The organism is Ferrovibrio sp. (assembly GCF_036381655.1).
In the GTDB taxonomy this organism is placed as follows: Bacteria; Pseudomonadota; Alphaproteobacteria; order Ferrovibrionales; family Ferrovibrionaceae; genus Ferrovibrio.
In genome coordinates this window covers 1-54,872 of record NZ_DASVCJ010000059.1, presented here as the reverse complement: position 1 = coordinate 54,872, position 54,872 = coordinate 1, and the positions used below count along the sequence as shown (strand labels likewise).

The window sequence follows — 54,872 nt, the reverse complement described above, 5'->3', positions numbered from 1 at the left end:
GAGATGGCGCCGGCGCTGCGCGAAGCTGGTGGCGACCGGCAGCAGGCCGGCCATCCGGTGCGGCACGCCGTCGGCATCGGTCAGGCCCTGGCCCAGCAGCATGTAGCCGCCGCATTCGCCATAGATCGCCGCCCCGCGCGCCGCCGCATCGCGCAGGCCTTGCAGCAGCCGGGCATTGCCGGCCAGCCGGCCGGCCTGCAGCTCGGGATAGCCGCCGGGCAGGAAAACCGCATCGGCCGCGGCGGCCGGCGCCTCGTCGGCGAGCGGCGAGAAGAAGGACAAGGCGGCGCCCTGCTCGCGCCAGCCCTGCAGCAGATGCGCATAGGCGAAGGCGAAGGCGTCGTCGCGGGCGATGGCGATATGCTGGCCGAGCGGCGGCAGCGGCGCGAAGCTTTGCGCCGGTGGCGGCTGCGGCGGCTGCAGCACCTGTTCGAGCGCGGTGCGGTCGAGATGGCGATGCAGCCAGTCGGCGGCGCCGTCGAGGAAGAAATCGAGCCCGGTGCGCTCCTGCGCCTGCACCAGACCGAGATGGCGGCTCGGCAGTGCCAGATCGCCTTCCGGCGGCAGCGCGGCCAGCACCGGCAGCTGCAGCGGCGCCAGCGCATTGCGCAGCAGCGTTTCGTGCCGCGTCGAGGCGACGCGGTTGAGGATCAGCCCGGCGATCGTCACGTCCTGACGGAAACTCCTGAAGCCATGCGTGAGCGCCGCCACCGACTGGCTCTGCCGCGCCGCGTCGATCACCAGCACGACCGGCAGCCTGAGCAGCGCGGCGAGGTCGGCGGTCGAGCCCTCGCCATTCGCCGCGCCGTCGAACAGGCCCATGGCGCCCTCGACGATCATCAGCTCGGCATCGTCGCAGCCATAGGCCAGCGCGGCGGCCAGCGTCTCGCGCCGCATGGCGAAGATGTCGAGATTGCAGCAGGGCCGGCCGGCGCTGGCGGCATGGTGGAAGGCGCCGTCGATATAGTCCGGCCCGGTCTTGAACGAGGCGACGGTGCGGCCCTCGCGGGCGAGCAGACGGATCAGCGCCAGGGTGACGATCGTCTTGCCGCTGCCCGAGGCGGGCGCCGCGATGACGAGGCCGCGCCTCACCCCGTTGCCAGACATGATGCCGGTGAAGGCTGTGCCGACGGATCGCCGGCGCCGATCGCCGCGCGCAGCGCCACGACCTCGCCGATCACGAACAGCGCCGGCGGCTCGATGCCGGCGGCCCTGGCATCGTCGGCGGCGCGGCCCAGCGTCGTGGTCAGCACGCGCATGCCGGGTAACGTGGCGTGCGAGACGAGGGCGGCCGGGCGCTCGTCGCTCAGGCCGGCATGGCGCAGCTTGGCGACCAGCCGGTCGAGATGCTTGATCGCCATGTAGATGACCAGCACCGGCGAGGCGCGCACCATCGCCTCCCAGTCGAGGCTTTCCGGCACCTCGCCGCTGGCGTTATGGCCGGTCAGGAAGGTCACGCAGGAATTGGTGTCGCGATGGGTGAGCGGAATGCCGGCATAGGCCAGCCCGCCGATGCCGGCGGAAATGCCCGGGATGACGCGGAAGGGAATGCCCGCCTCGCGCAGCGCCAGCGCCTCCTCGGCGCCGCGGCCGAAGACGAAGGGATCGCCGCCCTTGAGCCGCAGCACGCGCTTGCCCTGGCGCGCCAGCTCGATCAGCCGCAGCGAGATGTCGCGCTGCTTCGGCGAGGGCTTGCCGCCGCGCTTGCCGGCATATTCCAGCACGGCGCCCTGCGGCGCGCAGCGCAGGATCTCCTCGCCGACCAGCGCGTCGTAGATCACGGCGTCGGCCTGATTCAGGGCGTTCACCGCATGCAGGGTCAAAAGTCCCGGATCGCCGGGCCCGGCGCCGACCAGCCAGACCCAGCCGGGCGGAAAGGACGGCATGTCGAGCGAAGGAAGCTGCATATCGGCAAGGTACACCGCAGGGCCCAACGTGTATACTTCCCGGCCATGTCACAAAGCTCTGTCGAGATGACGCCGCCGCTGGGCGCGCTGCGGCGCGGCTGGACCACCGGCGCCTGCGCCACCGCCGCCACCAAGGCCGCCTATGCGGCGCTGCTGACCGGCGATTTTCCCGATCCGGTGCAGATCACGCTGCCCAAGGGCGAGCAGCCGAGCTTCGCGCTGGCCGTCGAGCGCCGCGGCGAGGACGAGCGCGGCGCCTGGGCCGAGGCCGGCATCGTCAAGGATGCCGGCGACGATCCGGACGTGACGCATCAGGCGCTGATCACGAGCCGCGTGCGCCGCGCGCCGGCGGGCGCCGGCGTGGTGTTCCGGGCGGGCGAAGGCGTTGGCATCGTCACCCGCGCCGGCCTGCCGCTGCCGCCGGGCGAGCCGGCGATCAATCCGGTGCCGCGCCAGATGATGCGCGCCGTGGTCGGCGAGCTGGCGGCGGTGCATCGCGATCCCGGCGATGTCGAGATCGAGATCGGCGTGGCGAACGGCGCGGAACTGGCGAAGCGGACCTGGAATCCCCGGCTCGGCATCCTCGGCGGCCTCAGCATCCTGGGAACCACCGGCATCGTCGTGCCGTTTTCCTGCTCGGCCTGGATCCATTCGATCCATCGCGGCGTCGATGTCGCCCGCGCCGCCGGATTGACGCATGTCGCCGGCTGCACCGGCTCGACCTCGGAAGCCGTCGTGCAGAAGCTGCATGGCCTGCCCGAGCTGGCCCTGCTCGACATGGGCGATTTCGCCGGCGCGCTGCTGAAATATCTGCGCCGGCATCCGGTGCCGCGGCTGACCATCGGCGGCGGCTTCGCCAAGCTGGTCAAGCTGGCGCAGGGCCAGATGGACCTGCATTCCGGCCGCAGCCAGGTGGATCGCGGGGAGCTGGCCGCCTGGCTGGGCGAACTGGGCGCCGATGCCGCGCTGCTGCAGCGGGCGTATAAGGCCAATACCGCGCTGGAGGTGCTGGAACTGGCGCAGGCCGCCGGCCTGCCGCTCGGCGATCATGTCGCGGCCAGGGCCGCCCGCACCGCGCGCGCCATCGCCGCGCCGGCGCAAATCGCCATCGACGTTGTCGCCATCGACCGGGCGGGCCATATCGTAGGCCGCTGCGACACGGAAGGCGAAAATGGCTAGGAAACGCAAACTTCTGCTGCTCGGCGGCACCGGCGAGGCGCTGCGGCTGGCGCGCGAGCTGGACGGCCATGGCCGCGTCGAGTGCATTTCCTCGCTGGCCGGCCGCACCGGCGATCCGGTGCTGCCGCCCGGCCGGGTGCGCGTCGGCGGCTTCGGCGGCGTGCCGGGGCTGACGACCTTTCTGATCAACGAGGCGATCGATCTGGTGCTGGACGCGACGCATCCCTTTGCGGCGCAGATGGCGAACAACGCCTATCGCGCCTGCGCCGAAACCAGCATTCCGCGCGCCAAGCTGGTGCGGCCGCCTTGGGCGCCCTCGCCGGGCGATCGCTGGACCATGATGCCGAGCGTCACCGCGGCGGCGATCTTCCTGCGCTTCCATCCGGCGCAGCGCATCTTCCTCACGCTCGGCCGCCAGGAGATCGGCGCGTTCGTTCCGCTCGGCCAGGCCATAGCGGACGGCGCGGCGCGCAACGGCGGCGCCAAATGGTTCCTTAGCCGCATGATCGATCCGCCGGACGATGGCGGCGTGCCGCTGCCGCCCGGCGAGCTCGTGCTCGGCCGCGGACCGTTCGCGCCGGAGGCCGAGAAGGAACTGATGCAGAAGCACGGCATCGATCTGCTGGTGACCAAGAATTCCGGCGGCGCCGCCGGCAAGATCGCCGCCGCCGCCGAATTGCGCCTGCCGGTGCTGATGATCGAACGGCCGCCGCTGCCGCCGGGCGAGGTGCTCGATTCGGTCGGCGCCGCGCTCGCCTGGATCAATATCAACGCGGTGTAGAGGTTGCGTTCGCCGCTGACGCGGGAATGAGCGATCAGGATTTTGCCTTCTTCGCCTTCCTGCCCGGCCGCAGCACATGCACATGCTGCGGATCGTACAGCGCGCTGTCGCGGAACGCGGCGTCCTCGGCCAGCACGCGGCCGACCAGGATCAGCGCCGTGCGCGTGATCTTCGCCGCCCGCACCTGGGCGGCGATGTCGTGCAGCGCGCCGCGGATGATTTGCTGGTCCGGCCAGCTTGCGCGCACCACCACGGCGACCGGGCAATCGGCGCCGTAATGCGGCGTCAGCGCCGCCACCACATGGCGGATATTGCGGATGGAGAGGTGAATCGCCAGGGTCGCGCCGGTGCGGGCGAAATTCTCCAGCGTCTCGCCCGGCGGCATGTCGGAGGATTTCATCGCCGTCCGCGTCAGCACAACGGATTGCGCGATCTCCGGCAGGGTCAGCTCGGTCTGCAGGGCGGCGGCGGCGGCGGCGAAGGCCGGCACACCCGGCGTGATCGTGTAGGGAATGCCGAGCGCCTTGAGCCGCCGGATCTGCTCGGCGATGGCGCCGTAGAGCGAGGGATCGCCCGAATGCACGCGGGCGACGTCGAGGCCTTGCGCATGCGCCGCCTGGATCCCGGCCATGATCTCGTCGAGGTTGAGCGGCGCGGTGTCGATCACGCGGGCATCCGGCGGCGCCAGCGCGACCACCTCCTGCGGCACCAGCGAGCCGGCATAGAGGCAGACCGGACAGCGCCGGATCAGTTCGGCGCCGCGCAGGGTGATCAGGTCCGGCGCGCCCGGCCCGGCGCCGATGAAATGAACCGTCATGGGCTGCCGCCGCTCATTGGCGCTTCTTCTCGTAGCCGCGCGGCGTATAGACGAAGCGGCGGCCATTGGGCAGTTCCAGCGCGCGGCTTGCATTGCTGCCGACCAGCACCACGGTCAGCATGTCGACCTTCCCGACATCGAGTTCGCCCAGCGTGGTCAGCGCGATGCGCTCGCCCTCGCGGCCCAGATTGCGCGCCAGCACCACCGGCGTTCCGGCCGCGCGATGCTGCAGCAGGATGTCGCGCGCCATTGCCAGCTGTTCCTTGCGGCGCTGCGAGACCGGATTGTAGAAGGCGACGACGAAATCGCCCTGCGCCGCCGCCTGCACGCGCTGCAGGATCATGTCCAGCGGCGTCAGCAGGTCGGACAGCGAAATGGCGCAGAAATCGTGGCCCAGCGGCGCGCCGGATTTCGCCGCCGCCGCCTGCATGGCGGAGACGCCGGGCAGCACCTCGATGGCGATGCGCTGCCAGTCCCGGCGCGCCGGCTCGGCCTGCAGAAGCTCGAAGACCAGGGTTGCCATCGCATAGATGCCGGGATCGCCCGAGCAGACCAGCGCCACGCGCCGGCCCCCTGCGGCCAGATCGAGCGCGGCGCGCACGCGCTGCTCCTCCTGGCCCAGTTCGAAGCGGTGCAGGCTCTTGCCGCCGGCCAGTTCGGGATAGAGATCGAGATACAGGCCATAGCCGACCCAGTCGCTCGCCTCGCTCAGCGCCGCGCGCGCTTCCGGCGTCAGCCGGCCGGCATCGCCCGGCCCGGTGCCGACGACATGCAGCGCGCCGCGCGGCAGGCCGCAGGCCGCGCCGTCGAAGGGCGCCGGCGCCAGGGCGATGGCGCAGGTCGCGCGCTGCGCCTTCACCTTCGGCACGATCAGCCGCGCCTGCGGCCCGGCGGCGGCGAGCGCGGCGGCCTCGGCGACGCCATGGCAGCCGACCTCGGCGAAGACCGTCGCGGAGGGATTGGCCAGCCGCGGCGTTTCGCGTTCCAGGCTCTGCGCATCGAAGAAGCGGATCGGCACGTCCAGCCAGCGCGCCAGTTCCTGCATCGCCGGCTCGTCGGATTTCAGATCGAGCGAATACAGGCCGGCGATCGCCTCGCGCGCCAGGCCATGCGCGTCGAGCGTGGTCTGCACCAGGCGGATCAGCTCGACCGGCGAGGTGCCGCGCTCGCAGCCGACGCCGATGCTCAGGACGCGCGGATGGTAGACCAGCTTCGCCGCGCCGCCCTCTTCGGCCCTGTGCGTCACCGCGATGCGCAGCGCGCCCTTCTCCTGATCGAAGGGCAGGTTGCTGCGCTCCAGCCAGGGCGCGTCGCCGTCCAGTCTGACCTTGCCGCCGCGCAGCAGGGCCGCCATGAAGGCCTTGGCATCCTCCGGATTGGCCAGCGCATAGCCCTTTGGCGGCTCGTCCATGCCGAGGCCGAAGGCGAGATCGCCGGCGGTGGTGATGGCGGCATGGCCCTGCAGCAGATGGGCGATGCGCCGCGCCAGCAGATTGGCGCCGTGATGGCCGCCGAGCAGCGGAACGACGCTGGAGCCGTCCTGCGCGACGGCGATCAGCGGCGGCTCGCGCGTCTTATCGGCGAGCAGCGGCGCCACCGCGCGGATGAGAATTCCGGCGGCGCATAGCCCGATCACCGGCCGGCCCTGCCCGAACAGCACGGCGATGGTGTCGGCCGCCTTGCCGAGCGGCAGGGCATGCGGCAGGGCGGCATCGTCGGGCGCATAGGCCTCCCAGGCCGGGAAGGCCTGCATCAGCAATTGCGCCGCCGGCCGCGCCTGCGGCGTGAGCAGGACGAGAGCGGGCTTTCCGTTCATCGCGCCGGCTCCCTGAAATGGGCTTCGCCCTGCTTGTGGATCAGGATCATGGCGAAATAGGGAATGCTTTCCGGCGTCACCTGTTCCAGCGGCAGGATGCGCTGCGTCGCCATGGTGGCGCGTTCGATGTAATGCGCGCGGCCGGCGAGGCCGAGCCGCTTGAGCAGGCCGACGATGCGCGGGCCGTGGCGGCCGAGCTTCAATATGGCGGCGGCGTCGCTCGCCGCCAGGCGCGCCGCGATGGCGTCGTTGTCCAGCGGCGCCGGGATGACGCTCAGCACGTCGTTGCGCGCCGCCAGAGGATGGCCCAGCGCGGCGGCGCAGGCGGTCAGCGAGGAGACGCCGGGCACCACCTCGACCGGGTAGCGTTCCGCCATGCGGCCGAACAGATACATGAACGAGCCGTAGAAGAACGGATCGCCCTCGCAGAGCACGGCGACGTCGCGGCCGGCATCGAGATGCGCGCCCAGTTCGGCGGCCGCTTTGTCGTAGACCGCCTGGGCGGGAAAGCGCTCGGCGGCCAGCGGCATGCGGATGGCGATCTCGATCTGCCCGCCGGGCAGATGCGGCGCCACGATGCCGCGCGCCAGGCTTTCGCCCTCTTCGGGCGCGGGATAGGCGACGATCTGCGCCGCGCGCAACAGGCGCAGCGCCTTCACCGTGATCAGCTCGGGATCGCCGGGGCCGATGCCGAGGCCGAAGACTTTTCCGCTCATACCGGACTCATTCCTTCACGGTGTTCCATTGCGTGACCGGCATCATCGCGTACCAGCCATGATAGCGGCCGACTGGTTCGGCGCGCTGCACGCCGAGCCGCGCAAGGTCGCCGCCATAGGCGCGCCGCGCCGCCGCGACGGCCGCTTCGCCTTCCATCGTCACCACATTGGCGACCAGCCGCCCGCCCGGCTTCAGCGCGTTCCAGCAGCGCTCGACCAGGCCATCCGTCAGGATGCCGCCGCCGATGAAGATGGCGTCCGGCGCCGGCAGGCCGTCCAGCGCCGCCGGCACGCTGCCGGCCCTGATTTCGAGCTGCGGCACGCCCAGCGCCGCCGCATTCTGCGCGATGTTGCTGCGCCGGCTTTCGTTCTGCTCGATGGCGATCGCCCGGTTGGCGCGATGGCTGCGCAGCCATTCGATGCCGACCGAACCGGCGCCGGCGCCGACATCCCAGAGCAGATCGCCCGGGCAGGGCGCCAGCTTGGCCAGGGTCACCGCGCGCACCTCGCGCTTGGTGATCTGCCCGTCATGCAGATAGAGATCGTCGTCCAGGCCGGGCAGGCGGCTCAGGCCCGGCCCGTCGCGAAGCTGCACGGCAAGCGTGTTGAGATCGGCGCAAGCGGGATGCGGCCAGGGATCGGCGCGGCCGGCTTTGACGTTTTCCTGCGGTCCGCCCATATGCTCCAGCACGGTGATCTCGGCGCTGGCGAAGCCGCGCCTGGCCAGGAAGGCGGCGACCGCCGCCGGGGTTCGGCCATTCTCGCTCAGGATCAAAAGCCGCGCGCCGGGATAAAGATAGAGCGCAAGCTGCTCCAGCGGCCGGCCATGCAGCGTGAGGCATTCCACCTCGTCCAGGCTCCAGGCCATGCGCGCCGCCGCCAGGGAGAACGCGCCGGCATGCGGCAGGATCAGCATCTCGGATGCCGGCACAAAGCGGCCGAGCGTGCCGCCGATGCCGCACCACATCGGATCGCCGCTCGCCAGCACGGTGACGCGGCGGCCCTTATGCTCGCCGATCCGCTCGGCCATGGCCATCAACGGGCTGCTCCAGGCGAGCCGCGTCTGGCCGGGCCTGTCGGGCACGAAAGCCAGATGCCGCGCGCCGCCGATCAGGATCTCCGCCGTGTCGATCAGGGTGCGCGCCGCCGCCGACAGGCCATCCAGCCCGTCCTCGCCGATGCCGACGATCGTGAGCCACCTGCTCATCGCGGCCCTCTCATGCTTCGGGCCGCCAGGCCGCCAGCGCGTTGATCGCCGCCGCCGCCATGGCGCTGCCGCCGCGCCGGCCTTTCAGCGTGGCGAAGGGAATGCCGCCGGCATGCTCGATCAGCGCCTGCTTCGATTCCGCCGCGCCGACGAAGCCGACCGGAAAGCCCAGGATCGCGGCCGGCTTCGGCGCGCCTTCCTCCGCCAGCAGCTCCAGCAGGCGGAACAGCGCCGTCGGCGCGTTGCCGATCACCACCACGGCATTGTCGAGATGCGGCGGCCACAGCTCGACCGCGGCGGCCGAGCGGGTGATCTGCCTGGCCTGGCCGATGGCGCGCGCTTCCGCCGTGTTGAGGAAGCTGAGCACGGCATTGCCGGCCGGCAGCCGCGAGCGGATCACGCCATAGGCCACCATGTCGACATCGCTCAGGATCGGCTTGCCGGCCTGCAGGGCGTCATGCACGGCGCGCGGCAGGCCGGGTGTCCATACCAGATCGGGCAGGATCTCGGGCATGGCGCTGGCATGGATCAGGCGCAGCGCCAGTTCGTCGATGCCGGGCGGCAGATGCGACAGATCCACCTCGCGGCGGATCATCTCGAAGGAGAGCCGGTAGATCGCGTCGGGATCGCGCAGATAGTCGAAGCCGCTCATCCTGCCAACGTCTTCGGGCCGAGCGGATGGTCGGCATGGGGATAGGGGTGATGGCCGTGATCATGCCCGTGGCCGTGATGATGATCGTGATGATGATCGCGGCCGTGCTCGTGATGGTGATGCCCGGTGCCGATGCCCTCGACATGGTGGTGATGGCTGGCCTGCGCCAGGCCGACCTCGTCCTCGAAGCCGAGCATCTGCGCGCGGTATTTGCACATCTGGCAATTCATGTTGTTGCTGCCGGCGAGGATTTCCTGCAGGCGGTCTTCCAGAACCTCCAGCACCAGGGGATGATCGTTCAGATAGCCGGCCTTGACGAAGTCGATCCCGGGATGCTGCGCGGCGACCTGGTCGGTATGGTCGTAGATGCGCTCGACCAGAATGCCGGTGAACAGGAAATAGGGGAAGACGATCACGCGCCTGTAGCCGAGCCGGGCGACATGCTGCAGGGCCGGCGCGACCAGCGGGAAGGTGACGCCGGAATAGGCGGTCTCGGCCCAGCCGAAGCCGAAGCCCTCCCACAGCATGCGCGTCACTTTCGAGATGTTGGAATTGGCGTCCGGATCGGAGGTGCCGCGGCCGACGACGACCAGGGCCGTTTCATGCCGCGCCGCGCCGGCGCCGGCGGCATCCAGCGCCTGCTGCACCCGGTCGCCGGCGGCGCGCAGCATCTTCAGGTCGATGCCCAGATCGCGGCCATAGCTGATCGTCACCTCCGGATGCTCGGCCTGATAGCGGTTCAGCACGCTCGGGATGTCGTTCTTGGCATGGCCGGCGGCGAACAGCATGCCGGGCAGGGCGAGGATTTTCGTATTGCCCTTGGCGCGCAGGGCGTCCAGCCCGGTGCGGATGATCGGCGTGGCGAATTCCAGGAAGCCGTAATCGACGTCGTATTGAGGCAGGCGGCGCTTCATCTGCTGCGCCAGCGCCTCGAATTCGGCGATCGCGCGCGCATCGCGGCTGCCATGGCCGCAGAGCATGATTGCGGTCTTTTCCAGCTTGAACATCGTTACCTCATCCTTCTCGCCGCCGCCGCCCGGTCGGGGCGCTGTTCAGGCGGCGGCTTGCGAGGCCGGCTGCCGCGGGCATGACGATACGATACATATCAGAATTCGATGCCTTTCTGCGCCTTCACGCCGGCCTGGAAGGGATGCTTGATCTCGGTCATTTCGGTGACCAGATCGGCGGCCTCGATCAATTCGGGCTTGGCGTTGCGGCCGGTGACCACGATATGCAGCATCGGCGGGCGGTTCTGCAGTACGCGGACGACCTCGGCGATATCGAGGTAATCGTAGCGCAGCACGATGTTCAATTCGTCGAGGACGAGCAGGTCGAGGGCCGGTCCCGATCCGCCGTCGCCGGCGCTCCGGCAGGCCTCGATCATGCGCTGCGCCTCGTCCCAGGCGGCTTTCGCGGCCCTAATGTCGCGGGCGCGGTCCTGGGTTTCCCAGGTGAAGCCTTCGCCCATGGTCCTGATCGTCACCTGCTCGGGGAATTTCTCCAGCACGACGCGCTCGCCGGTGGCCCATTTGCCTTTGACGAATTGCACGATGCCGACCTTCATGCCGTTGCCCAGGGCGCGCACCGCCAGGCCGAAGGCGGCGGTCGATTTGCCCTTGCCCTTGCCGGTATGGACGATCAGCAGGCCTTTCTCGATCGTCTTGGTGGCGAGAATCCGATCGCGCACTTCCTTGCGCTTCTTCGCCTTCTCGTTGGCGCGGGCATTGATCTCGGCCTCGCTCAGGCCCTGGTCCTTGATCTTCATGCGGCACTCATTTTTGCAAGCAGGTCGGTGGTGCTGTTGGCGCGCGGGCGCCACAGGTTGCGGCGGATCGCCTCCTGGAAGCGGGCGGCGATCTCCCTGGCGGCGGCGGGATTGTTCTGTTCGATGAAGGCGCGCGTCTCGGCATCGCCGAGATAGGCGTCGTAGAGCAGGTCGAAATGATGGTTGCCGACCAGCCGCGTGGTGGCGGCGAAGGCGAAGAGATAATCCAGCGTGGCGGCGATCTCGAAGGCGCCCTTGTAGCCGTGGCGCTTGACGCCGTTGATCCATTTCGGATTGGCGGCGCGGCCGCGCACGATGCGGGCGATTTCTTCCTCCAGGCGGCGGATGCGCGGATTCTCCGGCCGCGAGTGATCGTTGTGGTACGCGCTCGGCTGCGCGCCGGAGGCATAGCGCACGGCGGCCATCGCGCCGCCCTCGAACTGGTAGTAATCGTCGGAATCGAGCAGGTCGTGCTCGCGGTTGTCCTGGTTCTGCACCACGGTATCGACATCGCTCAGGCGCTGCGTGAAGGCCTCGCGGTCCTCGACGCCGTCCTCCTCCATGCCATAGGCATAGGAGCCCCAGGCGATATAGGCGCGCGCCAGGTCGTCGCTGGTCTCCCAGCCGCTCTCGTCGATCAGCGCCTGCAGCCCGGCGCCATAGGCGCCCGGCTTGGCGCCGAAAACGCGATAGCCGGCGCGCCGCCTGGCCTCGGCCGCGCTCATGCCCTCCGCCATCAGCCGCGCCGCCTCGGCCTTGGCGCGGGCGGCCAGCGGATTGAGGTAGTCGGGCTCGTCCAGGGCCTGCACGGCGCGCACGGCGGCGTCGAACAGGGCGACCTGCGCCGGGAAGGCGTCGCGGAAGAAGCCGCTCACCTTCAGGGTCACGTCGATGCGCGGCCGGTCGAGCAGGTCGAGCGGCACGATCTCGAAGCCGGTCACCCGTCCCGACGCGCCCTCCCAGGTGGGTCTTGCGCCGATCAGCGCCAGCGCCTGGGCGATGTCGTCGCCGCCGGTGCGCATGTTGGCCGTGCCCCAGGCGTTGAGCAGGATGGCGCGCGGCCATTCGCCGTGATCCTGGCGATGCCGCTGCAGCAGCGCATCGGCCGAGCGCCAGCCCAGGGTCCAGGCCGCCGGCGTCGGCAGCGCGCGGGCGTCCAGCGAGTAGAAATTGCGCCCGGTCGGCAGCACGTCGGGCCGGCCGCGCGTCGGCGCGCCGCTCGGGCCCGGCGGCACGAAACGGCCCTCCAGGCCGCGCAGCAGGGTCTGCATCTCCTCCTGGCCGCATCGCAACACGGCGGGGCGCAGGCGGAAATCGATCTCGTGCAGCACCGCATGGGTATTCTCCCAATCGGGATGCGGCATACGGCGGTCGGAGACCAGCTGCTTGGCCAGGATTTCCAGCCGCTCGACGGTGTCGCCGCAACTGCGCCAGGGCGCGGCGTGGATGTCCTTCAGAAGACCGGGCCGCGGGCCGGTCCAGGGCGCGGCGAAATCGACCTCGAGCGGATCGCAGCCCAGCCCCAGATCCTCGGCCAGCGCGCGCAGCAGCGACTGATTGCCGGCCTTGCCGCTCTGGCGGTCGACCGGCCCGCGCGGCAGCCGCACCAGCGCCAGCAGAAGATCGATCAGCGCCTCGCCCTGCGGCCTCTGGCCGAAGACATGCAGGCCGTCGCGGATCTGCAATTCCTTCAGGTCGCAGAGATGATTGTCGATCTTCAGCAGGGCGGCATCGGCATCCTCGTCGGGCGCGATGTCGCAATCGGCGTCCAGGCCGATGCGGCGCGCCTCGGCCAGGATGCGGTCGGCCAGCAGCGGCAGGCGGCGGCGGTCCAGCCCGGCGGCCTCGTAATATTCATCGACGAGCTGTTCGAGGGCGGCGAGGTCGCCGTAGATCTCGGCCCGCGTCAGCGGCGGAGTGAGATGATCGACGATCACCGCCGCGGTGCGGCGCTTGGCCTGGGTGCCTTCGCCGGGATCGTTGACGATGAAGGGATAGAGCTGCGGCAGCGGGCCGAGCACGGCTTCCGGCAGGCATGCGGCGGACAGCGCCAGCGCCTTGCCCGGCAGCCATTCGAGATTGCCGTGCTTGCCGCAATGGATCACTGCATCGGCTTTGAAATCCTCGCGCAGCCAGGCATAGGCGGCGAGATAATGATGCGGCGGCACCAGGTCGGGGTCGTGATAGGTCTTGGCCGGATCGACATGGTAGCCGCGCGCCGGCTGGATCATTACCGCGACGTTGTCGAGCGGCAGCACCGGCAGGGCGAAGCCGCGCCCGCCATCGGGCATGTCGCGCAGGGACGGATCGTCCTCCGGCGCGCCCCAGCGCTCGAGGATCGCCGCCTGCACGGCGGCCGGCAGGGCGGCGAAGAAGCGGCGATAGGAGGCCAGCGGATAGCAGACGCGCGCGATGCGCTGCGGCAAGGCGGAAAGATCGTTGGTCGCGCCTTCGCGCAGGGCTTCGATCAGCCGGTTGCCGCTGACCGGGATCGCGTTCAGCGTATAGCCGGCGTCTTTCATGGCGCGCAGGATGCGCACGGCGCTTTGCGGCGTATCCAGTCCGACGCCGTTGCCGATGCGGCCGTCGCGGTTCGGATAATTGGCCAGCACCAGCGCCACCTTGCGCTCTTCCGGCGCCAGCCGCGCCAGCCGCGACCAGCGCGCGGCGAGTTCCGCGGTGAAGCGCACGCGGTCCTCGCGCGGCCGCAGGCGGATGATGCTGCATTCGGTGCGGCGGTCGAACTCGGCTTCCGCCTTGAAGGCGATGGCGCGCGACAGAATGCGGCCGTCGATCTCCGGCAGCACCACCGAGATGGCGAGATCGCGCGCATTCAGGCCGCGCGTGCCCTCCTGCCATTGCGCTTCCGGATTGCTGGCGAAGACAACCTGCAGCACCGGGCAGTCGCAGGCCGAGAGCGGATCGTCCGCCTCGCCCTGGCCGATGGTCCTGTTCGGACTGCCGACGGCGAAGCTGGTCGCATTGATGATCACGTCCGGCGGCGCCTGCTCGAGCAGGGCCGAGACGATATCGGCGGACAGCCGGTCCTTCAGGCTGGTGACGTAGATCGGCAGCGGATTGAGGCCGGCCGCGCTCAGGCTTTCGATCAGCGCATCGACCGGCGCGACGTCGCCGGCCTGCAGCAGCGCGCGGTAGAAGACGATGGCCGCCACCGCCTGCGGCGCCGCCCCGCGCCCGGCGCAGATCGATTGCAGCAGGCCGAGGTCGGGATCGGCATGGCCCGGCCAGTACAGCCCGGCGGGCGGCAGCGGCCTGGCCGGCGCATAGGCCATGTCGCGGCCGATCAGCGTCGCGGCGAAGGCCAGCGCATTGGTCAGGTTGGCGACGCCGCCTTCGCGGAAATAGGCGAAAAGCCGATCGCGCGCGGCATCGTCGATGGTGGAAAAGCCGTCCAGGCCGGGATCGGGCTGGCGGTCGCCCGGCAAAATGGCCAGGGCGATATTGGCGCTGCGGCACAGATCGCTCAGGCGCTCGACGCCGTAGGTCCAGTAGCTCTGGCCGCCGAGCAGGCGCAGGATCACCAGCTTGGCATGGCGCAGGGTCTGCTCGACATAGAGATCGACCGAAAAGGGATGGCTGAGCTGCAGGAAATTGGCCAGCCGCAGGCTCGGCGCATCCGGCGGCTGCGCCGCATGGGCGGCGCTCAGGGCGGCCAGTTCGCTATCAGCCGCGCTCAATACCACGATATCGCCGGGCGACTGCCTGAGGTCGACGGCGCCTTCCGCCGTCGCCGCGCCGCCCGGTATGGCATTGAGCAGATGCACGCGCGCCGTCTCCCCAGTATGGCGTCAGGCTTCGAGCGCCGCGCGGATCGCCGCCTCGTCGAGGCCGGCCCGGCCGATCAGCACCAGTCTGGTCGCCCGCGTTTCGCTGCTGTCCCAGTCGCGATCGTAATAATGGCTCAGCCGCCCGCCAACGCCCTGCAGCACCAGCCGCATGGTTTTGCCGGCGATGGCGGCAAAGCCCTTGATCCGCAGAATATCATGGGTTGCGATCAACGGCGCAAGCCGCGCGATCAGCGCCTCCGGCGCCGGCTGCTCCGGCAGGGTGACGGCGAAGCTGGCAAAATCGTCGTGATCGTGTTCGCCTTGCTCCGCATCGTGATGGGATTTGCGCGCGGCGAGATCGTCTTCCGCCGCCGCCTGCAGGCCGAGCAGGATTTCGGGCGCGATCTCGCCATGTTGCACCGGCAATGCCTTGACGCCGGGCCGCAGATGCGGGGCGATGCGTGCGCGCACCAGCGCCTGGCCCGCCGCGTTCAGCAGATCGGCCTTGTTCAGCAGCACCAGATCGGCGCAGGCGAGCTGATCCTCGAACAATTCCTCCAGCGGGTTGTCGTGATCGAGATTGGGATCGGCCGCCCGCTGCGCGGCGAGCGCCGCCTCGTCATCGGCGAACCGGCCCTCGGCGACGGCGGCGGCATCGACGACAGTGATCACGCCATCGACGGTGCTGCGCGCCTTGACGCCCGGCCAGGCGAAGGCCTGCACCAGCGGCTTGGGCAGGGCCAGGCCGGAGGTTTCGATGACGATATGCTCCGGCGGCTGCGGCCGGTCGAGCAAGGCCTGCAAGGTCGGAAGGAAATCGTCGGCCACGGTGCAGCACAGGCAGCCATTGGCCAGTTCGACGATGTCGTCCGCGCCGCAATCGGGCGCGCCGCAGCTTTTCAGCAACTCGCCGTCGACGCCGACTTCGCCGAATTCGTTGACGATCAGCGCCAGCCGCCGGCCTTTGGCATGGCCGAGCAGATGGCGGATCAAGGTGGTCTTGCCGGCGCCGAGGAAGCCGGTGATGACGGTGGCTGGGATTTTCCGGGCAGATGTCGTCGTCGTCATAAAGGCAGCGCCTGACTCGCAAACGCCGTCGCAAAGCAGCCTGGCGGTTTTGCCGCGGGCCTGACGCCGGCACACCCCGTCCGGCGGCTTCGCTCCGACCGATGCGATGGCAGGTCTCCGGGCTCGCGGGTTGTCGCCGCTCATGCGCCTTCCCGGCGCGATGCGCGCCAGTGGCCTGTTGCATGGGGCTCGCCGCCTACCGTAGCGGGGGCTGCCGCGGCTTGGGCTGAGACGTAAAATCCGCCGCACCGCGTTCCCTTTTCATCGCTTCCGCCTTCGAAAAGGCCTCAGCGAACCATCGCGCGGGACCGTAAGCCTGCCGTCATGACTTGTCAAACGCGCCGCGCTTGGGCAAAAGGGAAGCGGTGGGCCGCCCTAGATTCGCAGAAAGGTTAAGCATATGTCCTTGATCCGCAAGCTCATGCTGCCTGCCCTGACGGCCGGGTCCGCCGTTGCGCTGAGCCAGCCCGCCTTCGCCCATGTCGGCATCGCGCCTGCGGGCGGTGCCGCCGGTTTCGGCAGCGGATTTGCGCATCCCTTCAGCGGTTTCGACCACCTGCTGGCGATGATCGCGGTCGGCCTCTGGGCGCTGCAGCTCTCGGCGCGCGGCGAGCGCCGGGCCTTGTGGCTGCTGCCGCTGGCGTTCGTGCTGCCGATGGCCGCCGGCTTCGCGCTCGGCTTCGTCGGCCTCGCCCTGCCCGGCGTCGAACTCGGCATCGCGGTTTCGCTGCTCGCCTTCGGCCTGCTGGTCGCGCTTGCCGCCCAGCCGCCGCTCTGGCTCGCCCTGCTCTGCACGGCGGCGGCGGCGGTCTTCCATGGCCATGCCCATGGCACCGAACTGCCCGTCGCGGCGCAGGCCGGCATGATGCAGGCGGCGCGCTATGCCGCCGGCATGCTGGCGGCGACCGCCCTGCTGCATGCGGGCGGCATCACCGTTGCGGCACTGGCGCAGCGCCTTGCGCGGCCGCAGCTCGTCCGCCTGGCGGGCGCCGGCATCGCCGTGCTCGGCATCTTCGTCCTCGTTCACTGAACGGGCTTGCCGCCTCAGACCCGCCCGTCTGGGAGTTTCTAGATGTGATATTCCGGACCGGGACGGCCTGGGCCCGTTCCTGGCGCTGCCGTTCCTGGCGCTGCCGGCTCTGATCCCGCCGCCGGCAGGCGCAGATGCCATGGCCTGAAGAGATGGCTGGCGATCCGCCGGCCCAGCAGCCGCTCGACCGACCGGGTATTGAACAGGTAGCGGGTGATGCCGCGGCCCTGGAAGCGGCGGATGCCGAGCCGCAGGCCCTGCCCGATCGCGTCGGGATGATCGCAGCGCGTCAGCACCAGCTTGTCGGCGCCGAAGCGCTCCAGAAGCGTCGCCATGGCGGCCATGCCTTCGGCGTCCGACGCCTGCGCCGCATGGCCGGCGACGGACGGCCAGATCACCTTGATGTAGGTGGCGCGGCGGGCGATCGCTTCGGGCAGCGCGGCCAGATCCTGCCACTGCAATCGGTCGAGCGCGATGCAGATGCCCTGCTCATCGAGAATGTCGGCCGCGGGGGCATAGGCCTCCGGATATTGCAGGCATTCCTGGACCGGCAGCTCCACGATCAGGTCATGGCGATGCGCCGCCTGCCGCGCGCCCGCGCCGCGCAGGCCGAAGGCGAAGCGGCGGAAATCGCCAGTGAAGATCGTGGCCAGATGCAGATTGATGCCGAGCGGCAGGGACAATGGCCCAAGGTTCTGCAGCATATGCGTCAGAACGCAATGATCGGCGAACTGCGTCGTCCGTTCGAACAGCCAGGGATGCTGCGCCAGCGGCAGGCCGAGCAGCTTTTCCACGGCGCGCATGGAGATCCAGAATTCGCGGCCGACCTTGACCGGCGCGGCATCGGGCGGAAAGAACCAGACGCTCTGCTGGCGCAGCAAAGTGGCGATATCGGCGCGGCCGAGGACCTCGCCGACGGTGATCAGCGTATCGAGCGCCTCCATGCCGGGCGGCGCGTCTTCCTTGAGGCAGAGACTGCGGTCCGGCGCCGGCGCCGGGCGTTCGGCCGCCAGCCGGCGGCAGATTTCGGCGAATTGCCAATGGCCGCGCTTGAGATCGAAGCAACTGACCTCGAAGCTGCCATGCCGCCGTTCGCGCAGGAAGGATGCCAGCCGGTTCATCTGCTCCAGGATGATCCGCGCCGTATCGCTGTCGGTGATCGCCACCACGCAGTTCAAGGCGATCGGCACGACGGCAAGCGGCCTGCCGCCGGTGCCTTCTTCGAGGAAGCGCAGCATGGCGCGGAAGAACAGCCTGTTGCCGATTTCCGGAATGCCGGAGAAATCGAACAATAGCGCCAGCCGGTCCGGCTGGCCCGGCGTTTCGTCCTCGGCGATGCGGAGCAGCGCCTGGCGCGTATGGTCCCTGGCGATGCACCTTTGGGTCAGTGCGGCCGTGTGAAATCCAACCATGGTCCTTTACCCCCAATTGCTTTCTGCCCTGACGGATTGGACGCTGTGGAAGATCCGGTGCAGACATGCCGCCTTATGCGGAATTGGCCTGCCCGGTTTGAAAAGACTGCCAATGTGGCGCCTTCGACAAAGACGGGAAACCGCCTGTTACTGCTCGGGTGATAGATCGATTCGCCGCGCCGCGGTCCTGCGGCGTCGGATTCTGCGCGCCGCCTGGCGTTGCGATGTGTCGCTGTGGCGTCGCGTTGCATGGCTAGACGCAGCTTTCCAGAGGCTGGTGCTCGCGGCGGCGCGGCGCCCGCTGCCGCGTGAGCGATTTGGCGACGCTGGTGGCGGCGATCTGCCCCAGCACCCGTTCGACCGCATCGACGCTGAACAGGAAGCGGTTGATGCCGCGGCCCTGAAAGCGCCGCACGCCCAGCCGCAGCCCGCGTTCGACCGCGTCGGGATGATCGCAGCGCGTCAGCACGATCTTGTCGCTGCCGAACCGTTCGATCAGCGCGATCATGCCTTCCGCGTCGCTGCTGTCGGCGATCCTGGCCATGTTGTCCGCCATCGACGACCAGGCGATCTTGATGTAGCTGGCGCGGCCGGCGATCGCCTCGGGCACCTGCGGCAGGTCCTGCCACAGCAGCCGGTCGAGCGCGACGCAGATCTCCTGCTCCTCGAGGATGTCGACGGCGGCGGCGAAGGCTTCGGGATACAGCACGCATTCCTGCGCCGGCAATTCCACGATGAGATCGTGGCGCCGCGCCGCGCGCTGCGGGCGCGATCCGCGCAGGGCGGTGGCAAAGCGGCGGAAATCGCCGGTGAAGATCGTCGCCAGGTGCAGATTGATGCTGTGCGGCAGCGGGAAGGGCCGGCTCATATGCAGCATATGCATCAGCACGCGGTGATCGGCGAACTGCGTGGTGCGGTCGAACAGCCACGAATCCCGCAGCAGCGGAATATTGAGCAGGCTTTCGACGGCGCTCATCGACAGCCAGAATTCGCGGCCGATCGTGACCGGCGCGGCATCGGGCGGAAAGAACCAGATGTCCTGGTTGCGCAGCAGCACGGAGATATCGGCATGGCCGAAGATGCGGCCGACAGTGATCATGCTGTCCAGCGCCTCCATGCTGGGCGGCGCCGCCTCCTTGAAACACAGCGTGCGGTCCGGCGCCGGCGGCGGCCGCTGTTCCATAAGCCGGCGGAGGACCTCGGCGAACTGGCGGTGGCCGCGCCGCAGATCGAAGCAGCTCACCTCGAACGTGCCATGCCGCTGATAGCGCAGGAAGGTCGCGAATTTCTTCATCTGCGCGAGAATGGCGCGGGCGGCGTCGCTATCGGCGATCAGCACCACGCAGTTCATCGCGACGGGCGTGACGGTCAGCGGTTTCGCGCCGGCGCAGTCTTCCAGATAGTGGATCATCGACCGGAAGAAGAGCCGGTTCTTGATTTCAGGAATGCCCGAAAAATCGAACAGCAGCGCGATGCGGTCCGGGTTGCCGGGCAGGTCCTCCGCCAGGCGCAGCAGCGCCTGCCGGGTTTCGTCCTTGGCGATGCATCTGCGGGTGAGTGCGGTGGTATGGAATCCAGCCATATTTCTTCCCTTGCAGTTGAAATCCCACCCCGGCGAACGCGAAGACTTGGATTACGCAAGCTCAGATACTGAACGGAAGGACCCCCTCGCTACTGAAACACCCCCTCGGAATCTCGCTATAGTTGCTAATCAGTTTTACGCAGAGTCAACCAAAATATTTTCCGCAAAATTAACCATTTAACCCGGTTATCCTCGTTATTCACGTATGTACTAAACTTTAGAGATATTCTTAAAAAGTCGTGGGGAGTTGTCTGCGGCTGCTCCCGCCGGACGGGTTCATCCAGCGAAAACTAGAGTAAGTTCAAATCGTTATAAGGTATGCACCGCGCCCGCCCGGTTTTCAGGCAGCCTCGGAAAGGCCGCATATATAGGCGGAAATTAGGGCAATGGGGCTGACGTGTTCTCGCGCACAGGTTGCTCTTTATGCGCGAGGAAAACGCCGCTTCCTGAGCCAGCGGGATATGGAATCGCCCGTCAGTCTGCCGTATCGCGGGCAGGGTTTTTGTATTTCGCGGTCGCCTGGCGCAAGGCCTGCAGCAGCTCGCGTTCGGTGCGGCCGCCATCGCCCTGGATCTGCCGGGCCAGCACGACGTAGAGCGCATCGATCTGCGCGGCGATGATGTCGAGCTGGATCGGCGTCGGCTGATCGATCGTCTTGACGAAATCGTTCAGTGATTTCGCGAAGGCGGTCAGCAGGGGATATTTGAACATCCCGCCCATGCCCTTGATTTCGAGCGAGAGGGTGCGCAGGGCGCGCATCGCGGTATCGGCGCGGGTATCGGCGGCGGCGACGTCTTCCAGCGCGGCGCGCAGAAGGCGCAGCTTGCCGGCCACGTCCTGGCTGAGCGCATCCGAGGCGCGCTCGACCACCTCTTCCAGCTTGCGCAATTCCTCGGGCGCCAGCTTGAGGCGGAAGCCTTTCGTGAAATTCACCGCCCGGCGCCGCAAATCCTGCGGCGGCGGCGTGAAGACCGGTTTGTGTTTCCTGGGCGCCATCTGCTCGGAATATGCGTCCGGTTCAGCCGATATCCAGTGCGGCGCGCCGCTCCGGCCCGTCGTAATCCGCGTCGCGGCGGCGGCGGCGATCGGGGCCGAAATAGGCGTCGATGCGCACGAACTGGCGCGGCCGGGCGATGGCGGCGGCCAGGCGCGTATAGAAGCCGTTCACCGTGTAGGGCTTGGCGACGAATTCGGAGACGCCGCAATCGCGGGCGCGGCAGACATATTCCTCTTCCGAATTGGCCGTCATCATCAGGATCGGCATCATGCGGTTGGGCGACTGCGCGTCGTTGCGCACCCAGTGGACGATATCCATGCCGGTGCGGCCCAGCTTCTCGTCGCTGAGCACCCATTCGGTGATCATCACGTCGATGCGGCCCATGCGCAGCAGGGTGACGGCGCTCTCGAAGTCGCGGGCGCGGTCGATATACTGGGCATCCAGCGTCATCAGCACGTCGCGCACCATCTGGCCCATCAGCCGGTTCGGCTCGACGACCAGGAAACTGATTTTCGAAAAATCGATCCGCTCGTAGTCAGCCATGCCGCCGTCGCTCATGTCCGGTCCCTTTCCCCCTGAACAGGGGTGCGGGGAAAATTCTACTAGAAAGATGCCATTAACATAAGCCCGCACAAGTAGTATATGCGGCCGGACCCGCAACAGGGGCCGTTCATTCTCGGTCGCCGCCGGCCGGACTAGCCGGACTAGTTCGTCGGCGGACCGAAGGTCGTCGGGGCCGGGTCGATCACCCGGCTGCCCTGCCGCTGCACTTCCAGGACCGCCAGGCCGCGCTCGACCACGCCGTCGATGCGGAAGCGGAAAATCCCGTCATAGCCGGCGAAACCGTCCGGATTGGTCAGCACCGCGTCGCTGTAGGCGGCCGCGCCGCCCTGCTTGGCCAGGATGCCGGCCAGGGCGGTGGCGTCGTAGGCCAGGCTGGCCAGCCGGGGCGGGCGGTGGCCGAAACTCTGCGCGTAGCGCTTGGCGAATTCGGCGAAGCCCTCCGGCGCCGGTCCGGCGAACCAGCCGCCCTGCAGGGCCGGCTCGATGCCGAGGCCCGGATCGTCCCACAGGCCGGTGCCGAGGAACTTTACCGCGCGCGGATCGATATCGAAATAGGGCAGCAGCGGCGCCAGCGCGCGCAGGCGCGCGCCGCCTTCGGGCAGCAGGATGGCGTCGACCGGGATGGGCCTGGGCGCCGCGGGATCGTCCGCCGCCGCCCCTGCGGCGCCAGACAGGGTGGCGCCAGACCGTGCCGTGCCGGGCAGGGCGGCAGCTGGCACGGTACCGGGCACGGCACCGGTTGCGGCGGCCTCGCGCGGCGGCAGGCGGCGTAGGGCGGCGGCGAAGCGCCGCACGGTCGGGGTCAGATCGGCGATATCGCCGGGATAGCGTTCCTGCTGCACCAGATCGACGCCGGCCTCGGCGCAGGCCGCCTGCGCCGCCAGCGTGACGGCATTGCCATAGGGCGATTCCGGCGCCAGCAGCGCCAGGCGGGTCATGCCGCGGGTGCGGATGAAGGAGACGATGCGCGCCACCTGTTGATCCGGCGTGAAGCCGAGCAGATAGACGCCGTTGCCGGCGACGCTGCGGTCGGTGGAGAAGCTCAGCACCTTGATGCCGCGCGCCTGCGCCATCGGCGCCACGGCGGCGGTGGAATTGGAAAACAGCGGCCCGATGATGATCTGCGCGCCTTCGGCGATCACCTGGCCGGCCGCGGCGGCGGCCTTGTCGGGGCTGCCTTCGGTATCGCGCGGCAGGAGCAGGATGCGGTCGTCGGCGAGATCGAACAGCGCCATCTGCGCTGCCTCGAACAGGGCGCGGCCGAGGCCGGCGCCGGGGCCGGACAGGGGAGCCAGGAAGCCGATGCGGATCACTTCGGTTTCGCCGGGCGGGATCAGGTTGGGCGCGCCGGGCAGCGGCTGCGTCTCGATGGCATCCGAGGAAATGGCCGGCCGCGGCAGCACCATGCCGGGCGCGGCCGGCGGCGTATTGGCCTGGACCGTGGCGCTGGGGGCGATCGGCTTGGGCCCGGCGCCGCCGAACAGCCCGGGCAGCCCGCCCTCGGACTGGCCGCTCTGGCAGCCGCCCAGCATCAGCAGGCCGAGCGCCACCAGCAGGACCGGCAGCATGGACTTTGCGGAAAGGCTCAATCTAAGGTAACTGACGCTGCACATCCCGATGCCCATGACAGACCCGATCCAGCCGCCGCCCGACGAAGATCCCGCTGGGGAAGTTTCCGCCGGGCAGGAGGCGACGCAATTCACTCCCGGCTTATATCTGGTGGCGACCCCCATCGGCAACGCCGCCGACATCACCTTGCGGGCCCTGGCCCTGCTGAAGCGGGCCGATCTCGTCGCCTGCGAGGACAGCCGCGTCAGCGGGCCGTTCCTCAAGCGCTACGGAATCCAGACGCCGTTATTCCCATACCATGAGCATAATGCGGCGAAAGTGCGGCCCCAGTTGCTGCAGAAGCTGCAGGCCGGCGCCGTGGTGGCGCTGGTCTCCGATGCCGGCACGCCGCTGATCTCCGATCCCGGCTACAAGCTGGTGCGCGAGAGCATCGCCGCCGGCATCCCCGTCACGGCCCTGCCCGGCGCCTCGGCGGTGCTGACCGCGCTGAGCCTGTCGGGCCTGCCGAGCGACCGCTTCCTGTTCGCCGGCTTTCCGCCCGCGAAGGCGGCGGCGCGCGAAAAATGGCTGGCCGAGCTCAAGCCGGTCCGCGCCAGCCTGGTGCTGCTGGAAAGCGCGCAGCGCCTGCCCGACAGCCTGGCGGCGATGGCGAAAATGCTGGGCGGCGCCCGCGAGGCGGCGGTCAGCCGCGAGCTGACCAAGAAATTCGAGGAGGTGCGGCGCGGCAGCCTGGCCGATCTGGCGGCGCATTACGCCGCGCATGGTCCGCCCAGGGGCGAGGTCACCCTGGTGATCGGCCCGCCGGGGGTGGAGGCCGAAGCCACCGCCGCCGATCTCGATGCCGCGCTGGCCGCGGCCATGCCGGGCCAGCCCCTGCGCCAGGCGATCGACATGGTGGCGGCCGCGCTCGGCCTGCCGCGCAAGCAGGTCTATGCCCGCGCCCTGCACTTGCGCGACAGCGGCAGCGATGACGGCTGAGGCCAGGCGGGATCGGCGGCGGCGCGGCCGGCTTGTGATCGCCGTCGAAGTGAAATGGCGCGCCAGTCTGAGCGCGGCCGCCGAAGCCGTGCAGATGGCGCCGCGCCGGCGCATCGCCGCAGCGGCGGCATTCTTGGCCCGGCAGGGCGATGCCGCTAGGCTGAGCCTGCGATTCGACGCCGTCCTGCTCGTCCCCGGCCGCCTGCCGCATCACATCGCCGATGCCTGGCGGCCGGAGCCGTAGCGTCGCGGGACGGCGCCGGCGCAGAGTCTGCGGGGAATCCACAGCATAGACGGGGAGTGTTTCTTGCATACCGCCATCCTCCGCCGGCCGCTGGCCGGCGCCGCCCTCCTCATCCTCCTGACCGCCGCTGCCGGCTCGCTGAGCGGCTGCATCGGCCTGGCGATCGGCGCCGGCGCCACCGCCGGCATCGCCGCCGCCGAAGAGCGCGGCGCCAAGAATGCCGCCAACGACAAGGGCATCGAACTGGCCGTCGCCGATGTGCTGTTCCGCACCGATCTGGGCCTGTACCACAAGATCGACGTGAACGTGTATGAGGGCCGCACCATGCTGACCGGAGCGGTGCAGACCCAGGAACAACATGACGAGGTCATCCGTTTGGTCTGGAGCGCGTCGGACCGCATCACCGAGGTCATCGACGAGATCCAGATCGCGCCGAGCGGCGATCTTGTCGATTTTTCCAATGATGCCTGGATTTCCAGCCAATTGCGGCTCAAGATCGCCGGCGACCGGGATATCGTCGACATCAACTACACGATCGATACGGTGAATCGCGTGGTCTACCTGATCGGATTGGCGCAGGACGAGAAGGAACTGATGCGGGTGACGGATTACGCCCGTACCATCAAGGGGGTGCGCAAGGTGGTCAGCCATGTCTGGCTGAAGACCGATCCGCGCCGCCGGCCGGTCTAGGGCGATGGATGGGCGCGCGGCGATAGAGACCGAACTCAAGGCGCTCGGCGCCGCGCCCGACGGCAGCCTCGACATCGCCGAGGCGGCGCTGCTGCTGTCCGCGCTCGATCATCCCGGCCTCGACCTGGCGCCCTATCGCCGGCATCTGAGCGACATCGCCGCCGCGCTCAGCCGCATCGATGCGGGCGCGGAGGTGGCGCCGCGCGCGATGGCGCTGGCGGCGGTGCTCGGCGTCGAATTCGGCTATCGCGGCGACAGCGAAACCTACGACGATCCGCAGAATGCCGATCTGGTGCGCGTCATCGACCGCCGCATGGGCCTGCCGGTCAGCCTGGGCCTCCTCTACATCCATGCGGCGCAGGCGCAGAACTGGCCGGTGGCGGGGCTGGATTTTCCCGGCCATTTCCTGATCCGGCTGGAAGGCGAGGACGGCATGCTGGTGCTCGATCCCTTCCATGGCGGCAGCATCGCCGCGCCGCCCGACATGAACCAGCTGCTGCATCGCCTGGGCGGCGGCAGCGAGGTGCGGCCCGAGCATCTGCGCCCGATCAGCGGCCGCGAGGTGCTGCTGCGGCTGCAGAACAACATCAAGGCGCGGGCCTGGCGCGCCGGCGATGCCGAACGCGCCGCCGAGATCCTGCGCCGCATGCTGCTTTTCGCGCCGAATTTCGCGCCGGCCTGGCGCGAACTCGGCGTCGTCGAGGGAGAGTTGGGCCGCATCCGCCAGGCGATCGCCGCCACCGAGCGGTTCATGATGCTGGCCGGCGACGAAGCAGCGAGCCTTGAGGCGGAAGCCTTCCTGCGGCACATTCGCCTGCGACTGAACTGAATTCGAATCCAAGTTGGAAGGACAGCGCCATGGTTCTCAAGGTGGCGATCCAGATGGACCCCATCGAGCATATCGATTTCGATGGCGACAGTACCTTCGTGCTGGGCCTGGAGGCGCAGCGCCGCGGCAACATCCTGTGGCATTACCTGACCCGCGATCTGAGCTTCCGCGACGGCCGCGTGCTGGCGCGGGCGCGCGCCATGCAGTTGCGCCCCGTGCGCGGCGACCACTACACGCTGGGCGAGCCCGAGCTGCTCGATCTGGCCGAGATGGACGTCGTGCTGATGCGCCAGGATCCGCCCTTCGACATGGCCTACATCACGGCGACGCATATCCTGCAGCATATCCATCCCAAGACGCTGGTGGTGAACAACCCGGTCGCGGTGCGCAACGCGCCGGAGAAGCTGTATGTCACCCATTTCGACGGCGTCATGCCGCCGACGCTGATCTCCTCCGACATGGAGGCGATCAAGGCCTTCCGCGCCGAGCATGGCTCGATCATCCTCAAGCCGCTGTTCGGCAATGGCGGCGCCGGCGTCTTCCACCTCAAGCCGGACGACGAGAATCTCGGCTCGCTGCTCGAGATGTTCACCAAGCTCAGCCGCGAGCCGGTGATCGTGCAGCGCTACCTGCCCGAGGTGCGCGAGGGCGACAAGCGCATCATCCTGATCGACGGCCGCCCGGCCGGCGCGGTCAACCGTGTGCCGGCCCGGGGCGAGGCGCGCTCGAACATGCATGTCGGCGGCCGGCCGGAGAAGAGCGGACTGACCGACCGCGAACGCGAGATCTGCGACATCATCGGCCCGCATCTGAAGCGCGAAGGCCTGATCTTCGTCGGCATCGACGTGATCGGCGGCTATCTCACCGAGATCAACGTCACCTCGCCCACCGGCATCCAGCAGATCAACCGCTTCGACGGCGTGCAGCTCGAAGCCGAGATCTGGGACGCGATCGAGGATGCGCTGGCCCGCCGGGTGATGGCGTAAGCCGACACCGCGCCGCCGGATGCGGCGGCCGTTTTGCATTTGCGCGCAGCACGTCCTGCAGTCACGCCGTCCGTGTGCAAAAAAAAGCGGCGGCGCGGCGCATGATGCATGCGTCACCTATAGCGATGCGAGAAAGTCCGCGCGGCATGCATCCAATGAGTTGTTTTCGCATACGATGGTAAGCATTTGATCTCGCAATCAACTTTTTAACCATGCGCGACTCTTTGCGTGACAATTCGCCGTCCGGTGCTATTGTCCGCCGCCATATCGAACCGGGCAGGTCGGGGCTTCGGTGTCATCAACGGCGTTTCTCAGCATTCGGGATGTTGAGCGGCTGCTGGCGGATCCTTCGCCTGCGGCGCGCGCCGACACGGCCGTAAAGGTCTCGCAGGCCTATGGCGGCCGCAGCCTGACGGCGGCCGAACGTGAGCTGGCGCTGGCGATCATCACCGCGCTGTCGCGCGATGCCGAGCTGCGCGTGCGCGAAGCGCTCGCCGAGCATATCAAGGACAATCCGGCGCTGCCCAGGCCGATCGCATTGCGGCTGGTCCGCGATGTCGCCGCCGTCGCCGCGCCGGTACTGCAGCATTCGCCGGTCTTTTCCGACGCCGATCTGATCGAATTGCTGCAATCGGTTTCGCCGCGGCATCAGGTGGCGATCGCCGGCCGCCGGCAGGTTTCCGCCGCCGTCGCCGCCGTCCTGGTCGATCGCGGCGCCGAGCCGGCGGTCGCCGCGCTGCTGTCGAATCGCGGCGCCGCGGTTTCGCCGGCGATGATGGGCCGCGCGCTGGACCGCTTCTCCGACAGCCGCGCAGTCGGCGAGGCGCTGGCCCGGCATCCGAACCTGCCGCCGAAATTCGCCGCCCGGCTGATCGCGCAGATTTCGGAGGCGATGCGCGAGACGCTGATCGCGCGCTATCAGATTCCGCCGGCGATGGCGGGCGAGATGATGCTGCAGCTGCGCGAGCGGGCGCTGCTCGGCCTGCTCGGCGAGGGTGCCGCGCCGCCGCGCCTGGCCGATCTCGTCGCCGATCTGCAGCGCCGCGGGCAATTGGGGCCGACCATGATCCTGCGCGCGCTGGCCGGCGGCGATCTCGCCTTCTTCGAGCAGGCCCTGGCGCAGCTCTGCCGCATCCCGCTGCGCAACGCGCAGATGCTGATCCACGATCCGGGCCGGCGCGGCCTTGCGGCGATCTATCAGCGCTGCGGCCTGCCGGGCGAGTATCTGCCGATGGCGGAAGCGATCGTCGAGATGGCGCGCGGCTTCAAGCTCGGTGTGTCGGCCGCCGACCGCGCCTTCTTCGTCGAAGCGGTGACCCAGCGCGTGCTGACCGATTTCGCCATGCTGTGGGACGCGCAGGATCGGCGCTGGTTCGAACGGCGCCGCTCGCGCGCCCAGGCGGCGCAGCGGATCGCCGCTTAACGTCCGACGCTCTCTGTCATGGCAAGGGAAGAAGAAACCGCTCCGCCGCCGCATGAGACCCTGCGCATCCCGAGCCGGGTGCGCAAGCCGGGCGACGGCGCGCCGCTGCAGATGGCGGCGACGCTCTATCGCAGCGACGCGGCGCCGCCGGCCGCCGGCTGGCCGCTGGTGGTGTTCAATCACGGCTCGACCGCGGCCGGCCGCCGGCCCGCCGGCCAGATGCTGCGCTTCGAGACGCAGGCGCGCTACTTCCTCGCCCGCGGTTTCGCCATGCTCTGCCCGATGCGGCGCGGCCGCGGCCAGTCGGAAGGCGAATATGTCGAGGGCTACGATCCCGATCCGCTGAAGCTGGGCGCCGGACTGCGCCATGGGCTGGACGATCTCGGCGCCGCCATCGACTTCATGCGCGCCCGGCCCGATATCGATGCCAGCCGCATGCTGGTCGCCGGCCATTCGCGCGGCGGCCTGCTCAGCGTCGCCTTCGCCGGGCAGCGGCCGGCCGGCATCGTCGGCAGCATCAACTTTTCCGGCGGCTGGATCGACATCAAAGGCGCGGCCGAGACCTTCACCCGCGACGTGCTGGTGCGCATCGCCGCCGGCGAAAACGGCGCCGGCGGCCTCGCCGCCAAAGGCCCCGTGCCGTCGCTGTGGCTCTATGCCGAAAACGACGGCGTGTTTCCGCCGGCCAGCGTGCGGCGCTGGCACGACGCCTATACGGCCGCCGGCGGCGCGGCGCATCTCTATATCTTCGGTCCGCTGGCCGATGCCGATGGTCACATGCTCCACGAGCGGCCGGCGTTATGGCAGTCGGCGGCCGACGCCTTCCTGCATCAGCTCGGATTCCGCTGGTAGCGCTACCAGCCGTTGACGCGGTCCCATTCCGCCACGACGGCATCGCCGTCGACGACGTAATAGTGCTCGTAGGCCGCCGCCGTCATGCAGGAATGGTTGGGCAGCACGCGCAGGCGGCTGCCCGGCGGATATTGCGTGAAATCGAGCGGGGCGGCTTGCGGCCCGCCGACCAGGCCATGCTCCTGATGCACGTCGTAGACGGCAAGGCCGGCGATCGGCAGGGCATCTGCCGGGCGGCAGACCAGGCCATAGCCGCTGCCCGGCGCATGTTCGTTGGCGCCGACATCCTTCGACAGCGCCAGGCCGCCGGCATCGATCAGCAGATGGTTATGGCCGCGATGATGCCCGACCACGCTGGCCAGCACCGAGACGGCGATATCCTCCATGCCGCAGGAGCCGACGCCGGCCTGGAACAGGTCGAAGAAGACGAAATTGCCCGGCCGCATCTCGGTGACGCCGGCCAGGCTGTCGGCATGCAGGGCCGTCGGCGTCGAGCCGACGCTGACGATCGGGCAGGCATGGCCGGCCGCGCGCAGCCTTTGGGCGGCGCGCAGCACCGCCAGCCGTTCCTCTTCGGCGATGCGTTTGATCTCGGCGATGCTTTTGGCGTGATAGGAATGGCCGGCATGGGTCAGCACGCCGGCAAGCTCCGCGCCGGCCGCGGTCGATGCATCCTGCGTCAGCGCCTGCGCCAGCGGCAGCAATTCGGGCGCATCCGGCGCGATGCCGGCGCGGTGCAGTCCGCAATCGATCTTGATCAGCACGCGAAAGGTCACGCCTGAAGCTGCGCCCTTGGCGGCGATGACTTCGGCGACGGCGGGATTGTCGGTGATGATCTTCAGATCGACGCCGTCCCGCATCAGGGCGGCGACCCGATCCAGCTTCTGCGGCGCGACCGGCACGGCATAGGTGATGTCGCGAAAGCCGGCTTTCGCGAAATACGCCGCCTCGGCCAGGGTGGAAACGGTGATCGGGCCGTTCTCGCCGGCGGCCAGCCGGGCCACCATCGCCGCTTTCGCCGTCTTCATATGCGGCCGCAGGCTCACGCCGAGTTCCCTGGCGCGCGCCTGCATGCGGAGGATGTTGGCCACCAGCCGCCGGCGGTCCAGCAGCAGCGACGGGGTGGGCAGGTCAGCTAACAACACCGGATGCACCCCGTCATTCCGACAGCTCCTTCAGCAAGTCCGGATGTTTGTCGAGCAGCCGGAAAAGATTGATCACGGCCGGCAACGGCTCCACCTCGGCGCGCTCGTAACGGGAAAAGGCATTATGGCCGCCGCCGGTCAGCCATGCCGCCTCTGCCTGCGTCAGATTGAGTTTCTTGCGGATGCGGCGAATCCACTCGCCGGTGCGCCGCCGCGACTTGATGACCAGATCGTCGCCGGCGGCGGCATAGCGCCGGGCGCTCTCGGCATCGAATTCGATTTCGTCGCATTGCGGGCAGCGCCAGCCGGACAGGTCGTCCAGCTTGGCCTTCAACCCCTTGCGCTCGATCACGAATGTTTCGTGCTCGAACCGCTGCATCGCAGTGCCGTCAGCGCAATGAACGCATTTGCGCGGCATCTCATCGCTCCAGCTTGTCTTTGAACTGGATAACCGGCGGTCCTGAATCATCGCGTCTGGTCACCTTGATGTAAGCGTCCCGTCCGGCCGGCGTGGGGGCGTTATAAACCTCCTGCCAGACACGGTGATCGGCGAAAGTGGCCATGGATTTATACAGCATCCCGCTTCAACCCGGCGATGACCGCCAGCATCTGCGCCGTCGTCAATCCCATGGACCGGCCGCCATCGAGCGCCGCCTTGGTGAAAGCAGCGACTCCGAGCCGCGCCACATCCACCTGAATCCCGGCGAGATCGTAATGCGGCCTGAGCTTTTCCTTCCGCCGCGCTTTTACCCTTAAAGGGTAAAAAGTCAAACGGTCACGGCCGCGCCGGCAATACGAGCTGCGTCTGCGTCACGATGGCGGCCAGCTTGCCGTCGGCGCGGCTGATCCGGGTCTGCCAGACCATGGTGGTGCGGCCGCGATGCAGCGGCGTGCATTCGGCATAGGCCGTCTCGCCGGCGGGAATGGCGGCGAAGAAGTTTGTCTTGCTTTCGATCGTCGTCGTGCCGGCGCCGTCCTTCAGGTTGGCCGCAGTGGCGATGCCGCCCAGGCTGTCGGCGAAGGCCATCACGGCGCCGCCATGCAGGATGGCCGGCCGGGTGCAGAGGTCTTCGCGCACATCCAGCTCCGCCGTCACCTTGTCGGGCGTCACCGCGGTCAGGCGCACACCCATCAGCGTGGCAAAGGGCAGGTCGTATTCGGTCGGCATGGCGGCGCTCCTCGCTCACTGGATTGCGCTGCCAGCCTGCCGCCTCGCCGCAGGCCGGGCAATGACCTTCCGGGTAATAAAATCGCCGCTGGCGTCGCTAGCGCGCCGGCGGGGTATCGCTGCCGCGCTGCCGCGCCCGCATCTCGTATTCGCGCCGGATCGTCTGGCGCTCCTGGTCGGTCCGCGCGGCATTCATCCGCGATTGGAACTGCGCCTGATCCTGCGGGCTCAGATTGCGAAAACCCGGAAAGGCGCCGCCCTGGTTGGTCCCAGGGCTGCTCCCCGGGTCGGTCGAGGGAGCATTCGGCATGCCGGGCGATGTGCCGCCGGACCGCCCGGTGCCGCTCATGCCGCCGCCCATGCCGCCTCTCGTGCCGCCGCCCGAATTGCCCGCGCCGCTGCCGCCGCCCCCTCCGCCGCCACCGCCGCCCTGGGCAACGATCTGAGCGACGAGCTGCTGCTGCGGATCGGCGGCGCCGGCCCGGGCTGCGCCAAGGCCAGTGAGCGCCAGGCTGGTGCTGGCCAGGCTGGCGGCGAGGAGAAGGGTGGCTCTCAGCGGCATGATCAACCTCTCTGCTGATGGCGCAATATCAATGGCGCGGCGCGCCTGGCGCCGCAGGCGGCAATCGAGCGAGGTCAACCCCTTCGGCGCGCGAAGGCTCCGGTTCTTGTGCCGGTCACCGTTCGGTCACAGGGCGCGGCCTTGCGGCGGGAAAAAATTATGGCGGAATCCGGGCACCCCCTCCTTGACAAGGCGTGATCGCGTGCTTAGGTGTCTGGCGCTCTCTGCCCGAGAGTGCTAACAGTCGGGAGGATTATGGGTTATCCCATTGATTTTCCTGATTCTCGGAATTTCTACATCAACTCGATGCGACAGAACTTATGGAGGATCGCATGAAGTTTCGTCCGCTGCATGACCGCGTGGTGGTGAAGCGCGTGGCCGAAGAGGAGCGCACTGCCGGCGGCATCATCATTCCGGACACCGCCAAGGAAAAGCCGATGCAGGGCGAGGTGATCGCCGTCGGTCCGGGCGCCCGGGATGAGAATGGCAAGGTGCAGCCGCTGGACGTGAAGGTCGGCGACCGCGTCCTGTTCGGCAAGTGGTCGGGCACCGAGGTGAAGCTCGATGGCGAGGAGCTCCTGATCATGAAGGAGTCCGACATCATGGGCGTCATCGAAGGCGCCGCGAAGAAGGCCAAGGCCGCCTGATTTCGGGCCCCGTCCCGTCAGGCAATCCAGACAAGCCAGATAAGCCAGATTAAGTAGGAGAAGAAACATGGCAGCGAAAGACGTCAAGTTCGGCGCCGACGCCCGCACCAGGATGCTGCGCGGTGTCGACATCCTCGCCGATGCCGTCAAGGTCACGCTCGGCCCGAAGGGCCGCAACGTCGTGCTCGACAAGTCGTTTGGCGCCCCGCGCATCACCAAGGACGGTGTGACGGTCGCCAAGGAAATCGAGCTGCAGGACAAGTTCGAGAATATGGGCGCCCAGATGGTGCGCGAAGTCGCCTCCAAGGCCAACGACCAGGCCGGCGACGGCACCACCACGGCGACCGTGCTGGCCCAGGCCATCGTGCGCGAAGGCGCCAAGGCGGTGGCCGCCGGCATGAACCCGATGGACCTGAAGCGCGGCATCGACCTCGCCGTCGAGAAGGTGGTCGAGGACGTCAAGGCCCGCGCCAAGAAGATCGCCGGCGCCAAGGAAATCGCCCAGGTCGGCACCATCTCGGCCAACGGCGACAGCGAGATCGGCGAGATGATCGCCAAGGCGATGGAGAAGGTCGGCAACGAGGGCGTCATCACGGTGGAAGAGGCCAAGAGCCTGGAGACCGAGCTGGACGTCGTCGAGGGCATGCAGTTCGACCGCGGCTACCTGTCGCCGTACTTCATCACCAACGCAGAGAAGATGATCTGCGAGATGGAGAACCCCTACATCCTGCTGCATGAGAAGAAGCTGTCGGGCCTGCAGGCCATGCTGCCGGTGCTCGAAGCCGTCGTGCAGACCGGCCGTCCGCTGCTGATCGTGGCGGAAGACGTCGAGGGCGAGGCGCTGGCCACCCTGGTGGTCAACAAGCTGCGCGGCGGCCTCAAGGTCGCGGCCGTGAAGGCGCCGGGCTTCGGCGATCGCCGCAAGGCCATGCTGGAGGATATCGCCATCCTCACCGGCGGCCAGCTGATCTCCGAGGATCTCGGCATCAAGCTGGAGAGCGTCACGCTCCAGATGCTGGGCACCGCGAAGAAGGTGACGATCGACAAGGAGAACACCACGATCGTCGGCGGCGCCGGCAAGAAGAAGGACATCGACGCCCGTTGCGCGCAGATCAAGGCGCAGATCGAGGAAACCACCTCGGACTACGACCGTGAGAAGCTGCAGGAGCGCCTGGCGAAGCTGGCCGGCGGCGTGGCCGTCATCAAGGTCGGCGGCGCCACCGAGGTCGAGGTGAAGGAGCGCAAGGATCGCGTCGACGACGCGCTGCATGCGACCCGCGCCGCGGTCGAGGAGGGCATCGTTCCGGGCGGCGGCACCGCGCTGCTCTACGCCACCCGCGCCATCGACAAGGTACGCTGCGAGAACGGCGACCAGAAGCATGGCGTCGAGATCGTGCGCCGCGCGCTGCAGGCGCCGGTGCGCCAGATCGCCGAGAATGCCGGCGTCGACGGCGCCGTGGTGGCCGGCAAGCTGCTGGAGTCGAAGGACACCAACTGGGGCTTCAACGCCCAGACGGAAGAATACACCGACCTGGTCAAGGCCGGCGTGATCGATCCGGCCAAGGTGGTCCGCGTCGCCCTGCAGGGCGCCGCCTCGGTTGCCGCACTGCTGATCACCACCGAGGCGATGGTCGCCGACAAGCCGGAGCCGAAGCAGCCGATGCCGGCTGGCGGCCCGGGCATGGGCGGCATGGGCGGCATGGACTTCTAAGTCCGGCCTCCAGGCTGACGAAAACGAGAGGCCCGGGAGCGATCCCGGGCCTTTTGTGTTGCGCCGGCGCCGCAACCGGCGTGAGATCGCCGGCGGCAGAGAGGAAAAACGGAAAGCGGAGGAACCACGCCATGCAGATGCCGCCACGCGATGCCGCCGAGGATGCGCTCGCCCTGCTGGGCGAACTGAACCAGGGCTATATCCGCGCGGTGGCCACCTCGGACGCCGCCTGGTTCGAGCGGCATCTGGCGGCCGACTTCCTCAATTCCAATCCCGACGGCAGCCTGAGCGGGCGCGCCGCCTTCATCGCGCGCATCGCGCAGCCCTCCGGCGTGCCCGACCTTGCCGTCGAGGATGTCCGCATCCGCCTGTTCGGCGATACCGCGCTGATCCATGCCCGCACGGTCTATACCCGGCCGGACGGCAGCCGCGGCGCCGGGCGCTATACCGATGTCTGGGTGCGGCAGGCGGATGACGGGCGCTGGCTCTGCGTCGCCGCCCATGTCACGCGCGGATAGCCTCGCGCGATTCCACAGCGCCGGCAGGTCTGTTTTAGCCCCGGGCCGCGCCCTATTTCGAAAGCATCGATGGCCTGACTCAGCAAAGGGAGGACGACATGACTTTGCGCATTGGCAGCACGGCCCCGGATTTCACGGCGGAAACCACCCAGGGCAGGATCAAGTTCCATGACTGGATCGGCGACAGCTGGTGCATCCTGTTCTCGCACCCGAAGGACTTCACGCCGGTCTGCACCACCGAGCTGGGCTACATGGCCGGGCTCAAGCCCGAATTCGACAAGCGCAACACCAAGATCATCGGCCTGTCGGTCGATCCGGTCGACGACCACAAGCGCTGGGTGCAGGACATCAAGGACGTCACCGGCCATCTGCCGGATTATCCGATGATCGGCGACGACAAGCTGGAAGTGGCCAAGCTCTACGACATGCTGCCCGAGGAGGCCGGCGACAGCGCCAGGGGCCGCACGCCGGCCGACAATCAAACCGTGCGCACGGTCTATGTGATCGGGCCGGACAAGCGGATCAAGGCGATGCTGTGCTATCCGATGAGCACCGGCCGCAATTTCGACGAGGTGATGCGGCTGCTCGATTCGGTGCAGCTCACCGCGCGGCACAAGGTCTCCACGCCGGTGAACTGGCGGCCGGGCGAGGATGTCATCATCGCCGGCTCGGTCAGCGACGACGAGGCGAAGAAGATCTACCCGGGCGGCTGGAAGGCGCCGAAGCCCTATATCCGCATCGCGCCGCAGCCGCGCACGTAAGCGGGGGCCGCACGGCGACGAGGGCGGGGCGCGAGAAGCCGGTGGCCGGGGCGCAAGGGCAGGCCTCAGCCGATCCGGAGCGCGTCGCGATCCGTCGCGCAGGGATCGATCGTGACCGAGATGCGCCGCGCCGTCAGTCGGTAACATCCCTTTCAGGTGTGACTGACTCAGGGGGGATCATGCGACAGGTTGCAGCTGCGGCGCTGCTCTGTGCGGTTTTTCTGGCGGGCTGCGCCACGCGCCAGCAGGAGCCCTTGGCAGTCCCCGCCGGCACGAAAACGATCGGCGCCGCCATCGGCATCGGCGACACAATCACCTTCGATGATCTGGCGCATTTCGGTACCGGCTCGGTGTACGATGAGGCCGACGTCAAACAGTGGAAGCTGGACGAAGTTGTGTATGACGCGATCCGCCAGGCTGCCGGCAGCCGCTATGCCATCGTTCCGGCGAAGATCGACGTGGCGCGCCTCGGCAGCGGCCGGACATATTACACCAACTATTCCGAAGCCTTCGCCAAGGGCTTTGCGAAAACGCCAGCCATTTACGCCGAGCTTTTCAGTTCCCAAGACACAACCGATTCCGGTTATCCGTTCGACGCCATCGAGAGCGATGAGCCGGCCGATCTTTATCTGCTCGTTACGCCGGAACGGCTTGGCGGGCATGTCACCGGCGTGCATGGGCTTGGCATCGGGCGCCGGCCGGCTGTCATGGGCGTCGTCCACCGCAATTTCTGGCTTCGCGGCGGCGCTGGTGGACAAAGCGCAGCGCAGGGTCCTGGGCAGCGTTCCGGTGAGCGGCGAGCCCTATCGTGATATTCCGGGCGCGCTCTGGGAGGAAAGCCTGGCGGAGATGTCGGCGGAGCAGCAGGAGGAATTGCGCACCACGCTGACGCAGATGCTGCGAGAGAATATGGCGGCGACGCTGGCCAGGATTCAGTGGTAACCGCCGTTCTGCCGCGCGGAATTCGTTATCGGCCAGTCACGACCTCCGCCCCACCACCACCATATTATTTGCCGGCATCTCCATCACTTCCGCCAGCGCCAGACCGCAGCGTTCCGCCAGCGGCTGCACCTCCGTATCCAGGCAGCGCACGCCCCAGTCCGGGTTCCGCGCGCGCAGGAATTCGGCATCGAATTTCGCGTTGCTCGGCGCCGTATGCGCGCCATGCCGCTTGAACGGGCCATAGAGAACGAGCGGCGCGCCGGGTCCGAGCAACCGCGCCGCCCCGGCCATCAGACCTTCCGCTGCCGACCACGGCGCGATGTGAATCATGTTGCAGCACAGGATCGCATCGGCCGCTTCCAACGGCCAAGCCGGCGCCTGCACGTCCAGCCGGATCGCCGGCCTGATGCGATCGCATCCGCTCTCTCGCGCATGGCCGTCGATATCGGCGAGCGCATCCGCGTCGTAATCGCTCGGCTGCCAGATCCAGCCGGGCAGGCGCGGCGCCATGAAGGCGGCATGCTCGCCGGTGCCGCTGGCGATCTCCAGCAGCAGGCGCGGCGCCGCGTCCGTCGCCGGCGGCAGGATGCGCTGCAACGCCAGCAGAATCGGCTCGCGGTTGCGCAAGGTGGCGGGAGCATGTCTAAGGCCGGGCATGGCCGCAGGCTAGCAAAGCCGGGGCCGCCGTCACGGCGCGGCCGGCATGATCGCGTCAGACCGGCGCTTCCCGCGCGGCTTCCTCAGTCCTGATCTTCACCTCGCTGTGCAGCGTCCTATGCACCGGGCATTTGTCGGCGATCTCCAGAATCCGCGCGCGCTGCTCGTCGCTGAGCTCGCCTTCCAGCCCGATCGTCACGCGGAATTCGTCGATATGGCCGTCCTTCGTCTCGCAATCGGCGCAGTCCTCGGCATGGATGCGGTCATGCACCACATGCACCCGCGTCCGCCTCAGCGGCAGATTCTTGCGGTTGGCATAGAGCCGCATGGTCATCGCCTTGCAGGCGCCGAGCGCCGCCGCCAGCAGATCGTAGGGCGCCGGGCCTGAATCGCGGCCGCCCATGCTCTGCGGCTCGTCGGCCATGATCGCGTGGCGGCCGATGCGGATGCGCTGCTGGAACAGGCCCTGGCCGGTTTCCTCCACCAGCACGCCGGGCTCGCTCGCCGCGCCCGCATCCTCGGCTGCCCTATATTCGGCTGCCGCCGCCTCGGCCGCAGCGTCCGCAGCCGCCGCAGCGGGACTCGCCAGATAGCGCGCCGCCCAGGCGGCGATCACGCCGGCGACGTAATCGGCATCCTCCGCCCGGCTCAGGAAGTGATCGGCCCTGTCCAGCGAGACGAAGCTTTTCGGATGCCTGGCCGCCAGGAAAATCTGCGAGGCATTGTCGATGCCCACCACGCCGTCGCCCGGCGCATGCAGCACCAGCAGCGCGCGGCGCAAACCGGCGATGCGTTCCTTCTGCTTCTGCCGGCGCAGATCGTCCAGCAACTGTTTGCGGATGGTGAATTGCCGCCCGCCCAGGCTGGCCCTGGCCTCGCCGTCGGCCTCGATCTGCGGCACATGCTGCAGGAAGGCATGCTCGACATGGGCGGCATCGAACGGCGCGCCGATCGTGGCCACCGCCTTGCATTCGGCGATCTGCGCCGCGGCGGCCAGCACGGCGGCGCCGCCCAGGCTATGCCCGATCAGCAGGGCCGGCGCCCGATGCATCCGCCGCAGGTAATCGGCCGCCGCGATCAGGTCGGCCACGTTGGAGGAGAAATTGGTGCTGGCGAAATCGCCGCCGCTGCCGCCCAGGCCGGTGAAGTCGAAGCGCAGGGTGGCGACGCCGCGCGCGGCCAGGGCGCGCGAGACCTTCACCGCCGCCGGCGCATCCTTGCTGCAGGTGAAGCAGTGCGCGAACAGCGCGAAGGCGATGGGCGTGGCATCGCCAGCCGGCATTTCCAGGCGCGCGGCGAGCGTTGCGCCCGAAGATCCGGCGAATTCCACCTTGCGGCTGTCCATGGCTGTCTCCTGCAATCGTCCGGTGCAATCGTCTGGTGCCAATCGCCGGGCCGGAATCGTCTGGCCGGGCAAGCCGCGCGGTGCGATTTCGCCGCGCCGGCCCTAACAATTTCGCTCCCGCGCCTTATATTGAAGGGATCATAGACCGGCATGTCGGGCGCTGCCATGCGCCGCGATCCCCGCCTTTCGTCGCAGCTTTCGTCGCAGCGGCGCGATCGCATCGGTAATGACGCGCCGGCATCTCCGGCATTCCACACCAGGGATTCCACAGCACGGATTCCACACCAGGGAGCAGATCATTGGCACAGGGTATATCCGCCGAGGAAGCGCGGCGCCGCGCCGAGGCGCGTTTTCAGAAAATCAGCCAGCGCGAGCAGGAAGCCGCCGCCGCGCTCGCCGCCGAGGAGGCGCGCAAGAAAGCGGTGGCCGACAAGATCGAGCGGCTGCGCGGCCTGCGGCTCGCCAAGGAGGCCGAGGAGCAGGCCGAGGCCGAGCGCGCCGCGCAGGCCATCGCCGAGAAGATCGCCAGCGGCGCCGCAGCCGGCGACGGCAAGGCGTCGGGCAAGGCGGCCCGGGCCTCCAAGGCTGCCGCGGCCAAGACCGCAAGGCCAGCAACCGCCAGGGCTGGGGCCGGGCGCAAGCGCAAGGCGGAAGCGCTCTGATCCGAATACAGTTCCGAAGGCAGCGGCCTGAATACACCCGTATTCTCCGCCTGTCCGCCGCCCTCTTGACAAAAAGCCTATAATCCCTATATGTTCTCGAGAGCGGAATCGCGGGATTCCAGCCTTTTCGGGTTCGGACAGCGCCGGATAAGGCGGCATAAGTCGGAATAAGGGCCTAAGCCGCAACGGTCGAAAACGGTCCGGAACGGGCCGCAGCGGTCGAAAACGAGCCGCCACGGTCCGCAGCGGTCCGAGCCGGACCGCCGCGGCCGCGGCAGGGATTTTTACGACGCGTCTTGTCCTGGGATTTTACGCGAAGCGCTCGCGCGCCAGCCGGGCGCCGGCGCCCAGGGCTTCGAGCTTCCGGCGCGAGACCTCGAAATCCAAAGGCGCCAGGCCGCAATTGGTGCAGGGGATGATCTTCTCCTTGGGCACGAACTGCATGGCGGTCTTGATCGTCTCGGCGACCTCCTCGGGCGTCTCGACCTGATCGGTGGCGACGTCGATCACGCCGACCATCACCTCCTTGTCGCCAAGCAGGCTCATCAGCTTCGGCGGCACTTTCGAATTGCGGCATTCCAGCGAGACCTGGTCGATGCGGCTTTTCGCCAGCGCCGGGAAGAAATCCTCGTACTGGCGCCATTCGCCGCCCAGCATCTTCTTCCATTCGATATTGGCGGTGATGCCGTAGCCGTAGCAGATATGCACCGCGGTCTTGCAGCTCAGCCCGTCGATGGCGCGATGCAGCGCCTCGATGCCCCAGCCGGCCGCCGCCGTGGTATAGGCGTTGAAGGCCGGCTCGTCGAACTGCACAATGTCGACGCCGTCCTTCTCCAGCGCCCGCGCCTCCTGGTTCAGCAGGTCGGCGAAGGCCATCGCCATCTTGATGCGGTCGCCGTAATGCTCGTCGGCGATGGTGTCGATGATGGTCATCGGCCCGGGCAGGGTGAATTTCAGCTTCTTTTTGGTATGCGCGCGGCACAGCTTCGCCTCCGCCTCATGCGCGCGCCCCTTCATGGTCAGCGCGCCGACGACGCGCGGCACCATGGCCTTGTAGCGGTTGTCGCGGATGCCCATCTCCACCTTGTTGTGGAAATCGATGCCGTCGACGAATTCGAGGAAGCCATGCACGAAATGCTGGCGCGACTGTTCGCCGTCGCCCACCGTGTCCAGCCCGGCATCCTCCTGCAGCTTCAGCCACAGAAGCGTGGCGTCGCGCTTGGCGGTTTCCAGTTCGGCGCCCTGCTGTTTCCATTGCGGCCAGAGCTTGTGGGTCTCCGACAGCCAGAACGGCTTGGGCAGGCTGCCGGCGGCGGCAGTGGGGAACAGGGTTTGCTGGGCCATGATGTTTCCTCCCGGACGTAAGCCGGGAAAGATTAGCAGGCCGGCCGCGCCGGTGGAATGCGTCGGCACGCGGCGGTTTTAGCATCGGCGCGATTCCCAAGGACGGCCGCGTCATCCATGTGATCGGCCCGTGACAAGCACGGGCGGCTGTGACAACCGCGATCGGACGCATGACGGCGGGCGGCGGCGCACCCATATACCGGGCCTAACGCGAAAAAACACATGCGCCGTCTCCAGCATCTCGATGGGCTCCGCGGTTGGGCCGCCCTGTTCGTCCTGTTCCACCATGTCGCGCGGGCTTTTTTGCCGGCGGGCAACAGCGCGGCCGGACAGGACCCGATCCTGGCGCCATTCACCTTCCTGACCGACGGCCCGCTGGCGGTGTCGATCTTCTTCATCCTGTCCGGCATCGTGCTGGCCGCCGCCGTCGATGCGGCGCGCGCCGGCGCCGTGCCGCCCAGCCTGCCCGGCCTGATCGTCAAGCGCTGGCTGCGCCTCGGCCTGCCGATCCTCGCCGCCGGCCTGCTGGTGCCGCTGCTCTTCGCCTTCGGCGCCAACCAGGCCGGCGCGGTCGCGGGGGTGACGCATTCCGCCTTCCTGCGCGACTTCTTCCCGGCCGGCTATCAGCCGAGCGTGCCGCAGGTGATCCGCGAGGCGGCGGTTGGCGCCTTCGTCGGGCCCGATACGCCCGAACACGATCCGATCCTGTGGACGATCCGCATCGAATTTCCCGGCTCGATCCTGGTCTTCGCCCTGAAGCTGTTCACGCCGCGCGGCCGGCCTACCGTGATGGCGGCGCTGATCGCGGCGGTGGCGCTGACGCTGCTGCCGTTCTGGATGGCGCATTTCTGCGCCCTGTTCGCGCTCGGCGTTGCCATGCGCGAGATCGCCGCCCATGAGAAGCGCAGCGAGTGGTTCGCCGAATGGCACGATGTCGCCGGCTTCGCCATGATCCTGCTGGGCCTCAGCATCTACCCGCTGCTCGATGCCGAGGCGCATGGCCTGATGCGGCGGCTCGGCGGCCTCGTCGATCCGATCGGGCATATGAGCCAGTTCACCATCCGCTCGGTGCTGGTGGTCGGCGGCGTCATGCTGTCGCCGACGATCCAGCGCTTCCTGAGCAACGCCGTATCGACCTTCCTCGGCAGGATCTCCTTCGGGCTGTATCTGCTGCATGCGCCGCTGCTCTGGTCGCTCGGCGGGCTGACCTACCTGCAGCTCTACTGGCGGCTGGGGCAGAAGCCGGCCGCGCTGCTGGCCGGCGCGGCGGTCGCCGTCGCCGCCTGCATCGCCGCCAAGCTGTTCCATCACGCCGTCGAAAAGCCGGCCATGAAGCTGGCCAGCCAGGCCGTCATGCGGCGCGGCGTCGTACTGCGGCGCGGCTAGGCCGCCGCCTTGCCCGCCAGCAGCGGCTTTTCCCGCTCGAACAGCGCGATCAGGTAATCCATCGCGGCGCGCACGCGCGGCGCCCGGCGCAGATCCGGATGCACCAGCAGCCAGACCTCGCGGTCCGCCGCGGCGCCGGCCTGGGCCAGGCAGACGAGTTTCGCATCCGCCGCGCCGAGGAAATGCGGCAGGGCCGCCACGCCCAGTCCGCTGCGGGTCGCCAGATAAAGGCTCGCCAGGTCGTTGGCGGCAAAGGCCAGCGGCCTGCCCTCGGCCTGGCGCAGCAGCCAGCGCTGCTGCGGCACATGGTCCAGGCTGTCGTCGTAGCCGAGATAGTCGAACGTTTCGGGCTTGCGGCGGCGCAGATAGTCGCGCGCGGCGTAAAGCCCGTAGGCGAGCAGCCCGAGCCGCCGCGCGATCAGGCCGCTATCGGCGGGCTTGAGCAGACGGACCGCAAGATCGGCTTCGCGGCGGCTCAGATTGGCGCTGTCCTTGCCGCCGATCAGCTCCAGCCGGATGCCGGGATGGGATTTGCGCAAATCCACCAGCCGCGGCGCGATGAAATGGCTGGCCACCACCGGCGGCGCCGCGAGGCGCACGCTGCCCTGCAACTGACCGGCGGCGCCGCTCGCCTGGCGCTGCAGGGCGATGGCTTCCGCCTCCATGCGCTCGGCATTGTTCAGCAGGGTTTCGCCGTCGCCGACAGCGACCCCAGCCGCGCCAGTTCGAGGAACACGCGGATATCGTCCCAGTCCATCGCCGAACCACCTGTGCACAAATCCACAGAAGCTCTGATTTTATATCATCTTCCGTGCTTTTGCCGCAGCCTTAATCTGGTCCGACAACCGCACGAAAAAAGGAGACGATCATGGTGCGCGTCATTGCCATGGAACGGGCCGGCGGCCCGGATGTGCTGCGTTTGGCCGAGCGCGATCTGGCCGCGCCGGGAAGGGGCGAGGTGCTGCTGCGCCAGGCGGCGATCGGCGTGAACTTCGTCGATATCTATCACCGCACCGGCCTCTATCCGCTGCCGGCCTGGCCGGCGGTGCCGGGCATCGAGGGCGCCGGCACGGTGGAAGCCGTGGGCGAAGGCGTCGATGCGCTCAAGCCGGGCGACCGCGTCGCCTATATGGGCCTGCCGGTCGGCGGCTATGCCGAGGCGCGGCTGCTGCCGGCCGAGCGGCTGATCAGGCTGCCGGACGCCGTCTCGCTGGAAACGGCGTCGGCTGCGATGGCGCGCGGCGTGACGGCGCATATGCTGCTGCACAGGGTCTATCCGGTCGGGCGGGGGAGCACGCTGCTGGTGCATGCCGCCGCCGGCGGGCTGGGCCTCATTCTGGTGCAATGGGCCAAGGCGCTCGGGGCCACGGTGATCGGCGCGGTCGGCTCGCGCGGGAAGGCGGAGCTGGCGAAGCGGCATGGCCTCGATCATGCGATCCTGTACCGGGAGAGCGATGTTGCCGCCGAGGTCCGCGCGCTCACCGACGGCCGCGGCGCCGATTACGTCATCGACGGCATCGGCGGCGAGAACTTGCGCAAGGATTTCGACTGCACGCGGCAGTTCGGCACGATCGCCAGCATCGGCGAGGCCGGCGGCTCGATTCCGCCGATCGACGTCTTCGAGCTGGGGCCGCGGCGCGCGCTGTGTCTCGCCCGCCCCAGCGTGATCGCCTACAGCATGGACCGGCAGACGTACCGCATGGCGGCGGCGGCGGTATTCGAGCGGCTTGCCGCCGGCTTGCGGATCGAGATCGGCGCGCGCTTTGCGCTCGAAGAGGCGCGCCAGGCGCAGGAAGCGCTGCAGGCGGGCCGCACCACCGGCTCGATCCTGCTGCTGACCTGAAACAAAAAGGGCGCCGCCATGGCGCCCTTTCGTCCTCGCTGCTGCGCCGGCTTCATTCCGCGGCGGCGGTCAGCGCCGCCTGCTGGTTCAGCACCCGCTCGGTCGGCCGCGTATTCATGAAAAGCTGCATGATGCCGGCCGCCGCGCCGATGCCGGCGGCCAGTTGCCAGGCCAGGGTATACGAGCCGAGCGCATCGTAGATCACGCCGCCGCCCCAGGCGCCGAGGAAGCTGCCGACCTGATGGCTGAAAAAGGCGATGCCGGTCAGCGTCGCCAGGTAGCGGATGCCGAAGATATGCGCCACCAGGCCGTTGACCAGCGGAATGACGCCGAGCCACAGCGTGCCCATGATGGCGGCGAAGATCAGCGTCGAGGCATTGCTGACCGGCATCGAGAAATACAGCGCGATGGCGACCGAGCGCAGCAGGTAGATCAGCCCGAGCAGCCAATGCTTGTGATAGCGGTCGCCCAGCCAGCCGAACAGCCAGGAGCCGAACACGTTGAAGGCGCCGATCACCGCCAGCGCCTGCGCGCTCAGCATCGGATTGGCGCCGCAATCGGCCAGGAAGGTGGGCAGATGCGTGGTGAGAAACACGAGCTGCAGGCCGCAGACGAAGAAGGCGCTGGCCATGACGATATAGCCGCCATGCCGGCCGGCATCGGCCAGCGTGGCGCGCATCGATTCGCCGCTGCCGCCGGCCTTGGCATCGACCGGCACGTCGTCGGCGCGGCCGCCGAACAGCGCCGCCGGCAGCATCACCGCCGCCAGGGCGACGAAGGCGAACATCGCCATCTGCCAGCCGCTCGCCTGGATCACGCCCTGCGCCAGCGGCGCGGCGACGAAAGTGCCGATCGAGCCGGCGGCCGAGACCAGGCCGAAGGCAAGGCTGCGCCGCTCGGGCCGCACCACCTTGGCGGCGATCTTGGCGGCAATGCCCGACGTTGTGCAGGACAGCGCCACGCCGATCATCACGCCGGCGCCCAGGGTGACCATCCAGGCGGCGCTGGCATAGGCGGTGACGAGCAGGGCGGCGGCATAGAGCGCGCCGCCGAACACGGCGATCAAGCGCGTGCCGAAGCGGTCGACCAGGGCGCCGGCGAAGGGCTGCGTCATGCCCCAGACGATGTTCTGCACCGCCAGGGCGAGCGCGAAATCGGCCGCCGAGATGCCGATGTCATGCGTGATCGGCTGCATGAACAGGCCGAGGCTCTGGCGCATGCCCATGGCCAGCGACAGCATGACGGCGGCGCCGGCGAGAATCGAAATGCTTTGCGCGCGGTTGAGCGAGGGGTGGTGGAAGGAGGCTGCGGCGGAGGCGGTCGTCATGGAAGGCTCTTTTATCGTTGGTATCGTCGGTCGTCTCGGGCGTGGCGATGATGCGGTGCGGTCTGCGCGAAGTCCAGAAAATCGAAAAGTCCAGAGAATCGAAAGTCCAGGGGAGCGATTGTACCGGTGCATTATGCGCTGACGCCGGTCCGGATTGGGCCGGCGCAGGGTGAGAATAGTATCGGCAGAAATGCGAAGAAGATGGTAAATTCGCCAAGCCTCTGCGCATATCTGCGCAGACGGCGAGAGCGCCGCAACCTGGAACCGCGCCATGTCCGCCTCTTCCGCCAACGCCATGCCGTCCTGGGACGACATCCGCTTCTTCCTCGAACTCGGCCGCCAGGCCTCCCTGTCGGCCGCCGCGCGGCGGCTGAAGGTGGATCACTCGACGGTGGCGCGCCGCGTCGCCGCGCTGGAACGCCGGCTCGGCCTGACCTTGTTCAACCGGCTGCCGCGCGGCTATGCGCTGACCGAGGATGGCGAGAAGCTGCTGGCGAGCGCCGAGCGCATGGAGGCCGAGATGCTGACCCTGCAGCGGCAGGCCAGCGGCGGCGTCGCCCTGCAGGGCAATGTGCGCATCAGCGCGCCGCCGCTTTTCGCCAGCCATTTCCTGGCGCCGCGCATGATCGGCTTTTTGCGCGCCAACCAGGGCATCCGCATCGAACTGGCCGGCGATCCGCGCCTGGTCGATCTCAACCGGCGCGAGGCCGATCTGGTGCTGCGCATGGTGGCGCCGACCGACCACAACCTGGTGGCGCGCCGGCTCGGCATCGTCGGTTACGGCCTGTATGGCGCGCGGGACTATCTCGCCCAGACCAGGCCGCAGGACCGCATCTTCATCGGCTACGACGACAGCATGGGCCATATCGAGCAGCAGCATTGGCTGATGCGGCAGGCGAATGGCCGCCCGCTCGCCTTCGTGTCCAACGACATGACCAGCCTGTATCAGGCCGCCCGCGCCGGCATGGGGGTGACGGTGCTGCCGCATTATCTCGGCGCCAGCGATCCGCTGCTGCGCCGGCTGGCGACGAAGGATCCGTCCAGCGAGCGCGAGCTGTGGCTGGCGGTGCATCCCGACCTGCGCCGCGCGCCGCGTATCCGCGCGGTGATCGACTATCTGGTGGCGCTGATCGAACGCGAACGCCGCCTGCTGCAGAAGGGCGGATCGCACAGAAGCGCGGCGAAAGGCGGTGGCGCGTGAGCCTGCGGGCTTGCCAATGCAGCGGCCTCATGCTGTGCTGGCGCCATCCCCGGCAAGAAAGACATGGCCCAGACGATGACCCAGGATCTATTGCGTAACTTGCAGGCCGACCGCGCCGAATTGACCGCGATCCGCCACGACATCCACCGCCATCCGGAAACCGCCTTCGAAGAGAACCGCACCGCCGACATCGTCGCGGCGAAGCTGTCCGAATGGGGCATCGCCGTGCATCGCGGCCTGGGCAAGACCGGCGTGGTCGGCACCCTGGAAGGCAGCAGGCCGGGCCAGCGCGCCATCGGCCTGCGGGCGGACATGGATGCGCTGAACCTGCAGGAGCTGAACGACTTCGCCCATCGCTCGGTGATCGACGGCAAGATGCATGCCTGCGGCCATGACGGCCATACCACCATGCTGCTCGGCGCGGCCAAGCACCTGGCGCGGCACCGCGACTTCGCCGGCAAGGTGCATTTCATCTTCCAGCCGGCGGAAGAGGGCGAGGCCGGGGCGCGCGCGATGATGCAGGACGGGCTGTTCGAGCGATTCCCCTGCGATGCCGTCTACGGCATGCACAACATGCCGGGCATCCCGGCCGGCCAGTTCGCCATCCGGCCCGGGCCGATGATGGCGGCCAGCGATACCTGGAGCGCGGTGTTCACCGGCACCGGCGGCCATGGCGCCATGCCGCATATGGGCACCGATCCGACCATGCCGGCCGCCGCCTTCATCACCGCGACGCAGGGCATCGTCGGCCGCAACGTTTCGCCGCAGCATGCCGCGGTGGTCAGCGTCGGCCATATCGCGGCGGGCGCCGCCGGCTCGCCGAACGTGATCCCGTCTCAGGTCACCATCCGCGGTACGGCGCGCAGCTACACGCCGGCCGACCGCGACCTGCTGGAGCGCCGGCTGGGCGAACTGGTGCAGGGCATCGCGGCGGCGCATGGCGTCAGCGCCGAATACGATTATCTGCGGCGCTATCCGCCGCTGGTCAACGCGCCGGAGCAGACCGCCATCGCCATCAAGGCGGCAGAGGCCACCGTGGGCGCGGCGCTGGTGGACGGCAATACCGAGCCGCTGACCGGCGCGGAGGATTTCGCCTTCATGCTGGAGCGGAAGCCCGGCGCCTATATCCTGCTGGGCAATGGCGGCGCGAAGGAAGACGGCGGCTGCCACTACGTGCATACGCCGCATTACGACTTCAACGACGCCGTCACGCTGACCGGCGTCGCCTACTGGGTCAATCTGGTGCAGGCCGAACTGGGCGGCCTCTGAGCCGTCTCAATGTCCGAAGCGGGCGTAGCGGCTGCGCATCGCGTCGGCCAGGGCGCGGTCGCGGCCGACCGAGCTATGCCCGGTCGCCGTCTCCTTCACCGGCTTGAGCTCGCCGTTCAGCGGCCGCAGCAGGAGGCCGTCGGGACGGTCCTCGACGACGAATTCCGTGCCGGCATTCCAGTGATGCGCATCCAGCATTTCATGCGGCAGGCAGAGTTTGCCGCCCTTTTCCAGTCGTGTCGTCGCCATGGTCGCCTCGCGTCGGTAAACGGCCGGAGCGCGCATGGGCTCGGCCAAGCGGTTGCGGTTCAGGGGGCGCGTCCGGGGCTCCGTAGTGGAGCGCGAACCGGGTTAGCACACAAGAGGGTAGGAGTGCCAACCGGGCCGTCCATGCGCCGGGCATGACGGAATGACGATAAAGGACGGCAGCCGGAGCGGCTTTCCGCCGCTCCGGCCGATGATCGAGGCCGCATCGCCGCGCGGCGCGGCCCTCAGCCGAGCACCTGGTCGGCGAGCGGATAGAGCTCGCGGTCCTCGCGTTCGATACGGGCCCTGAGCCGGGCGAAGATCTGGCGCGCTTCCGGCAGGAAGCGGTCGATCTCCCTGTGCAGCGCGCCGGATGTCCGCCAGCGCTGCCAGAATTCCATATAGGACTTGTAGAGGTCGCCCATCTCGTTTTGATAGCGCGTGGCCATCGTCGCCAGATTGCGATCGCCCGCCGCCAGCAGCGTCGGATAGAGCGTATGGTCCTCGACGGAAAGGTGGGTCGACAGGCGGCTGGTGAATTCCGCCAGCAGGCGCGTCAGATCGCGCGCCCAGCTTTCGCCCGCCGTGTTGTGCAGGCTGTGATGGACACGGTCGAACAGCGCGTCGAGTTCGATATGGTGCAGGCGATAGCGTTCCGTCGCTGACATGCGATTCTCCTTTTTTCGTTCCAGCGAATGAGGGGTGAGGTCGGAGATATGGCACGCGCCAAAAGAAGTAAAACAGATGTATCTTTAAATCGGCCGGAAGTTTGACGCAGAGCAAACGCGCGATGCGGTGAGTGCCGTCTGGATGAAAAAAGGCGCGCCGCTGCGCTCAGCGCACCACGCCGCCGAGCTTGTCCAGCACCTTGCCGGTCGATTGCTGCACTAGCAGCACGTCGGGGCCGGCGACATAGCGCTGCGTATCCGGCCGGCGCGGCGGCAGATCGCGCACCAGCGGCCCCGGCAGGCGGGGCAGGTCGGCGATCTGCGCCGCCGTCAGCACGTCGCCGATTTCCGGCGCCTTCTCGAAGCTGGCCGGCGCGGCGCGGGTGTTTCTCTTGCCGCGCGCGGCATGGCGGCGGTTACCGTATTCCTTGTCGAAATAGAAGGGAATCAGCCAGCGTTCGGTCCGGTTGAAGGCGATCGCCTCATTGATCGGCGCTTCGGCCGCGGGCGGCGGATTGACCGGAATCGGCTCCGGCGTCCTCGGCGCCGGCGCCTGCATGACCTGCGCACGCGCCGGCGGCGCGGCGAGCAGCCCGGCCGTCAGCCCGACCATCAGCCCGATTGCCAGGGCGGCAGGGGCGAACGGGCCGGAACGGTTTGCCATCGGCGTTCAGACGGCGGCCGCGGCGGCAGCGGCGTCCTTGGCGGCCTGCTCGCGCAGGATGTCCGCCTTGCTGCGCTTGACGCTGGCCGATTTGAGCTGACCGCAGGCGGCCATGATGTCGCGTCCGCGCGGCGTGCGCACCGGCGAGGAATAGCCGGCATTGAAGACGATGTCGCTGAATTTGCGGATCGCCTCGTCGCTGGAGCATTCGTAAGGCGCGCCGGGCCAGGGATTGAACGGGATCAGGTTGACCTTGGCCGGAATGCCCTTCAGCAGCCGCACCAGCTCCTTCGCGTCCGCCGGGCTGTCGTTGACGCCCTTGAGCATCACGTATTCGAAGGTGATGCGCCGCGCATTGCTCAGGCCCGGATAGGCGGCGCAGGCCGCCAGCAGGTCCTTGATCGGATATTTCCGGTTCAGCGGCACGATCTGATCGCGGATGTCGTCGCGCACGGCATGCAGGCTGATCGCCAGGTTGACGCCGAGTTCGGCGCCGCAGCGCCCGATCATCGGCACCACGCCGGCCGTGCTCAGCGTGATGCGGCGCCTGGAGATCGCGATGCCCTCGTTGTCCATCACGATCTTCAGCGCCTTGGCGACGTTGTCGAAATTGTACAGCGGCTCGCCCATGCCCATCATGACGATGTTCGACAGCATGCGGCCTTCCGGCGGCGAGGGCCATTCGTTCAGATGATCGCGCGCCAGCATGACCTGGCCGACGATCTCGCCGGCCGACAGGTTGCGCACCAGCTTCATCGTGCCGGTATGGCAGAAGCGGCAGGTCAGCGTGCAGCCGACCTGGGACGAAACGCAGAGCGCGCCGCGATCCTCCTCCGGGATATGCACGCATTCGGCCTCTTCGCCGTCGGCGAATTTGAGCAGCCATTTGCGCGTGCCGTCGCTGCTCTGCAAATCGCGCGCGGCCGCCGGCCGGCCCACCGCGAAGCGTTCCGCCAGCGCCTCGCGCATCTCCTTCGACAGCGTCGTCATCGCGGCGAAATCGCGCGCGCCGCGATAATAGATCCAGTGCCAGAGCTGATTGGCGCGCATCTTCGCGGCCTTCTCCGGCGCGCCGCCCGGCACCACGCCGGCGGCCAGCAGCGCCGCGGCGATCTCCGCCCGCGTCAGGCCGACCAGCTCGACGCGGCCATCGGCCGCCGCCGGAACGGCGCGCTCGCGCGCGCTCACGTCAGGAACGATGGCGGCTGCCAGGCTCAAGAGGTCGCTCCGCCGACATGGCAGGCCTTGTCGATGGCATGCAGCGCCGCCGTGAAGCCGTTCAGATCGTAGGTGTCCGTGGTCTTGGTGCCGCGCGTCGATTCGCCTTTCACCACCAGCGTGCTGCCCTTGCGGAACAGCTCGACCAGCTTCTGGTCGGTGGCGGAATCGGCGGCCCAGGCGGCTTCCTCATGGGTGAACATGTCGATCGTGGTGTTGCCGACGATCGCCTGGGCGGAGACATTCTCCTTCAGCGGATAGCCGAAATAGATGCTCACCTCGTTGCGGATCTTCTCCTTCGGCTTATGCGTCACCAGGATGTAGATCTCGCCGCGCTTGGCGCCCACCGGCAGCTTCTTCTCCGGCACCGAATACAGATAGCAGAGCTTGGCGCCCTTCTCGGTGGTGTATTCGTAGGCGCTCCAGCTTTGGAAGCTGCCGATCTGCCTGGTTTCGCTCTGCGACTCGGTCTTCTTGCTGGCCGCGGCCAGGCCGGCGGCGCTGGAGCCGAGAAAAAGGAGGAGTGAGGCGAGCAGCAGGGCTGCCGGTCGGTGTGCCATCTTGTCGGTCATGGCGCGAAGATAACCATCGCGGGCGGCGATTTCCACCCTGGAGTCAAACTACCCCCGCCTTGCCCGGCCGCCCGATTCGGCCCGGTCCGGCGGCACGGTGAGGTCGCAGCCCGGCCCGCCAGGCGCGGGAGGGGAAGAAAGCCGCTGGCTTTTCGAATCTTAGACGATACTTATGGGTTGCTCTAATCCCCACCAGGTTGTAACTCATTGAATCTCGGCGAAAATTATCTGACTGTTCGTTCACGTTCGAGAGTTATTAACCTTTTACCTGTTCGTCTGGTTGTGTTTACCGTTCCTCAATCTACCAATTCCGTGGCAGGCCTATCTCTTCCCTTCGCCGATGATCGCGTGCTGCTCAACCTCGCCGCCTACTGGGCCGGCAAGCGCAGCGGTGGACGGCTGCCGCCGCGCCGGGCGATCGATCCGCTCGACATGCCGCGCCGCCTGCTGCCCTTTCTCACCCTGGCCGAGCCGGTCGGCGATGGCGTCGTCCGCTTCCGCCTGATCGGCACCGAACTGACCCAGCGGGCCGGCCGCGACGATACCGGCAAGACCAGCGCCGAGACGCTGAGCGGCAGCTACCGCGACTATATCGAAAGCCTCTATGCCACCGTGGCGGCCGAGGCGCGGCCGCTTTATGTCGAGACCGTCCAGGCCTGGCCCGAGGAAGGCATGAGCCGCATCCGCCGGCTGCTGCTGCCGGTCACCCGCGACGACCTGTCCGGCGATGTCGCCTTCGTGCTGGGCGCGCAAAGCTTCGGCCCGGCGCCGGAAACGCCCGGCCGGCAGCGGCCGCCGATGCAGCAGCAGCTCATCGCCGTCGAGGCGCTGGAAAAGGGCGTGCTGCAGGCGACCTTCCGCGGCCTGCTCGATCCGCCGTAAATCCGGCTATTGCGCGGCGGCCTCGTTCTGCGCGGCGCGCCATTGCGCCCGCAGGGCATCCGAGGTCGCGCCCCGGCCGTCCGGCCGCCAGCCGGGCGGGCCGAAGACATAGCCCCAGGCCGCGCGCAGGTTCGGCGCGCGCCGCAGGTCGCGGCCGATCTCGACCCATTCATGGAAGGCGATGCGCAGCGGATTGAAGCTGCCGAGATTCTTTACGATCCCGTAGCGGCAGGGCTCGGCCGCGTCCTCCGCCGCGAAGCTGCCGAACAGCTTGTCCCAGACGATGAAGATGCCGGCATAGTTGCGGTCGAGATAGCGCGGGTTGGTCGCATGATGCACGCGGTGATGCGAAGGCGTGTTGAACACCGCTTCGATCCAGCGCGGCAGGCGGCCGATCTGCTCGGTATGGATCCAGAACTGATAGACCAGGCTGACGCCCTTCTGGAAGACGATCAGCGCCGGCGGAAAGCCGACGAGCGCCAGCGGCAGCCACAGGACCCAGGTCAGCGCGAGATTGCCTGTCCAGGTCTGCCGCAGGGCGGTCGAAAGATTGTAATGCTGCGAGGAATGGTGGTTCACATGCGCCGCCCACCAGATGCGATGCTCGTGGCTCAGGCGGTGGAACCAGTAATAGACGAAATCCTCGGCGAACAGCAGCGCCAGCCAGGTCCAGCCGTTGAAGGGCAGATCGAACAGCCGCCAGCGATACGCCGCCTCCAGGCTCCACCAGATGACGCCGGCGAACAGGATGCCCTGCACCAGGTTGACCAGCCCCATGATCAGCGAGGCCGCCGTATCCTTCAGCTCGTAGGCCGGCTGCCGGCGCCAGCGCGCGATCAGCACCTCCAGCACCGCCAGGCCGACGAAGGCGGGAATCGCAAGGATCACCGGATCGGGCAGCATCGGCGAGGTCACTGCGGCAGCTCCATCAGATGGCGCTGCCAGCGGCCGGCGCCGGCGGCATCGAGCCGCAGGTGGAAATCGGGATGCGTGAAGGCGCGGGTGGCAAGCGTCAGCCGCACCGCGCCGTCGGACAGCGGCGTCAAGGTCACGGCGATGGTCTCCCCGGCGGTCAGCTTGCGTGCGGCCAGTCTGGCGCCGCTGACGAAGACCACGGCGACATGGCCGCCGTCGTCGCGCGCCAGCGCCGTCCTGCCGTCCTGCGAGACGGCGATCTCGCCGGCCGCGAAGCCAAGCTCCGGCGCCGCCAGCGCGGCGGCCGCATCGTCCGCGCCCGCGATGGCCGCCTGCCGCCTGCCGCCGGTCAGCCAGACCAGCAGCAGGATGGCGGCGATGCCGCCGAGCGGCAAAGTGGGATCGAGCGGCAGGTCCATGCCGCCAGTATATACCGGCCCGGCGCCGCTAGATGACAAGTTTGCGAGCGGGGCCTGCCGGCCATTGCCGCGGCGCAGCGGAACGCTAGCTCGTGCTGCGCCCGACCAGCGCCGCCCGCAGGCCATATCATGGAGGAGATCATGCGCGGATCACTGGCTGCCGTCATCCTGCTGCTGGCCGGCCTCGCCCTGCCGGCGCGCGGCGCAAGCCTGCGGTATTATCCGCTGCCCGACGGCGCCGGCCCGCATGACGTGGCGCCCGCGCCCGACGGCGCGGTCTGGTATACCGCGCAGGCGGCGGGCGCCCTGGGCCGGCTCGATCCGCAAAGCGGCCAGGCCGAGCAGATTCCGCTCGGCAAGGGCTCGGCTCCGCATGGCGTGATCGTCGGCCCGGACGGCGCGCCCTGGATTACCGATGGCGGGCTGAATGCGATCCTGCGCGTCGATCCGCAAACGCGCCAGATCAGGCGCTGGCCGCTGCCGCGCGAGGCCGGCCAGGCCAATCTCAATACCGCCGTCTTCGACAAGGCCGGCATGCTGTGGTTCACCGGCCAGGCCGGCCTTTACGGCCGGCTCGATCCGAACAGCGGCGCGCTGAGGGTCTGGAATGCGCCGGGCGGCCGCGGGCCCTATGGCATCACCGTCACGCCGTCCGGCGACATCTATTACGCCTCCCTGGCGGGCAGCCATATCGCCCGCATCGATCCCGAGAGCGGCGCGGCGACGGTGATCGAGCCGCCGCCGGAATTGCGCGGCGCGCGCCGCGTGTGGTCGGACAGCCGCGGCCGCGTCTGGGTCAGCGGCTGGAATAGCGGCCAGGTCACCGTCTACGATCCGGCGGCCGGCTCCTGGCAGGGCTGGAAGCTGCCCGGCCCGCAGCCGCAGGTCTATGCCGTCTTCGTCGACGACCGCGACAAGGTCTGGCTCAGCGACGTCGCCAACAACGCGCTGGTGCGCTTCGATCCGCTGACCGGGCAGTTCACGCCGTTCGTCTCCGATCAGGACGGCGCCTATGTGCGGCAGATTCTCGGGCGGCCGGGCGAAGTCTGGGCGGCGGAATCGGGCGCCGGCCGGCTGGTGGTGATCCGCGGCGACGACTAGGGTGTGTCGTCAATTATGGGATTCCCAAAGTATTGAATGAATGATTCATAGGAGGTCGCCTGAAGCGAGGGGGCGACCGATGCGGCGATATGGACTGACCGACCGGCAGTGGGAAGTGATTTCCGGCTTACTGCCGGGGCGCAAGGGGCATGTTGGGGCGACGGCCCGAGACAACCGGCTGTTCGTCGAGGCGGTGCTGTGGAAGTACCGGGCTGGCGTGCCGTGGCGCGACCTGCCGGAGCGGTTCGGCGACTGGAAGAACGTGCACCGACGGTTCAGTCGCTGGGCGCAGAGCGGGGTCTGGGACCGGATATTCGAGGCCCTGACCCGTGACCGGGACAACGAATATCTGATGATCGACAGCACCATCGTACGGGCGCATCAACACGCCGCCGGCGCAAAAGGGGGGCCGCGGATCGGCAAGCTCTCGGCCGTTCCCGAGGCGGACTGAGCACCAAAATCCATGCCCTCGTCGATGCGCTCGGCCGCGTCGTCGACATCGCCCTTTCGCCCGGCCAGGCCGCCGACATCACCGCTGCCCATGGCCTTCTGGATGGTCGCCGCTTCGGTGGCTTGATCGCCGACCGCGCCTACGACGCCGACCATCTCACGCAGCCGTTGCGCCAAGCCGGCACCGCCGTCGTCATCCCCTCCACTCGCAGCCGCCGGACGCCGATCCCGCACGACCGCGACCTCTACAAGCAGCGTAACCGCATCGAGCGCTTCTTCTGCCGCCTCAAGCAGTTCCGAGCCATCGCCACCCGCTACGACAAACGAGCCGACCATTTCGCAGCAGCCACAAAGCTCGCCGCCGCCATCCTCTCATACAATTGACGACACACCCTAG

General features: G+C 68.3%; 57 protein-coding genes, 1 pseudogene and 1 riboswitch (1 of these 59 running past the window's edge). Of the genes and pseudogenes, 24 read left to right on the top strand and 34 right to left on the bottom strand.

Going from position 1 to position 54,872, the window contains the following annotated elements; all coding sequences use genetic code 11:
• Both VF194_RS12150 and cobA read right to left on the bottom strand, forming a co-directional pair.
• Positions 1-1,107, bottom strand: partial view of a cobyrinate a,c-diamide synthase gene (locus tag VF194_RS12150; RefSeq protein WP_330891328.1) — the 5' portion only. Its footprint begins 216 nt before the window's first position; only the first 1,107 of its 1,323 coding nucleotides appear in the window; it begins with the start codon at positions 1,105-1,107; the stop codon falls past the left edge of the window.
• Positions 1,089-1,907 carry a uroporphyrinogen-III C-methyltransferase gene (gene cobA / locus VF194_RS12145; RefSeq protein WP_330891326.1) on the bottom strand — a complete coding sequence of 273 codons (819 nt, stop codon included), beginning with the start codon at positions 1,905-1,907 and terminating at the stop codon, positions 1,089-1,091. Before cobA ends, VF194_RS12150 begins: the two co-directional genes overlap by 19 nt.
• A gap of 66 nt (positions 1,908-1,973) precedes the next feature.
• Here cobA and VF194_RS12140 point away from each other — a divergent pair, with 66 nt between their 5' ends.
• On the top strand, positions 1,974-3,086 hold the full coding sequence (locus VF194_RS12140; RefSeq protein WP_330891453.1) for a cobalt-precorrin-5B (C(1))-methyltransferase: 1,113 nt from the start codon (positions 1,974-1,976) through the stop codon (positions 3,084-3,086).
• On the top strand, positions 3,079-3,867 hold the full coding sequence (locus VF194_RS12135; RefSeq protein ID WP_330891324.1) for a cobalt-precorrin-6A reductase: 789 nt from the start codon (positions 3,079-3,081) through the stop codon (positions 3,865-3,867). The genes VF194_RS12140 and VF194_RS12135 overlap by 8 nt, the downstream gene beginning before the upstream one ends.
• 34 nt (positions 3,868-3,901) lie before the next feature.
• Here the strand turns inward: VF194_RS12135 and cobM are convergent, their stop codons facing one another.
• From cobM to cobW, 9 genes are all read right to left on the bottom strand, one after another.
• Positions 3,902-4,684, bottom strand: a complete 783-nt coding sequence (cobM, locus tag VF194_RS12130) for a precorrin-4 C(11)-methyltransferase (RefSeq protein WP_330891322.1) — start codon at positions 4,682-4,684, stop codon at positions 3,902-3,904.
• Positions 4,685-4,697: 13 nt separating this feature from the next.
• Positions 4,698-6,500, bottom strand: a complete 1,803-nt coding sequence (gene cobJ, locus VF194_RS12125; protein WP_330891321.1) for a precorrin-3B C(17)-methyltransferase — start codon at positions 6,498-6,500, stop codon at positions 4,698-4,700.
• Complete coding sequence (gene cobI / locus VF194_RS12120; protein WP_330891319.1) at positions 6,497-7,216, bottom strand: precorrin-2 C(20)-methyltransferase; 720 nt, start codon at positions 7,214-7,216, stop codon at positions 6,497-6,499. The genes cobJ and cobI overlap by 4 nt, the downstream gene beginning before the upstream one ends.
• A gap of 7 nt (positions 7,217-7,223) precedes the next feature.
• Positions 7,224-8,423 carry a precorrin-6y C5,15-methyltransferase (decarboxylating) subunit CbiE gene (gene cbiE / locus VF194_RS12115; protein ID WP_330891317.1) on the bottom strand — a complete coding sequence of 400 codons (1,200 nt, stop codon included), beginning with the start codon at positions 8,421-8,423 and terminating at the stop codon, positions 7,224-7,226.
• A 10-nt stretch (positions 8,424-8,433) separates the two neighbouring features.
• Entirely contained in the window at positions 8,434-9,075 is a 642-nt protein-coding gene (locus VF194_RS12110; RefSeq protein ID WP_330891315.1) for a precorrin-8X methylmutase, read from the bottom strand.
• Positions 9,072-10,082 carry a sirohydrochlorin chelatase gene (locus VF194_RS12105; protein ID WP_330891313.1) on the bottom strand — a complete coding sequence of 337 codons (1,011 nt, stop codon included), beginning with the start codon at positions 10,080-10,082 and terminating at the stop codon, positions 9,072-9,074. The genes VF194_RS12110 and VF194_RS12105 overlap by 4 nt, the downstream gene beginning before the upstream one ends.
• A gap of 98 nt (positions 10,083-10,180) precedes the next feature.
• Positions 10,181-10,840, bottom strand: a complete 660-nt coding sequence (cobO, locus tag VF194_RS12100; RefSeq protein ID WP_330891311.1) for a cob(I)yrinic acid a,c-diamide adenosyltransferase — start codon at positions 10,838-10,840, stop codon at positions 10,181-10,183.
• Entirely contained in the window at positions 10,837-14,625 is a 3,789-nt protein-coding gene (gene cobN / locus VF194_RS12095; protein WP_330891309.1) for a cobaltochelatase subunit CobN, read from the bottom strand. The genes cobO and cobN overlap by 4 nt, the downstream gene beginning before the upstream one ends.
• Before the next feature lie 24 nt (positions 14,626-14,649).
• The gene (gene cobW, locus VF194_RS12090; protein WP_330891308.1) at positions 14,650-15,696 is read right to left on the bottom strand and encodes a cobalamin biosynthesis protein CobW; all 1,047 of its coding nucleotides are present in this window, start codon (positions 15,694-15,696) and stop codon (positions 14,650-14,652) included.
• Between the two features lie 91 nt (positions 15,697-15,787).
• Positions 15,788-16,011: riboswitch (cobalamin riboswitch) on the bottom strand.
• A gap of 85 nt (positions 16,012-16,096) precedes the next feature.
• On the opposite strand from cobW, the gene VF194_RS12085 reads away from it, so the two are divergent.
• Positions 16,097-16,726 (top strand): HupE/UreJ family protein, encoded by a 630-nt coding sequence (locus tag VF194_RS12085; protein ID WP_330891306.1) that lies wholly within the window; start codon positions 16,097-16,099, stop codon positions 16,724-16,726.
• A 38-nt stretch (positions 16,727-16,764) separates the two neighbouring features.
• Here the strand turns inward: VF194_RS12085 and VF194_RS12080 are convergent, their stop codons facing one another.
• From VF194_RS12080 to VF194_RS12060, 5 genes are all read right to left on the bottom strand, one after another.
• Complete coding sequence (locus VF194_RS12080; protein WP_330891304.1) at positions 16,765-18,138, bottom strand: hypothetical protein; 1,374 nt, start codon at positions 18,136-18,138, stop codon at positions 16,765-16,767.
• Positions 18,139-18,391: 253 nt separating this feature from the next.
• Positions 18,392-19,720 carry a hypothetical protein gene (locus VF194_RS12075; RefSeq protein ID WP_330891303.1) on the bottom strand — a complete coding sequence of 443 codons (1,329 nt, stop codon included), beginning with the start codon at positions 19,718-19,720 and terminating at the stop codon, positions 18,392-18,394.
• A gap of 474 nt (positions 19,721-20,194) precedes the next feature.
• A complete protein-coding gene (locus tag VF194_RS12070; RefSeq protein ID WP_330891301.1) occupies positions 20,195-20,716 on the bottom strand; it encodes a hypothetical protein in 522 nt (173 codons plus the stop codon).
• A gap of 22 nt (positions 20,717-20,738) precedes the next feature.
• Complete coding sequence (locus tag VF194_RS12065; protein ID WP_330891299.1) at positions 20,739-21,275, bottom strand: response regulator; 537 nt, start codon at positions 21,273-21,275, stop codon at positions 20,739-20,741.
• A 146-nt stretch (positions 21,276-21,421) separates the two neighbouring features.
• Positions 21,422-22,849: a penicillin-binding protein activator gene (locus tag VF194_RS12060; protein WP_330891297.1), complete on the bottom strand. Its 1,428-nt coding sequence runs from the start codon at positions 22,847-22,849 to the stop codon at positions 21,422-21,424.
• Positions 22,850-22,898: 49 nt separating this feature from the next.
• On the opposite strand from VF194_RS12060, the gene rsmI reads away from it, so the two are divergent.
• The 7 genes from rsmI to VF194_RS12025 all read left to right on the top strand — a co-directional run bounded on the left by rsmI (position 22,899) and on the right by VF194_RS12025 (position 28,852).
• Positions 22,899-23,828: a 16S rRNA (cytidine(1402)-2'-O)-methyltransferase gene (rsmI, locus tag VF194_RS12055; protein ID WP_330891295.1), complete on the top strand. Its 930-nt coding sequence runs from the start codon at positions 22,899-22,901 to the stop codon at positions 23,826-23,828.
• On the top strand, positions 23,818-24,072 hold the full coding sequence (locus VF194_RS12050) for a YraN family protein (protein ID WP_330891293.1): 255 nt from the start codon (positions 23,818-23,820) through the stop codon (positions 24,070-24,072). Before rsmI ends, VF194_RS12050 begins: the two co-directional genes overlap by 11 nt.
• A gap of 63 nt (positions 24,073-24,135) precedes the next feature.
• On the top strand, positions 24,136-24,762 hold the full coding sequence (locus tag VF194_RS12045; RefSeq protein ID WP_330891291.1) for a BON domain-containing protein: 627 nt from the start codon (positions 24,136-24,138) through the stop codon (positions 24,760-24,762).
• 4 nt (positions 24,763-24,766) lie between these two features.
• A complete protein-coding gene (locus VF194_RS12040) occupies positions 24,767-25,591 on the top strand; it encodes a transglutaminase-like domain-containing protein (protein WP_330891289.1) in 825 nt (274 codons plus the stop codon).
• 29 nt (positions 25,592-25,620) lie between these two features.
• Positions 25,621-26,577 (top strand): glutathione synthase, encoded by a 957-nt coding sequence (gene gshB / locus VF194_RS12035; protein WP_330891287.1) that lies wholly within the window; start codon positions 25,621-25,623, stop codon positions 26,575-26,577.
• 292 nt (positions 26,578-26,869) lie between these two features.
• A complete protein-coding gene (locus tag VF194_RS12030) occupies positions 26,870-28,000 on the top strand; it encodes a DUF2336 domain-containing protein (protein ID WP_330891285.1) in 1,131 nt (376 codons plus the stop codon).
• An 18-nt stretch (positions 28,001-28,018) separates the two neighbouring features.
• Positions 28,019-28,852 carry an alpha/beta hydrolase family protein gene (locus tag VF194_RS12025; RefSeq protein ID WP_330891283.1) on the top strand — a complete coding sequence of 278 codons (834 nt, stop codon included), beginning with the start codon at positions 28,019-28,021 and terminating at the stop codon, positions 28,850-28,852.
• A gap of 2 nt (positions 28,853-28,854) precedes the next feature.
• On the opposite strand, the gene VF194_RS12020 is transcribed toward VF194_RS12025, so the two are convergent.
• The 5 genes and pseudogenes from VF194_RS12020 to VF194_RS12000 form a co-directional block, all read right to left on the bottom strand.
• On the bottom strand, positions 28,855-29,997 hold the full coding sequence (locus tag VF194_RS12020) for an alanine racemase (protein WP_330891281.1): 1,143 nt from the start codon (positions 29,995-29,997) through the stop codon (positions 28,855-28,857).
• Positions 29,998-30,010: 13 nt separating this feature from the next.
• Positions 30,011-30,415 carry a type II toxin-antitoxin system MqsA family antitoxin gene (locus VF194_RS12015; RefSeq protein ID WP_330891280.1) on the bottom strand — a complete coding sequence of 135 codons (405 nt, stop codon included), beginning with the start codon at positions 30,413-30,415 and terminating at the stop codon, positions 30,011-30,013.
• A gap of 1 nt (position 30,416) precedes the next feature.
• Positions 30,417-30,684: pseudogene (locus VF194_RS19820) on the bottom strand (type II toxin-antitoxin system MqsR family toxin).
• An 88-nt stretch (positions 30,685-30,772) separates the two neighbouring features.
• Positions 30,773-31,165 carry a PaaI family thioesterase gene (locus tag VF194_RS12005; RefSeq protein ID WP_330891277.1) on the bottom strand — a complete coding sequence of 131 codons (393 nt, stop codon included), beginning with the start codon at positions 31,163-31,165 and terminating at the stop codon, positions 30,773-30,775.
• A 97-nt stretch (positions 31,166-31,262) separates the two neighbouring features.
• Entirely contained in the window at positions 31,263-31,727 is a 465-nt protein-coding gene (locus VF194_RS12000) for a hypothetical protein (protein ID WP_330891275.1), read from the bottom strand.
• A 332-nt stretch (positions 31,728-32,059) separates the two neighbouring features.
• Here VF194_RS12000 and groES point away from each other — a divergent pair, with 332 nt between their 5' ends.
• The 6 genes from groES (at position 32,060) to VF194_RS11970 (ending at position 36,306) form a co-directional block, all read left to right on the top strand.
• Positions 32,060-32,374 (top strand): co-chaperone GroES, encoded by a 315-nt coding sequence (gene groES / locus VF194_RS11995; RefSeq protein WP_330891273.1) that lies wholly within the window; start codon positions 32,060-32,062, stop codon positions 32,372-32,374.
• 67 nt (positions 32,375-32,441) lie between these two features.
• Positions 32,442-34,085, top strand: coding sequence for a chaperonin GroEL (groL, locus tag VF194_RS11990; RefSeq protein ID WP_330891271.1), 1,644 nt, complete (start codon positions 32,442-32,444; stop codon positions 34,083-34,085).
• A gap of 131 nt (positions 34,086-34,216) precedes the next feature.
• Entirely contained in the window at positions 34,217-34,603 is a 387-nt protein-coding gene (locus tag VF194_RS11985) for a nuclear transport factor 2 family protein (RefSeq protein WP_330891269.1), read from the top strand.
• 98 nt (positions 34,604-34,701) lie between these two features.
• Complete coding sequence (locus tag VF194_RS11980; RefSeq protein WP_330891267.1) at positions 34,702-35,364, top strand: peroxiredoxin; 663 nt, start codon at positions 34,702-34,704, stop codon at positions 35,362-35,364.
• 41 nt (positions 35,365-35,405) lie between these two features.
• Entirely contained in the window at positions 35,406-36,176 is a 771-nt protein-coding gene (locus tag VF194_RS11975) for a hypothetical protein (RefSeq protein WP_330891266.1), read from the top strand.
• Complete coding sequence (locus tag VF194_RS11970) at positions 36,154-36,306, top strand: hypothetical protein (protein ID WP_330891264.1); 153 nt, start codon at positions 36,154-36,156, stop codon at positions 36,304-36,306. The genes VF194_RS11975 and VF194_RS11970 overlap by 23 nt, the downstream gene beginning before the upstream one ends.
• Before the next feature lie 36 nt (positions 36,307-36,342).
• Here VF194_RS11970 and VF194_RS11965 read toward each other — a convergent pair whose 3' ends face one another.
• Both VF194_RS11965 and VF194_RS11960 read right to left on the bottom strand, forming a co-directional pair.
• Complete coding sequence (locus VF194_RS11965; RefSeq protein ID WP_330891262.1) at positions 36,343-36,963, bottom strand: DUF938 domain-containing protein; 621 nt, start codon at positions 36,961-36,963, stop codon at positions 36,343-36,345.
• Positions 36,964-37,018: 55 nt separating this feature from the next.
• Positions 37,019-38,308, bottom strand: coding sequence for an alpha/beta fold hydrolase (locus tag VF194_RS11960; protein WP_330891260.1), 1,290 nt, complete (start codon positions 38,306-38,308; stop codon positions 37,019-37,021).
• 299 nt (positions 38,309-38,607) lie between these two features.
• On the opposite strand from VF194_RS11960, the gene VF194_RS11955 reads away from it, so the two are divergent.
• A complete protein-coding gene (locus tag VF194_RS11955; RefSeq protein WP_330891258.1) occupies positions 38,608-38,970 on the top strand; it encodes a hypothetical protein in 363 nt (120 codons plus the stop codon).
• Positions 38,971-39,279: 309 nt separating this feature from the next.
• On the opposite strand, the gene VF194_RS11950 is transcribed toward VF194_RS11955, so the two are convergent.
• Positions 39,280-40,314 carry a methionine synthase gene (locus tag VF194_RS11950; protein ID WP_330891256.1) on the bottom strand — a complete coding sequence of 345 codons (1,035 nt, stop codon included), beginning with the start codon at positions 40,312-40,314 and terminating at the stop codon, positions 39,280-39,282.
• A gap of 222 nt (positions 40,315-40,536) precedes the next feature.
• On the opposite strand from VF194_RS11950, the gene VF194_RS11945 reads away from it, so the two are divergent.
• Positions 40,537-41,700, top strand: coding sequence for an acyltransferase (locus tag VF194_RS11945; RefSeq protein WP_330891254.1), 1,164 nt, complete (start codon positions 40,537-40,539; stop codon positions 41,698-41,700).
• Here VF194_RS11945 and VF194_RS11940 read toward each other — a convergent pair.
• The gene (locus tag VF194_RS11940; RefSeq protein ID WP_330891253.1) at positions 41,697-42,365 is read right to left on the bottom strand and encodes a LysR substrate-binding domain-containing protein; all 669 of its coding nucleotides are present in this window, start codon (positions 42,363-42,365) and stop codon (positions 41,697-41,699) included. The genes VF194_RS11945 and VF194_RS11940 overlap by 4 nt on opposite strands.
• Before the next feature lie 14 nt (positions 42,366-42,379).
• The gene (locus tag VF194_RS11935; RefSeq protein WP_330891250.1) at positions 42,380-42,484 is read right to left on the bottom strand and encodes a LysR family transcriptional regulator; all 105 of its coding nucleotides are present in this window, start codon (positions 42,482-42,484) and stop codon (positions 42,380-42,382) included.
• Positions 42,485-42,568: 84 nt separating this feature from the next.
• On the opposite strand from VF194_RS11935, the gene VF194_RS11930 reads away from it, so the two are divergent.
• On the top strand, positions 42,569-43,543 hold the full coding sequence (locus VF194_RS11930; RefSeq protein ID WP_330891248.1) for a quinone oxidoreductase: 975 nt from the start codon (positions 42,569-42,571) through the stop codon (positions 43,541-43,543).
• A gap of 52 nt (positions 43,544-43,595) precedes the next feature.
• Here VF194_RS11930 and VF194_RS11925 read toward each other — a convergent pair whose 3' ends face one another.
• Positions 43,596-44,870: an MFS transporter gene (locus VF194_RS11925; RefSeq protein ID WP_330891246.1), complete on the bottom strand. Its 1,275-nt coding sequence runs from the start codon at positions 44,868-44,870 to the stop codon at positions 43,596-43,598.
• A gap of 271 nt (positions 44,871-45,141) precedes the next feature.
• Here VF194_RS11925 and VF194_RS11920 point away from each other — a divergent pair, with 271 nt between their 5' ends.
• Together VF194_RS11920 and VF194_RS11915 are read left to right on the top strand one after the other, a co-directional pair.
• A complete protein-coding gene (locus VF194_RS11920; protein WP_330891244.1) occupies positions 45,142-46,071 on the top strand; it encodes a LysR family transcriptional regulator in 930 nt (309 codons plus the stop codon).
• Between the two features lie 63 nt (positions 46,072-46,134).
• Entirely contained in the window at positions 46,135-47,340 is a 1,206-nt protein-coding gene (locus VF194_RS11915) for a M20 aminoacylase family protein (protein WP_330891242.1), read from the top strand.
• 6 nt (positions 47,341-47,346) lie between these two features.
• Here VF194_RS11915 and VF194_RS11910 read toward each other — a convergent pair whose 3' ends face one another.
• From VF194_RS11910 to VF194_RS11890, 5 genes are all read right to left on the bottom strand, one after another.
• Positions 47,347-47,589 carry an AbrB/MazE/SpoVT family DNA-binding domain-containing protein gene (locus VF194_RS11910; RefSeq protein WP_330891240.1) on the bottom strand — a complete coding sequence of 81 codons (243 nt, stop codon included), beginning with the start codon at positions 47,587-47,589 and terminating at the stop codon, positions 47,347-47,349.
• A 242-nt stretch (positions 47,590-47,831) separates the two neighbouring features.
• Positions 47,832-48,254 carry a hemerythrin domain-containing protein gene (locus VF194_RS11905; RefSeq protein WP_330891238.1) on the bottom strand — a complete coding sequence of 141 codons (423 nt, stop codon included), beginning with the start codon at positions 48,252-48,254 and terminating at the stop codon, positions 47,832-47,834.
• Between the two features lie 166 nt (positions 48,255-48,420).
• Positions 48,421-48,918 (bottom strand): hypothetical protein, encoded by a 498-nt coding sequence (locus VF194_RS11900; RefSeq protein ID WP_330891236.1) that lies wholly within the window; start codon positions 48,916-48,918, stop codon positions 48,421-48,423.
• Positions 48,919-48,924: 6 nt separating this feature from the next.
• Positions 48,925-50,130 (bottom strand): 23S rRNA (adenine(2503)-C(2))-methyltransferase RlmN, encoded by a 1,206-nt coding sequence (rlmN, locus tag VF194_RS11895; RefSeq protein ID WP_330891451.1) that lies wholly within the window; start codon positions 50,128-50,130, stop codon positions 48,925-48,927.
• A 2-nt stretch (positions 50,131-50,132) separates the two neighbouring features.
• Positions 50,133-50,696, bottom strand: a complete 564-nt coding sequence (locus tag VF194_RS11890) for an invasion associated locus B family protein (RefSeq protein WP_330891234.1) — start codon at positions 50,694-50,696, stop codon at positions 50,133-50,135.
• 360 nt (positions 50,697-51,056) lie between these two features.
• Between VF194_RS11890 and VF194_RS11885 the strand changes: the two genes are divergently transcribed.
• Complete coding sequence (locus VF194_RS11885; RefSeq protein WP_330891232.1) at positions 51,057-51,590, top strand: PAS domain-containing protein; 534 nt, start codon at positions 51,057-51,059, stop codon at positions 51,588-51,590.
• 6 nt (positions 51,591-51,596) lie between these two features.
• On the opposite strand, the gene VF194_RS11880 is transcribed toward VF194_RS11885, so the two are convergent.
• Both VF194_RS11880 and VF194_RS11875 read right to left on the bottom strand, forming a co-directional pair.
• On the bottom strand, positions 51,597-52,505 hold the full coding sequence (locus tag VF194_RS11880) for a sterol desaturase family protein (RefSeq protein WP_330891230.1): 909 nt from the start codon (positions 52,503-52,505) through the stop codon (positions 51,597-51,599).
• A complete protein-coding gene (locus tag VF194_RS11875; RefSeq protein ID WP_330891229.1) occupies positions 52,502-52,924 on the bottom strand; it encodes a hypothetical protein in 423 nt (140 codons plus the stop codon). Before VF194_RS11875 ends, VF194_RS11880 begins: the two co-directional genes overlap by 4 nt.
• A gap of 141 nt (positions 52,925-53,065) precedes the next feature.
• On the opposite strand from VF194_RS11875, the gene VF194_RS11870 reads away from it, so the two are divergent.
• Positions 53,066-54,025 carry a virginiamycin B lyase family protein gene (locus VF194_RS11870; protein WP_330891227.1) on the top strand — a complete coding sequence of 320 codons (960 nt, stop codon included), beginning with the start codon at positions 53,066-53,068 and terminating at the stop codon, positions 54,023-54,025.
• A gap of 79 nt (positions 54,026-54,104) precedes the next feature.
• Positions 54,105-54,859 (top strand): IS5 family transposase gene (locus VF194_RS11865; RefSeq protein WP_414656098.1). Its coding sequence is split into 2 segments (ribosomal slippage): positions 54,105-54,426 and positions 54,426-54,859, totalling 756 coding nucleotides; the frame shifts between segments, so codons are not numbered across the junction.
• Positions 54,860-54,872: the final 13 nt, after the last annotated feature.

Coding starts and splice junctions, on each gene's coding strand:
- cobA (WP_330891326.1), bottom strand. CDS start 1,907: ATGCAGCTTCCTTCGCTCGACATGCCGTCCTTTCCGCCCGGCTGGGTC.
- VF194_RS12140 (WP_330891453.1), top strand. CDS start 1,974: ATGACGCCGCCGCTGGGCGCGCTGCGGCGCGGCTGGACCACCGGCGCC.
- VF194_RS12135 (WP_330891324.1), top strand. CDS start 3,079: ATGGCTAGGAAACGCAAACTTCTGCTGCTCGGCGGCACCGGCGAGGCG.
- cobM (WP_330891322.1), bottom strand. CDS start 4,684: ATGACGGTTCATTTCATCGGCGCCGGGCCGGGCGCGCCGGACCTGATC.
- cobJ (WP_330891321.1), bottom strand. CDS start 6,500: ATGAACGGAAAGCCCGCTCTCGTCCTGCTCACGCCGCAGGCGCGGCCG.
- cobI (WP_330891319.1), bottom strand. CDS start 7,216: ATGAGCGGAAAAGTCTTCGGCCTCGGCATCGGCCCCGGCGATCCCGAG.
- cbiE (WP_330891317.1), bottom strand. CDS start 8,423: ATGAGCAGGTGGCTCACGATCGTCGGCATCGGCGAGGACGGGCTGGAT.
- VF194_RS12110 (WP_330891315.1), bottom strand. CDS start 9,075: ATGAGCGGCTTCGACTATCTGCGCGATCCCGACGCGATCTACCGGCTC.
- VF194_RS12105 (WP_330891313.1), bottom strand. CDS start 10,082: ATGTTCAAGCTGGAAAAGACCGCAATCATGCTCTGCGGCCATGGCAGC.
- cobO (WP_330891311.1), bottom strand. CDS start 10,840: ATGAAGATCAAGGACCAGGGCCTGAGCGAGGCCGAGATCAATGCCCGC.
- cobW (WP_330891308.1), bottom strand. CDS start 15,696: ATGACGACGACGACATCTGCCCGGAAAATCCCAGCCACCGTCATCACC.
- VF194_RS12085 (WP_330891306.1), top strand. CDS start 16,097: ATGTCCTTGATCCGCAAGCTCATGCTGCCTGCCCTGACGGCCGGGTCC.
- VF194_RS12080 (WP_330891304.1), bottom strand. CDS start 18,138: ATGGTTGGATTTCACACGGCCGCACTGACCCAAAGGTGCATCGCCAGG.
- VF194_RS12075 (WP_330891303.1), bottom strand. CDS start 19,720: ATGGCTGGATTCCATACCACCGCACTCACCCGCAGATGCATCGCCAAG.
- VF194_RS12070 (WP_330891301.1), bottom strand. CDS start 20,716: ATGGCGCCCAGGAAACACAAACCGGTCTTCACGCCGCCGCCGCAGGAT.
- VF194_RS12065 (WP_330891299.1), bottom strand. CDS start 21,275: ATGAGCGACGGCGGCATGGCTGACTACGAGCGGATCGATTTTTCGAAA.
- VF194_RS12060 (WP_330891297.1), bottom strand. CDS start 22,849: ATGCTGCCGGTCCTGCTGGTGGCGCTCGGCCTGCTGATGCTGGGCGGC.
- rsmI (WP_330891295.1), top strand. CDS start 22,899: ATGCCCATGACAGACCCGATCCAGCCGCCGCCCGACGAAGATCCCGCT.
- VF194_RS12050 (WP_330891293.1), top strand. CDS start 23,818: ATGACGGCTGAGGCCAGGCGGGATCGGCGGCGGCGCGGCCGGCTTGTG.
- VF194_RS12040 (WP_330891289.1), top strand. CDS start 24,767: ATGGATGGGCGCGCGGCGATAGAGACCGAACTCAAGGCGCTCGGCGCC.
- gshB (WP_330891287.1), top strand. CDS start 25,621: ATGGTTCTCAAGGTGGCGATCCAGATGGACCCCATCGAGCATATCGAT.
- VF194_RS12025 (WP_330891283.1), top strand. CDS start 28,019: ATGGCAAGGGAAGAAGAAACCGCTCCGCCGCCGCATGAGACCCTGCGC.
- VF194_RS12015 (WP_330891280.1), bottom strand. CDS start 30,415: ATGCCGCGCAAATGCGTTCATTGCGCTGACGGCACTGCGATGCAGCGG.
- VF194_RS12005 (WP_330891277.1), bottom strand. CDS start 31,165: ATGCCGACCGAATACGACCTGCCCTTTGCCACGCTGATGGGTGTGCGC.
- VF194_RS12000 (WP_330891275.1), bottom strand. CDS start 31,727: ATGCCGCTGAGAGCCACCCTTCTCCTCGCCGCCAGCCTGGCCAGCACC.
- groES (WP_330891273.1), top strand. CDS start 32,060: ATGAAGTTTCGTCCGCTGCATGACCGCGTGGTGGTGAAGCGCGTGGCC.
- groL (WP_330891271.1), top strand. CDS start 32,442: ATGGCAGCGAAAGACGTCAAGTTCGGCGCCGACGCCCGCACCAGGATG.
- VF194_RS11985 (WP_330891269.1), top strand. CDS start 34,217: ATGCAGATGCCGCCACGCGATGCCGCCGAGGATGCGCTCGCCCTGCTG.
- VF194_RS11980 (WP_330891267.1), top strand. CDS start 34,702: ATGACTTTGCGCATTGGCAGCACGGCCCCGGATTTCACGGCGGAAACC.
- VF194_RS11965 (WP_330891262.1), bottom strand. CDS start 36,963: ATGCCCGGCCTTAGACATGCTCCCGCCACCTTGCGCAACCGCGAGCCG.
- VF194_RS11960 (WP_330891260.1), bottom strand. CDS start 38,308: ATGGACAGCCGCAAGGTGGAATTCGCCGGATCTTCGGGCGCAACGCTC.
- VF194_RS11950 (WP_330891256.1), bottom strand. CDS start 40,314: ATGGCCCAGCAAACCCTGTTCCCCACTGCCGCCGCCGGCAGCCTGCCC.
- VF194_RS11945 (WP_330891254.1), top strand. CDS start 40,537: ATGCGCCGTCTCCAGCATCTCGATGGGCTCCGCGGTTGGGCCGCCCTG.
- VF194_RS11940 (WP_330891253.1), bottom strand. CDS start 42,365: ATGGAGGCGGAAGCCATCGCCCTGCAGCGCCAGGCGAGCGGCGCCGCC.
- VF194_RS11930 (WP_330891248.1), top strand. CDS start 42,569: ATGGTGCGCGTCATTGCCATGGAACGGGCCGGCGGCCCGGATGTGCTG.
- VF194_RS11925 (WP_330891246.1), bottom strand. CDS start 44,870: ATGACGACCGCCTCCGCCGCAGCCTCCTTCCACCACCCCTCGCTCAAC.
- VF194_RS11920 (WP_330891244.1), top strand. CDS start 45,142: ATGTCCGCCTCTTCCGCCAACGCCATGCCGTCCTGGGACGACATCCGC.
- VF194_RS11915 (WP_330891242.1), top strand. CDS start 46,135: ATGGCCCAGACGATGACCCAGGATCTATTGCGTAACTTGCAGGCCGAC.
- VF194_RS11910 (WP_330891240.1), bottom strand. CDS start 47,589: ATGGCGACGACACGACTGGAAAAGGGCGGCAAACTCTGCCTGCCGCAT.
- VF194_RS11905 (WP_330891238.1), bottom strand. CDS start 48,254: ATGTCAGCGACGGAACGCTATCGCCTGCACCATATCGAACTCGACGCG.
- VF194_RS11900 (WP_330891236.1), bottom strand. CDS start 48,918: ATGGCAAACCGTTCCGGCCCGTTCGCCCCTGCCGCCCTGGCAATCGGG.
- VF194_RS11890 (WP_330891234.1), bottom strand. CDS start 50,696: ATGGCACACCGACCGGCAGCCCTGCTGCTCGCCTCACTCCTCCTTTTT.
- VF194_RS11875 (WP_330891229.1), bottom strand. CDS start 52,924: ATGGACCTGCCGCTCGATCCCACTTTGCCGCTCGGCGGCATCGCCGCC.
- VF194_RS11870 (WP_330891227.1), top strand. CDS start 53,066: ATGCGCGGATCACTGGCTGCCGTCATCCTGCTGCTGGCCGGCCTCGCC.